Annotated in this window: 52 protein-coding genes and 2 tRNA genes (1 of these 54 only partly in view); 32 read left to right on the top strand and 22 right to left on the bottom strand. The window is 40.8% G+C overall.

Annotation, left to right across the window (positions count from 1 at the left end; translation table 11 throughout):
* Positions 1 to 279: 279 nt before the first annotated feature.
* The 7 genes from M5U24_RS07840 (at position 280) to M5U24_RS07810 (ending at position 6,695) form a co-directional block, all read left to right on the top strand.
* Positions 280 to 624 carry a reverse transcriptase N-terminal domain-containing protein gene (locus M5U24_RS07840; protein ID WP_230405768.1) on the top strand — a complete coding sequence of 115 codons (345 nt, stop codon included), beginning with the start codon at positions 280 to 282 and terminating at the stop codon, positions 622 to 624.
* Positions 625 to 721: 97 nt separating this feature from the next.
* On the top strand, positions 722 to 1,141 hold the full coding sequence (gene sugE, locus M5U24_RS07835) for a quaternary ammonium compound efflux SMR transporter SugE (protein ID WP_298202067.1): 420 nt from the start codon (positions 722 to 724) through the stop codon (positions 1,139 to 1,141).
* 154 nt (positions 1,142 to 1,295) lie between these two features.
* Positions 1,296 to 1,496, top strand: coding sequence for a hypothetical protein (locus M5U24_RS07830; RefSeq protein WP_099324031.1), 201 nt, complete (start codon positions 1,296 to 1,298; stop codon positions 1,494 to 1,496).
* Between the two features lie 422 nt (positions 1,497 to 1,918).
* Positions 1,919 to 2,395, top strand: coding sequence for a general glycosylation pathway protein (locus tag M5U24_RS07825; protein ID WP_169703826.1), 477 nt, complete (start codon positions 1,919 to 1,921; stop codon positions 2,393 to 2,395).
* A 278-nt stretch (positions 2,396 to 2,673) separates the two neighbouring features.
* Positions 2,674 to 4,296, top strand: coding sequence for an NADP-dependent glyceraldehyde-3-phosphate dehydrogenase (locus M5U24_RS07820; protein ID WP_099324032.1), 1,623 nt, complete (start codon positions 2,674 to 2,676; stop codon positions 4,294 to 4,296).
* Positions 4,297 to 4,337: 41 nt separating this feature from the next.
* Positions 4,338 to 4,610, top strand: coding sequence for a HigA family addiction module antitoxin (locus M5U24_RS07815; protein WP_099324033.1), 273 nt, complete (start codon positions 4,338 to 4,340; stop codon positions 4,608 to 4,610).
* 1,131 nt (positions 4,611 to 5,741) lie between these two features.
* Positions 5,742 to 6,695, top strand: coding sequence for a class I SAM-dependent rRNA methyltransferase (locus M5U24_RS07810; protein ID WP_164994843.1), 954 nt, complete (start codon positions 5,742 to 5,744; stop codon positions 6,693 to 6,695).
* Positions 6,696 to 6,842: 147 nt separating this feature from the next.
* On the opposite strand, the gene M5U24_RS07805 is transcribed toward M5U24_RS07810, so the two are convergent.
* Positions 6,843 to 7,157, bottom strand: a complete 315-nt coding sequence (locus tag M5U24_RS07805) for a hypothetical protein (protein WP_099324036.1) — start codon at positions 7,155 to 7,157, stop codon at positions 6,843 to 6,845.
* Between the two features lie 367 nt (positions 7,158 to 7,524).
* Here M5U24_RS07805 and M5U24_RS07800 point away from each other — a divergent pair, with 367 nt between their 5' ends.
* From M5U24_RS07800 to M5U24_RS07790, 3 genes are all read left to right on the top strand, one after another.
* The gene (locus tag M5U24_RS07800; RefSeq protein ID WP_099324038.1) at positions 7,525 to 8,118 is read left to right on the top strand and encodes a CsgG/HfaB family protein; all 594 of its coding nucleotides are present in this window, start codon (positions 7,525 to 7,527) and stop codon (positions 8,116 to 8,118) included.
* 119 nt (positions 8,119 to 8,237) lie between these two features.
* The gene (locus M5U24_RS07795; protein WP_157820351.1) at positions 8,238 to 9,197 is read left to right on the top strand and encodes a hypothetical protein; all 960 of its coding nucleotides are present in this window, start codon (positions 8,238 to 8,240) and stop codon (positions 9,195 to 9,197) included.
* Between the two features lie 72 nt (positions 9,198 to 9,269).
* Positions 9,270 to 10,277, top strand: a complete 1,008-nt coding sequence (locus M5U24_RS07790) for an aspartate-semialdehyde dehydrogenase (RefSeq protein ID WP_099326959.1) — start codon at positions 9,270 to 9,272, stop codon at positions 10,275 to 10,277.
* 146 nt (positions 10,278 to 10,423) lie between these two features.
* Here the strand turns inward: M5U24_RS07790 and M5U24_RS07785 are convergent, their stop codons facing one another.
* From M5U24_RS07785 to M5U24_RS07775, 3 genes are all read right to left on the bottom strand, one after another.
* A complete protein-coding gene (locus M5U24_RS07785; RefSeq protein ID WP_169703825.1) occupies positions 10,424 to 13,615 on the bottom strand; it encodes an EAL domain-containing protein in 3,192 nt (1,063 codons plus the stop codon).
* 114 nt (positions 13,616 to 13,729) lie between these two features.
* Positions 13,730 to 13,960 (bottom strand): hypothetical protein, encoded by a 231-nt coding sequence (locus M5U24_RS07780; RefSeq protein ID WP_099324040.1) that lies wholly within the window; start codon positions 13,958 to 13,960, stop codon positions 13,730 to 13,732.
* A 109-nt stretch (positions 13,961 to 14,069) separates the two neighbouring features.
* Positions 14,070 to 14,321 carry a PilZ domain-containing protein gene (locus M5U24_RS07775; protein ID WP_099324041.1) on the bottom strand — a complete coding sequence of 84 codons (252 nt, stop codon included), beginning with the start codon at positions 14,319 to 14,321 and terminating at the stop codon, positions 14,070 to 14,072.
* Positions 14,322 to 14,790: 469 nt separating this feature from the next.
* Here M5U24_RS07775 and M5U24_RS07770 point away from each other — a divergent pair, with 469 nt between their 5' ends.
* Together M5U24_RS07770 and M5U24_RS07765 are read left to right on the top strand one after the other, a co-directional pair.
* Positions 14,791 to 15,648 (top strand): hypothetical protein, encoded by an 858-nt coding sequence (locus M5U24_RS07770; protein WP_099324042.1) that lies wholly within the window; start codon positions 14,791 to 14,793, stop codon positions 15,646 to 15,648.
* Positions 15,649 to 15,674: 26 nt separating this feature from the next.
* A complete protein-coding gene (locus tag M5U24_RS07765) occupies positions 15,675 to 16,379 on the top strand; it encodes a tetratricopeptide repeat protein (protein ID WP_157820352.1) in 705 nt (234 codons plus the stop codon).
* Between the two features lie 51 nt (positions 16,380 to 16,430).
* Here the strand turns inward: M5U24_RS07765 and gcvPA are convergent, their stop codons facing one another.
* From gcvPA to carA, 3 genes are all read right to left on the bottom strand, one after another.
* Positions 16,431 to 17,774, bottom strand: coding sequence for an aminomethyl-transferring glycine dehydrogenase subunit GcvPA (gene gcvPA, locus M5U24_RS07760; protein ID WP_099324044.1), 1,344 nt, complete (start codon positions 17,772 to 17,774; stop codon positions 16,431 to 16,433).
* 98 nt (positions 17,775 to 17,872) lie between these two features.
* Complete coding sequence (gene carB / locus M5U24_RS07755) at positions 17,873 to 21,148, bottom strand: carbamoyl-phosphate synthase large subunit (protein ID WP_099324045.1); 3,276 nt, start codon at positions 21,146 to 21,148, stop codon at positions 17,873 to 17,875.
* Positions 21,149 to 21,467: 319 nt separating this feature from the next.
* Positions 21,468 to 22,589 (bottom strand): glutamine-hydrolyzing carbamoyl-phosphate synthase small subunit, encoded by a 1,122-nt coding sequence (carA, locus tag M5U24_RS07750; protein ID WP_298202056.1) that lies wholly within the window; start codon positions 22,587 to 22,589, stop codon positions 21,468 to 21,470.
* Between the two features lie 606 nt (positions 22,590 to 23,195).
* Between carA and M5U24_RS07745 the strand changes: the two genes are divergently transcribed.
* Positions 23,196 to 24,422 (top strand): bifunctional 3,4-dihydroxy-2-butanone-4-phosphate synthase/GTP cyclohydrolase II, encoded by a 1,227-nt coding sequence (locus tag M5U24_RS07745; RefSeq protein WP_164994840.1) that lies wholly within the window; start codon positions 23,196 to 23,198, stop codon positions 24,420 to 24,422.
* A 111-nt stretch (positions 24,423 to 24,533) separates the two neighbouring features.
* Here M5U24_RS07745 and M5U24_RS07740 read toward each other — a convergent pair whose 3' ends face one another.
* Positions 24,534 to 25,142, bottom strand: coding sequence for an RNA ligase partner protein (locus tag M5U24_RS07740; RefSeq protein ID WP_164994839.1), 609 nt, complete (start codon positions 25,140 to 25,142; stop codon positions 24,534 to 24,536).
* Positions 25,127 to 26,374: a putative sugar nucleotidyl transferase gene (locus M5U24_RS07735; RefSeq protein ID WP_099324049.1), complete on the bottom strand. Its 1,248-nt coding sequence runs from the start codon at positions 26,372 to 26,374 to the stop codon at positions 25,127 to 25,129. The genes M5U24_RS07740 and M5U24_RS07735 overlap by 16 nt, the downstream gene beginning before the upstream one ends.
* Positions 26,375 to 26,866: 492 nt before the next feature.
* On the opposite strand from M5U24_RS07735, the gene M5U24_RS07730 reads away from it, so the two are divergent.
* From M5U24_RS07730 to M5U24_RS07720, 3 genes are all read left to right on the top strand, one after another.
* Entirely contained in the window at positions 26,867 to 28,486 is a 1,620-nt protein-coding gene (locus M5U24_RS07730) for a glycosyltransferase family 39 protein (protein ID WP_099324050.1), read from the top strand.
* A 185-nt stretch (positions 28,487 to 28,671) separates the two neighbouring features.
* Positions 28,672 to 28,983 (top strand): hypothetical protein, encoded by a 312-nt coding sequence (locus M5U24_RS07725; protein ID WP_099324051.1) that lies wholly within the window; start codon positions 28,672 to 28,674, stop codon positions 28,981 to 28,983.
* A 278-nt stretch (positions 28,984 to 29,261) separates the two neighbouring features.
* Complete coding sequence (locus M5U24_RS07720; protein ID WP_164994838.1) at positions 29,262 to 29,411, top strand: hypothetical protein; 150 nt, start codon at positions 29,262 to 29,264, stop codon at positions 29,409 to 29,411.
* Positions 29,412 to 29,447: 36 nt separating this feature from the next.
* On the opposite strand, the gene murD is transcribed toward M5U24_RS07720, so the two are convergent.
* The 3 genes from murD to M5U24_RS07705 all read right to left on the bottom strand — a co-directional run bounded on the left by murD (position 29,448) and on the right by M5U24_RS07705 (position 31,552).
* Positions 29,448 to 30,821 carry a UDP-N-acetylmuramoyl-L-alanine--D-glutamate ligase gene (murD, locus tag M5U24_RS07715; protein WP_157820354.1) on the bottom strand — a complete coding sequence of 458 codons (1,374 nt, stop codon included), beginning with the start codon at positions 30,819 to 30,821 and terminating at the stop codon, positions 29,448 to 29,450.
* A 261-nt stretch (positions 30,822 to 31,082) separates the two neighbouring features.
* A complete protein-coding gene (locus M5U24_RS07710; protein WP_099324053.1) occupies positions 31,083 to 31,289 on the bottom strand; it encodes a hypothetical protein in 207 nt (68 codons plus the stop codon).
* A gap of 17 nt (positions 31,290 to 31,306) precedes the next feature.
* Entirely contained in the window at positions 31,307 to 31,552 is a 246-nt protein-coding gene (locus M5U24_RS07705; RefSeq protein ID WP_157820355.1) for a hypothetical protein, read from the bottom strand.
* A gap of 217 nt (positions 31,553 to 31,769) precedes the next feature.
* Here M5U24_RS07705 and lexA point away from each other — a divergent pair, with 217 nt between their 5' ends.
* Positions 31,770 to 32,420, top strand: a complete 651-nt coding sequence (gene lexA / locus M5U24_RS07700) for a transcriptional repressor LexA (protein ID WP_099324055.1) — start codon at positions 31,770 to 31,772, stop codon at positions 32,418 to 32,420.
* Between the two features lie 25 nt (positions 32,421 to 32,445).
* Positions 32,446 to 32,610, top strand: coding sequence for a hypothetical protein (locus M5U24_RS07695; protein WP_157820356.1), 165 nt, complete (start codon positions 32,446 to 32,448; stop codon positions 32,608 to 32,610).
* Here M5U24_RS07695 and M5U24_RS07690 read toward each other — a convergent pair.
* Positions 32,588 to 33,862 carry an IS701 family transposase gene (locus tag M5U24_RS07690; RefSeq protein ID WP_157820357.1) on the bottom strand — a complete coding sequence of 425 codons (1,275 nt, stop codon included), beginning with the start codon at positions 33,860 to 33,862 and terminating at the stop codon, positions 32,588 to 32,590. The genes M5U24_RS07695 and M5U24_RS07690 overlap by 23 nt on opposite strands.
* A 1,067-nt stretch (positions 33,863 to 34,929) precedes the next feature.
* Here M5U24_RS07690 and M5U24_RS07685 point away from each other — a divergent pair.
* Positions 34,930 to 35,310, top strand: coding sequence for an MOSC domain-containing protein (locus tag M5U24_RS07685; protein ID WP_230405767.1), 381 nt, complete (start codon positions 34,930 to 34,932; stop codon positions 35,308 to 35,310).
* Between the two features lie 3 nt (positions 35,311 to 35,313).
* The gene (locus M5U24_RS07680; protein WP_099324059.1) at positions 35,314 to 35,820 is read left to right on the top strand and encodes a MogA/MoaB family molybdenum cofactor biosynthesis protein; all 507 of its coding nucleotides are present in this window, start codon (positions 35,314 to 35,316) and stop codon (positions 35,818 to 35,820) included.
* 358 nt (positions 35,821 to 36,178) lie between these two features.
* On the opposite strand, the gene M5U24_RS07675 is transcribed toward M5U24_RS07680, so the two are convergent.
* The 7 genes from M5U24_RS07675 to M5U24_RS07645 form a co-directional block, all read right to left on the bottom strand.
* Positions 36,179 to 36,253: transfer RNA gene (locus M5U24_RS07675), tRNA-Glu, on the bottom strand.
* A 19-nt stretch (positions 36,254 to 36,272) separates the two neighbouring features.
* A tRNA-Lys gene (locus M5U24_RS07670) sits at positions 36,273 to 36,345 on the bottom strand.
* An 86-nt stretch (positions 36,346 to 36,431) separates the two neighbouring features.
* Complete coding sequence (frr, locus tag M5U24_RS07665; protein ID WP_099324060.1) at positions 36,432 to 36,992, bottom strand: ribosome recycling factor; 561 nt, start codon at positions 36,990 to 36,992, stop codon at positions 36,432 to 36,434.
* Positions 36,993 to 36,997: 5 nt separating this feature from the next.
* On the bottom strand, positions 36,998 to 37,723 hold the full coding sequence (gene pyrH, locus M5U24_RS07660; protein WP_099324061.1) for a UMP kinase: 726 nt from the start codon (positions 37,721 to 37,723) through the stop codon (positions 36,998 to 37,000).
* 193 nt (positions 37,724 to 37,916) lie between these two features.
* Positions 37,917 to 38,342, bottom strand: coding sequence for an elongation factor Ts (tsf, locus tag M5U24_RS07655; RefSeq protein WP_298202049.1), 426 nt, complete (start codon positions 38,340 to 38,342; stop codon positions 37,917 to 37,919).
* 186 nt (positions 38,343 to 38,528) lie between these two features.
* Positions 38,529 to 39,224 (bottom strand): 30S ribosomal protein S2, encoded by a 696-nt coding sequence (gene rpsB / locus M5U24_RS07650; RefSeq protein ID WP_099326960.1) that lies wholly within the window; start codon positions 39,222 to 39,224, stop codon positions 38,529 to 38,531.
* A gap of 330 nt (positions 39,225 to 39,554) precedes the next feature.
* On the bottom strand, positions 39,555 to 39,944 hold the full coding sequence (locus M5U24_RS07645; protein ID WP_099324063.1) for a transposase: 390 nt from the start codon (positions 39,942 to 39,944) through the stop codon (positions 39,555 to 39,557).
* 395 nt (positions 39,945 to 40,339) lie between these two features.
* On the opposite strand from M5U24_RS07645, the gene M5U24_RS07640 reads away from it, so the two are divergent.
* The 4 genes from M5U24_RS07640 to M5U24_RS07625 all read left to right on the top strand — a co-directional run bounded on the left by M5U24_RS07640 (position 40,340) and on the right by M5U24_RS07625 (position 43,764).
* On the top strand, positions 40,340 to 41,686 hold the full coding sequence (locus tag M5U24_RS07640) for a glutamine synthetase family protein (RefSeq protein WP_099324064.1): 1,347 nt from the start codon (positions 40,340 to 40,342) through the stop codon (positions 41,684 to 41,686).
* A gap of 312 nt (positions 41,687 to 41,998) precedes the next feature.
* On the top strand, positions 41,999 to 42,472 hold the full coding sequence (locus tag M5U24_RS07635) for a hypothetical protein (protein WP_099324065.1): 474 nt from the start codon (positions 41,999 to 42,001) through the stop codon (positions 42,470 to 42,472).
* Positions 42,447 to 42,863 (top strand): CBS domain-containing protein, encoded by a 417-nt coding sequence (locus M5U24_RS07630; RefSeq protein WP_164994835.1) that lies wholly within the window; start codon positions 42,447 to 42,449, stop codon positions 42,861 to 42,863. Before M5U24_RS07635 ends, M5U24_RS07630 begins: the two co-directional genes overlap by 26 nt.
* Before the next feature lie 70 nt (positions 42,864 to 42,933).
* Complete coding sequence (locus M5U24_RS07625) at positions 42,934 to 43,764, top strand: metallophosphoesterase (protein ID WP_099324067.1); 831 nt, start codon at positions 42,934 to 42,936, stop codon at positions 43,762 to 43,764.
* Positions 43,765 to 43,909: 145 nt separating this feature from the next.
* Here M5U24_RS07625 and M5U24_RS07620 read toward each other — a convergent pair whose 3' ends face one another.
* Positions 43,910 to 44,173, bottom strand: a complete 264-nt coding sequence (locus M5U24_RS07620) for a SemiSWEET transporter (protein WP_099324068.1) — start codon at positions 44,171 to 44,173, stop codon at positions 43,910 to 43,912.
* 185 nt (positions 44,174 to 44,358) lie between these two features.
* Between M5U24_RS07620 and M5U24_RS07615 the strand changes: the two genes are divergently transcribed.
* The 3 genes from M5U24_RS07615 (at position 44,359) to M5U24_RS07605 (ending at position 47,350) form a co-directional block, all read left to right on the top strand.
* Entirely contained in the window at positions 44,359 to 45,375 is a 1,017-nt protein-coding gene (locus M5U24_RS07615; protein WP_157820358.1) for a tellurite resistance/C4-dicarboxylate transporter family protein, read from the top strand.
* Between the two features lie 587 nt (positions 45,376 to 45,962).
* Positions 45,963 to 46,820 carry a KpsF/GutQ family sugar-phosphate isomerase gene (locus M5U24_RS07610; protein WP_320414768.1) on the top strand — a complete coding sequence of 286 codons (858 nt, stop codon included), beginning with the start codon at positions 45,963 to 45,965 and terminating at the stop codon, positions 46,818 to 46,820.
* A 5-nt stretch (positions 46,821 to 46,825) separates the two neighbouring features.
* Positions 46,826 to 47,350: an HAD-IIIA family hydrolase gene (locus M5U24_RS07605; protein WP_099324071.1), complete on the top strand. Its 525-nt coding sequence runs from the start codon at positions 46,826 to 46,828 to the stop codon at positions 47,348 to 47,350.
* Between the two features lie 172 nt (positions 47,351 to 47,522).
* On the opposite strand, the gene M5U24_RS07600 is transcribed toward M5U24_RS07605, so the two are convergent.
* Positions 47,523 to 47,825, bottom strand: coding sequence for a hypothetical protein (locus M5U24_RS07600; RefSeq protein WP_230405830.1), 303 nt, complete (start codon positions 47,823 to 47,825; stop codon positions 47,523 to 47,525).
* Between M5U24_RS07600 and lptC the strand changes: the two genes are divergently transcribed.
* From lptC to M5U24_RS07575, 5 genes are all read left to right on the top strand, one after another.
* Positions 47,710 to 49,650, top strand: coding sequence for an LPS export ABC transporter periplasmic protein LptC (gene lptC, locus M5U24_RS07595; RefSeq protein WP_230405793.1), 1,941 nt, complete (start codon positions 47,710 to 47,712; stop codon positions 49,648 to 49,650). The genes M5U24_RS07600 and lptC overlap by 116 nt on opposite strands.
* Entirely contained in the window at positions 49,637 to 51,421 is a 1,785-nt protein-coding gene (locus M5U24_RS07590) for a HEAT repeat domain-containing protein (protein WP_099324073.1), read from the top strand. The genes lptC and M5U24_RS07590 overlap by 14 nt, the downstream gene beginning before the upstream one ends.
* Positions 51,422 to 52,103: 682 nt before the next feature.
* Positions 52,104 to 53,630 carry a uroporphyrinogen-III C-methyltransferase gene (gene cobA / locus M5U24_RS07585; protein ID WP_099324074.1) on the top strand — a complete coding sequence of 509 codons (1,527 nt, stop codon included), beginning with the start codon at positions 52,104 to 52,106 and terminating at the stop codon, positions 53,628 to 53,630.
* 322 nt (positions 53,631 to 53,952) lie between these two features.
* Complete coding sequence (locus M5U24_RS07580) at positions 53,953 to 55,302, top strand: IS1380-like element ISCku8 family transposase (protein ID WP_298202135.1); 1,350 nt, start codon at positions 53,953 to 53,955, stop codon at positions 55,300 to 55,302.
* A 375-nt stretch (positions 55,303 to 55,677) separates the two neighbouring features.
* Positions 55,678 to 57,671, top strand: partial view of an SBBP repeat-containing protein gene (locus tag M5U24_RS07575; protein ID WP_099324078.1) — the 5' portion only. 409 nt of this gene lie beyond the right edge of the window; the window shows 1,994 of its 2,403 coding nt (coding positions 1-1,994); it begins with the start codon at positions 55,678 to 55,680; the stop codon falls past the right edge of the window.

Here is a 57,671-nt window from a genome sequence, read left to right as displayed (position 1 = left end):
GCTACAGACCTACCGGAATTAACAGGTCAAGGACACACTTCCCAGTGCTTGTGTGTGCAGTAAGGATACAGGTCGCTAACGTACCTGCACGAAATCGTAGAACTGCCGGTGTTCAGGTATCACCTAAGTTATCCAATGGTCAATTATGCAGAACGGGGGAATACTGTCATTTCGCCATATGCAACACCATGGCAGGTCAACCGCAAGGCAGACTGATGAAAGGGCAGTACTGAGAAGTTGGAAAAAGCAAATGTCATTCTATAATGGCGTGAATAGGGTATGAAACATGACTTGACTCTAAAAGGTCGGGAATCAAACTTTTCGATTCTGAAAGGAATGCCTACTTCCAACAGGTGTTTCATTGCGGGAAAATTGAAAGAATATTCGGAGGCAGGAACGCAAATGACGGGAATCAATCCTGGTGCTCTTCCCGATGATGCAATAACGTGGCATACCATAAATTGGGATGCTGCAAGGCGTCACGTCAGAAGACTGCAAATGCGTATCGCAAAGGCTGTAAAGGAAGGAAGACCAGGCAAGGTGAAAGCTTTGCAATGGCTCCTTACCCACTCTTTCCACGCCAAGCTCCTGGCTGTTAAAAGAGTGACCTCAAAATCGAGGTAAAACAGTCTGGTTGTCCTACAAGGGCAGCTTATTGAAATACTTGAGCTGTATGGTGGGAAACTATCACGTACAGTTCTTAGGAGGGTATCGGGCAGCAATGCCCGTGACCTATCCGATTCCGTTGAAAGGAAGTGAGGACGACCTCACCGCTCCAATATACATAGGGGACGACCTCAGCATTTGTGAAGGCAAATATATGGCGTGGATCATTCTTGTTATTGCGGGACTGTTTGAGACTGGCTGGGCGATCGGGTTGAAGTACACCGAGGGGTTCACCCGATTGTGGCCTACGGTCTGGACAGTCTTGGCGATGATTATCAGTCTTTGGTTACTGGGCATTGCCTTGAAGTCGCTTCCGATTGGCACCGCTTACGCCATTTTGGTAGGAGTTGGAACCGTCGGAACCGTTGCGCTAGGCATCGTACTGTTTGGAGAATCTACGAATACTGCCCGGCTCATCAGCATTGCTCTGATTATTGCCGGTATCGTCGGGCTTAAGCTTGCGACACCGGCCTAACAACGTGTTCAACCCTGACGAGCAAAAACATCGCTTCTCTCTGCTTTTGCTAGTCGGTTAATATGAACATTACCCCAAAAAACAATACTTCTATTATTCATGTGACGTGCTATACTAATAAAAACAATAACCTTGAATTTGAGGGAAGAACAGTATGTCAACTGTAAGCAAAATCAAAGAAGCGATAGAAACCCTTCCAGAAAATGAGTATGTCCAATTGAGGCAGTGGTTTTTGGAAAAAGACTGGGAAAAATGGGATAATCAGATTTTAGCGGATTCAGAAGCAGGAACGCTGGATCCCCTGATCAAGGAAGCCTTTGAAGAAAAATCGAAGGGAAAGCTTAAAGAACTATAAATGCATCGGACAACAAATCGATCCTGAAAATATTTTGAGAATCTTCCACCACTTGTTCAAAAGAGAGCTAAGAAGAATTTTGAGCTTCTCAAAAAGAACCATTCGCATCCATCTCTTCATTTTAAAAAAGTTGGAGAGCTTTGGTCAGCCAGAGTCGGAATGAATCATAGGACACTTTCTGTTGAAAATGGTAAAGATTATATTTGGGTTTGGATAGGTACTCACGATGAGTACGAGTGTATGATTAATAAAAAGGTCTAACAAGCGCATTAAGCTAACCACCAATACTATATGCGATTTAATATTTATTGAGGCTGCCGCTTCAAGCCTTTCTTGCAAGCATTACGTACAGGCGGTGGTTGCTTATACGAGACATCAGCAGCAAGTATTGGCAATAAATCAATCTGTACATCGGGGTTAATATGAGTGGAATAAAAGATATATCCGACCGAATGGGGCGAGTTGTTTATGGCCTAATTAGTTTAAGCCTAGGGCTTATAAGTTTCGCAATGATGGTGGTTGCCTTATGGGGCATTTGGGTCTCAGTACACGAAAAAACCCTTCTTGAGAAAGCTCTTCTTGATGCAATTGGTTTGATTGTGATTGGAATGGCAGTCTTTGATGTTTCCAAGTTTTTGGCGGAGGAAGAGGTCTTTAACAGTGGTGGCGCGAAATCGCCCACAAAACAGAGAGAGAGCTTATTAAAGTTTCTCGCCATCATTGCCATCGCTGTAAGTCTGGAAGCCCTGGTGTTCATTTTTGATGCCGGGAAAAAAGAAATTAGTAGTTTGATTTATCCAACATTTTTGTTAATCGCTGCGGTTTCGGTGGTGGTCGGTCTTGGTGTGTATCAAAAACTGACTCGGAATGATGGGGATTCATCGCAAAACAACCTATAGTCGCGATGACAGTTCGAATGTAACGGTAGCGTATTTTTGTAGATGGTATATGTTCGATGTTTAAGAGCAAATGCATGGCTACTAACAACTGGGGCAAGTTGACGCCAAAAGACGGCACAACTTACCCAAAACGTTAGTCATATATACTCTAAACGGTTGAGATTTTAACTTTTTACAAAAGACTTAAATTTCACATCCACAAAGCTTTACAGCCGGAATTATGCCAAAAATAAAAGTTAATTTTTAACCCGTTTGGGGTATAGAGAAGGAGAATTGACATGAAAGATATGGCGTTCACCCCAGTGCTTCGCGCGGATCACGCTCTGCCGGAGCAGTATCGCATTTCAAAACCAATGGATCAGCGAGAATACCTCTGCAATGGTACAATCAAGAACTGGACAGGACCACGGCAAGATGTGCTGTCCCCGATCTGCGATATGCACAACGGTACCATTCAGCAGAGACGTATCGGCAGCTATCCTTTGCTCACGGAGCAACAAGCAATCGAGACCCTTGAGGCCGCCTGCCAGGCGTATGATCACGGGCGGGGTACATGGCCAACCATGTCGATTGCGGAACGGATCACGCATGTGAAGGGGTTTACCGGACGGATGAAGGAGCGAAGAGCTGATGTTGTCAAACTTCTGATGTGGGAGATTGGAAAGACACTTCCTGATGCGCAGAAGGAATTCGATAGGACGGTTGACTACATAACGGACACCATTGATGCGCTGAAAGACCTGGATCGTGTTTCATCGCGGTTTGTTATTGAGCAGGGAGTGATCGGCCAGATCCGCCGTGTGCCACTTGGCGTGGTGCTTTGCATGGGGCCTTTCAACTACCCGCTCAATGAAACATTCACAACCCTGATACCTGCCCTCATCATGGGCAATGTGGTTATTTTCAAACCGCCGAAACTAGGCGTCTTACTCCATCACCCACTTCTTGAGGCATTCCGGGATTCCTTCCCCAAAGGCGTGGTTAATACCGTCTATGGTAAAGGGCAGAGAGTTATTGGCCCCATTATGAAATCCGGCAAAGTCGATGTGCTCGCCTTCATTGGGAGCAGCCGGGTTGCCGATATTCTCAAACAGCAACATCCAAAACCGCATCGCCTGCGCTGCGTGCTCGGTCTTGAGGCCAAGAACGCCGGAATTGTCTTGAAGGACGCTGACCTGGACCTCGCTGTGAAAGAATGTGTATTGGGATCTCTCTCCTTCAATGGTCAACGTTGCACAGCCCTCAAGATGCTCTTCGTTCATAAAGAGATTGCCGATGCGTTCATAACGAAGTTCAGCGACGCTGTTGATAGGCTCAAGAGTGGAATGCCGTGGGATGAAGGCGTTCAGATCACGCCGCTGCCTGAACCCAACAAAACGACCTACCTCACGGAACTGATAGAGGACGCTTGCAGCAAAGGAGCACGAGTAGTCAATAAGGATGGCGGCGTCGTAAGGCAGACCTTCATTGTTCCAGCCGTTGTATTCCCCGTAGGCCCTGGCATGAGATTGTTTTCCGAGGAGCAGTTCGGCCCGGTTGTACCGATTGCTACGTTCAGCAACATCGAAGAGCCAATGAACTACGTAATTCAATCAGACTACGGTCAGCAAGTCAGCCTATTCGGGAGCAATACGAATCTTATTGGCGAAATCATAGACACTATGGTGAATCAAGTATGCCGGGTAAACATAAACAGTCAGTGTCAGCGTGGCCCTGACACATTTCCCTTCACAGGCAGGAAGGATTCCGCAGAAGGAACGCTATCCGTTTCGGATGCGCTGAGGGTCTTTACCATTCGGACGCTTGTAGCAGCGAAAGAGACCGAAGCAAACAGGCAAATCCTAAAGACCATTGTCACGGAGCGGAAATCACGATTTCTCTCGACGGACTTTATCCTCTGATCAATACGGGTCGATTTTGAACAATATCATTGAGATAAATCATGATAGAATATTACACTAAACGTCCTTTAAATCGCCCACCGATTCATCCCGGTGAAATTCTGTGTGAAGATGTGCTTTCAGCGCTTGGAATTTCTATAAGCGAAGCCGCACGAAAATCAGGTATTTCCAGACAACAGTTGCACCGTGTCCTATCCTGCACTCATCCCATTACAACGGAGATGACGCTTAGTATCGGAAAGTTTGCCGGCAACAGCCATGGGCTTTGGTTGCGCATGCAGCAAGCATATGATTTGTGGTATGCGCAACAATGAATGAAAGACGGGCTAGCTGAAATTGGGACAGTTGTATCGGCAGATTCCGGCTCCTAACCATGCTCTTGCAGCGGATAGCAAAAAACCGCACCTGCTGAATAACAGTGTTAGATCAATACCACGTACAAAAGAATAATTCTTTTTTACAACGGAGCAGAAAGCGGACATCATGACTTCAAATATTCCCTTTATTGAGGAGATGCTATTTACAAGGAAAATGCTCCCTACACGAAGCTTCGCTTACTTGCTAAATGGAAGCGAAAACTTCCAATGCAATTACGTTCCCAAGCCGGGGGTGCATTCCCGATTTTTTGTAAATATAGTCAAAAAACAAGGTTTTCGGAAGATGAATAATAAAATTTATTGCAAGGGTGGTACGGGCATTCCTGCCTGTATTCTGCACAGGCAAAATGCCTGTGCCACCCGTATAGACAGGCAGCTTGTGTATTAAATATCACAAGCAGTCATCATGTTTCATTCGCAACACCCAGAAACGATGAAAATGGGTTTATAGCCATATCGTGTGGTAGTATCTGTGCCTAAACTATTTTTTGTAGTCTTACTTCCGAGTTGGAAACATCTGGCATTTCTGTTTCTGTACCGATTCAAATGTATAATGGCCATCCAAAAGGTATCAGCTTGTAATCGCGAGGGTCTTTTTCAGCTCGTCATTGCGAGGGTCTTTTCTGAAGCAATCAATATACTACGAGATATTTCGTGACGTAAGAAACGCCATATCGCGGGAGAAACAAATTAAGGGTGGCTCAAGGGCTAAAAAAACAGAATTAATTAATGGAATGAATGCAGGGGTCTATGACGGTTTATGAGATTGCTTCGGAAAAAGACCCTCGCAATGACAAGCTGATGCCTCGTAATGACAAGCTGATACCCTTGTAATGACAAAATAAGTCTCAGTCATCATGTTGTATTAGCAACACCCAGAAACGAGAAAAATGGGTTTATAGCCATATCGTGTTGTAGTATTTGTACTTAAACTATTTTTTATAGTCTTATTTTCGAGCCAGGATGCTTGTGTTACATTGTGCAGATAATTACAAAAAATCGGGAATGCACCCCAAGCCGGAGTTTGGAAGTAAGCATTTTTATTTTTTCAATATTTCTTTTTAAAAAATGACAATAACATACATATATAAAACAATAGAAAAGGCATTGTCTTTCAGAAAAGGTTACATAGATAACGCTCATACCAATGTGTATCGTTTACTAAATTCTTATGGCGACAATCTGCCGGAGGCAACGATTGATATCTATGACAACACTGTCCTTGTGCAATATTTTAAAACACACGAAGACCGCACAAAAAAGGAAATTTATGAAGCGGTACAAAAACTAATATCTCCCGAATGTATAATAGAAAAGGAAAGATTAAAGGGAAGAGACGTTGTCACCCGCTTAATATCGGGGAAAGAAATCCCAGATAATTATGTTGTCATTGAAAATGGAATACAGTTTTGCACTTCTTTTAATGATGGAGGCGGAACCGGGCTATATTTAGACCAGCGGGATAACAGGAAAAAGGTGCAATCTTTTGCTCGCGGCAAAGAGATTTTGAACTGTTTTTGTTATACATCGTCATTTTCCGTTTACGCATGCGCAGGAGGTGCAGCAAAAACAACAAATATCGATCTATCCGGAAAGGCAATAGCGTGGAGCAAAAATAATTACGTATTGAATCAAATTGATGTCAATAATCATGATTTTATTGCCGGAGACGTGTGGGAATATTTTAAAATATTCCAAAAAAGGGGGAAAGAATTTGATGTGATAATTCTAGACCCGCCCAGCTTCTCTACAAGCAAGTCGAGGACATTTACTGTGGAAAAAGATTTTCCTGAATTGGTTGGTTTGGGACTCAACATTCTTAGAGAAAACGGAATCCTTGTATTTTCAACAAATATTGCCAAAATGACTCTATCGAGGCTATTTCAGTCGTTGCCAAAAATTAAGTCCCATACTAAGAAGTTATTTAAAGTCATTAATGTTTCATCGCAGGGACTTGATTTTCCTGTTGATGGCATTTATGTAAATGAACCCTACTTGAAATTTATTATGTTCTCCTGTTAACCATTGACCGTAACAGGAAAACCATGGAAAAGTATGACATATTCAAGGGGTTCACAAAATGTGATTTTAGAAATGTTATAACTATTTATATCAACAAAAGTTTAAATCTAATTTAGAAATCTCTATTTATGAACCCTTACAGTATAATCACTGTTTTTTGTTTTTCTTTTTAATAAGATACGTGGAATACAGAGAAACGCCCAGCAATATGATTATACCCGATATGCCAAAGTATATCCTTTTGTCAAATCCTTTTTTCAGGTCCTGCAAAGTAAGGTCATGGCGAGGAGAATACTTTTCCATGTGAAAATCATCCCGTTTTGTAAACCCCAATGTGCTATCAGGAATTTCTTTGGTAAAACTAGGTTTTTTCACCATCGGTGGAACGACAAAAAATATAATGCCAATCAAAAAAGTAATACCAAAAACAATATACATTAATACATTATTTTTTTGCTTCATTATATATCACTCTCCTATTTTCTCTATAAATTATACTCATTTCCCAAAATACTATTGTACCGCCGACGAAAATTAATTCTATAAATAAACCGGAGGTTGTCAATATAATAAAGGGAATGGTTCCGCCCCTTCCTCTAAACCATAACAAGAATGAGATGTAACATCCATCAACTCTTAGGAGATGCTTTAGTTGGCCGGGTTTATTGCCCGAAAATCCCGGCGGGTTTGTAACGTGATCCGGCAAATGTATCGTGACTTCCGTCCATCTAAATAGGTATTGCCGTGTTCATTGTAAACATTGTATATTTTATTATCGGCAAAAGTCCTTTTTATTTTTTAATCAAATCGATTCATATGAGGAGGTTTTGTGAACAAATCGACCGTAATTATTGCCTTTATCATTTGTCTTCTGTGTTTTGGCTGCAAAACAATTTCTAAAACAAATATTATTGTCGATAGCAATGATGCTTCCCGCAGTATAAAAACCATTGCCGTTATGCATTTTAACGACCAATTACTGCCAAAAAAGGGAGTAACAGGCACATTGGTAAAAACGATCAGCACTGCAAATGCAGGTGAGATGCTTGCCTCTATAATGTCACGGGAACTTTCAGGGTTGGGCATATACGAGGTTCGCTCCCGTACAGACATTGCCAAAATTATCAACAAATCGAAGGCCAATGAAAAAGAACTTGTAGAGCGCAGAGATTATGATCGTTTGGGAAAACTGCTGGGCGTGGACTCGGTGGTCATCGGAAAAATTTTAGAATTTAAACTATCAAGCTCCTTAATCTATGAGCGGGGTACGGTTTCTTTTGTGGCCGAGTGCATTGATACAAAGAATGGTAACATTCTTTGGACTATTGATGTAAATGAAAGCGCCGCTTACGAAGATGAGATTGAATTGGCCGGCAAAGCTATGCGAACAGCCATTGAAAAACTAAAAAAAGAGCTAAGGTAGAATATCATAAAAACCTCAACTTATTCAGAAGTTACATTGAAAACAACTAGAGTATTTGTTTCCTTTTTGACTTTCGTTTGTGAAGCTATATAATACTGCAAAAATTGAGGGTTTTTTAAATGACAATAATTGCCGGTATTGATGAAGCGGGATACGGACCAGTGCTTGGCCCCTTGGTAATCAGTGTTGTGGCACTTGACGTACCTGACGACAAAGCTAATTGTTCATTATGGGATTTGTTAAAAGATGCTATTTCTGATGGACTTCATGGCAGAAAACAACGGCTGGCGGTATGTGACAGCAAAAAACTGTACAGCACACGAAACGGCGTTAAACCGTTGGAAGATGCGGTTCTGTCATTTTTGGGAGTAAAGGGTGTTAAAATTGCCTCTTTTTATCAGTTATTGAATTCCTTATCATGTTTCGACAGGGAAGTAATAGATGGTTATCCCTGGTACACTCAAAAAGATTATGCATTGCCTTTCGCCACAAGCGAGGCTGTTTTTGTAAATTATATTGATTTGCTGCAGCACAGCCTTGCAAAACACGGTATCAGATTTTCTCATGCGGCAAGCTGTGTTGTTGCCGTTCGCGAGTTCAATGAACAAGTGCGGTCATGCGGGAACAAATCTACTGTTTTATTCAATAATAGTATCAAACATGTGGCAAAGTTGCTGAAAGAAAGCAATGGCAATGTAGAATTGCTCATCGATAAACAGGGCGGACGAAATACGTATTCACATTTACTGCAAAAATATTTTCCGGGAAAAGAGATAAAGATTTTGGGAGAAAGCAGTGAAGTTTCTTCATATGTAATAAGCGGGAAAAAACGGAGTATAAAAATATCTTTTGCGGAAAAAGGGGAAACCGTAAGCCTTGCGGCTGCCCTTGCTTCGATATTCAGCAAATACATCAGGGAATTGTTTATGGTTTTAGAAAATCGGTATTGGCTTCAATTGCTGCCGGGCCTGAAGCCAACGGCAGGATATTATACGGACGCACAAAGGTATTTATCGCAAATAGAACAGGTGAGACGGGAAAAAGGTATTTGCGATGACATTCTTATAAGAATAAAATAGGGCGCGTGTTTTACATTTTATCAAACGGGAAATGGCCGTTTGCAGGAACCGGGAAAGGAGTTAGAAGCAAAAATGTCTGTTAACATTGCAATAGTCGGGGCTACAGGCGCAGTTGGCAAGGAATTTTTAAGCATTCTGGAAAGCAGGAAATTTCCGTTGAATGAACTGAGATTGTTGGCGTCAGGGCGCTCGGCGGGAAAAAAAATACTGTTTTGCGGAAAAGATTACATCGTGCAGGAATTAACAAAAAATTCATTTAAAGGCATTAAGATTGCCCTTTTCAGCGCCGGCGCGGATATCAGCAAGGAATATGCGCCTTATGCCATTGAAAGCGGCGCTGTCTGTGTGGATAATTCCAGCGCGTTTCGAATGGATGATGACGTCCCTCTGGTAGTGCCGGAAGTAAACCCATACGATATTCCGAAACATCATGGTATAATTGCGAATCCCAATTGTTCAACAATTCAAATGGTGGTTGCGTTAAAACCTATCCATGACGCCGTAAAAATCAAAAGAGTGGTGGTCTCTACCTATCAGGCGGTATCAGGCGCGGGCCTGAAGGCGATTGATGAGCTTAAAAAGGAGGCAATGAGTATTTTAGAAGGCAAAGAGGGTTTTCAGCGAAAATTATTTCCTCATCAAATAGCATTTAACGTGCTTCCTCAAATTCCCCAGAGCAAAGCATTTTTACCCAATGGCTATACTTCGGAAGAAATGAAGATGGTGAATGAGACCCAGAAGATCATGGGAGACCATTCGATTCGGGTAACTGCGACAACGGTGCGGGTGCCGGTTATTCGCGGCCATAGCGAGTCGGTAAATATAGAAACGGTGAAAAAAATAACGGCAGCGGAGGTGAAAAGACTCCTTTCCACGGCGCCTGGGGTTAAGGTAATCGACGACCCTGCCAATCAGCTCTATCCATTAGCCTCAGAAACGGCAGGAAGGGATGAAGTCTTTGTGGGGCGTATTCGCGAAGACATATCCATTGACAATGGCATCGATATGTGGATTGTAAGTGATAATATTCGCAAGGGCGCCGCCCTCAACGCAATTCAGATTGCAGAGAAGTTGTTGTAATGATTTTAATCTTTTGAGAAAACAGGCAAATGTCCGGAATCCCATAAGCGCCAGGTTGTTTTTGATATTTTTTACACGGAGGCCAATATCGGCAGTCGGCAATCTACAGTCAGCAATCGGCAAATTGTAGACTGTAGACTGTGGCGCTAATTAAATACTTCACTAACTGACCGTGGTTTACCGATGTAATTTCCCTGTGCGTAATTTACCCCTAATTTACGCAGCAATTGCAGTGTATCCCCGGAGTCTGCAAATTCCGCAACAGTTCTTTTTTTTAAACCATGCGCCAACTCAACTATTGCCTTTACCATGTGCTGATCTACCGGATTGTTTGGCAAGTCATTAATAAAGCTGCCGTCAATCTTTAAATAATCAACCGTTAAATGCCTGAGATAATTGAAAGAAGAAAATCCACTGCCAAAATCATCAAGAGAAAAGCGACAATCCATATGCTTAAGCGCTGCAAGAAAGTCCTGCGCTGCAATCATATTTTCCATCATAGCTGTTTCGGTCATCTCAAAAACAATACTTCCCGGCTTAGTGCCACTGGTATTAAACTGATGCTTTATGATCCCTAACAATTCGGTATCGGCAAATGCCTTGCCGGAAAGATTAATATCAAGGAATATACCTCTGTCAGAAAATTGCTGCTCCGCAGCAAGACGGATAGCGCTACAAACGACCCAGCGGTCGATATCACGGATAAGTCCAAAACGTTCTGCAATACTAAGAAATTCTGCGGGGAATATCAATTCATCTTTCTCGCCAAGCATGCGTAGTAATGCCTCATATCCGATAATATTTTTATTTGACAGATCAATCACGGGTTGTAAATGTAATACAAAACGGTCATTGTCCAATGCATTCCTGATCCTCTTTTCCCAGTTTATTTGGGCTTCAATATGTGTTTTTTGTTCCTGGGAAAACACGCAAAACCGGTTACGCCCGCTCTCTTTTGCACGATACATTGCTAAATCAGCATTAACAAGCAATGTTTCAGCATCACGTCCATGTTCGGGGAATATCACAATGCCAATGCTAAACGTCACTTTAGAATGCTCAAAGGTATGTTCTCTGGTCAATTCAAGAATTTCGTTTGCAATTAATCCGGCTTTCTCCCTGTCAGTATAAGGCAATAGTATGGCGAATTCATCTCCGCCAAATCTGGCAAAAATATCGGTATCACGTAAACGGGAACGAAGCATTTCTGCCAGGCGAATAAGAAGTTCGTCTCCAGCCTGGTGTCCGAGGGTATCGTTTACGTATTTAAAATTATCAAGATCGAGAAACAGGAGCGCCCCGGTTGCCCCATACCGTAAGGTCTGGGCAATCCAATACTGCAATTCCTCCTGAAAACGCCTGCGATTAAAGAGATTTGTCAGGGGATCCCGGGTTGCCATGTTCAAAAGTTGGGTCTCGAATTTCTTATGTTCTGTAATATCTTCTTTAATCGCAAGATAATTGGTCACATGACCCTTGTGATTTCTTATGGGGGAAATATGCACGTGTTCCCAGTACAATTCTCCCGTCTTCTTTTTATTCAACAGCTCGCCTTGCCATTCCTTACCCGAAATAATGGTATTCCATAAATTCCTGTATGTTTCATTTGATGTTTTCCCCGATTTTAACATCCGCGGGGTTCGCCCAATAATTTCATCCCCGGTATATCCTGTTAGTTCGGCAAGCTTTGGGTTAACGTATTCAATAATCCCCTCCTTGTCGGTAATAAGAATTGATGCCGGACTTTGTTCTACTACCTGTGACAATTTGCGAATCCTTTCGTCCGCTCTTTTCCGCTCAATCAAACGCCCGAGCTGTAGGGCAAGATTATCCACTACTTCAAAGAATATTGCCTGTGGTTTTTCTTCTTTTCGTGAGAAAAACTCAAATATATACAGTATCTTATCACCTTCTTTTATGGGAAACGCAAATGCTCCCCGTACTCCAATAGCAGCACTTTTTACAATGGCGTGTTGCGCTCTGATACAATTACTATCTTTGGTAACATCCGGAATCCATTCCATTTTCCTGCTGCTAAAGACCTTCCCCGGCAAATCTTCTCCTGGTTTTAAAATAGTATTCTCACCTATCTTTCTCAACAGACTGAACTCTTTGGTGTTTTCAAAATACCATAGCCTTGTAGATTCCAGCCTTATTGCACCATTTACCGTATATATTACCTTACAAATATGACCGACGGGCCATCCTAAATATCTGCACATTTTTTTAAGATATAATCTCATAGTACTGTCAACGGTCAACAAATCATGCGCAGTATCAAACACTTCGTTAATTAATTGCAGGATGGCCTGTTTTTTTCTTTTCTCATCGTCTTTTTTTCTCCGTTCACTAATATCGCGAAAAATAGCAATGATATGTATTTGTCTCCCTATTTGTAGTGTTGAAAATGAAGCCTCCAGAGGGAATTCACTCTTGTTTTTTTTAACGCCTGTAATCTCAATTGTTTCATTAATAATGCACCCCGCTTTAATATTGTTAAAAAAACGCATCTCTGGTTCTGTGTGTTCTGCGCCGCCGATAACGTTGAGGATATTTTTCCCTTTCATTTCTTCTTCCGAATATCCAAATATTTTTTCGGCAGCAGGATTCCAATGCGTAATATGCCCGTTCTCATTTAATACAACAATTCCATCATTTATCACGGACGCTAAATTTGCAAATTTTAGCTCATTTTCCTCTAGTCCGATGTTTTCACCCTCAGAATCTAACAACTGCCTTTCAAGTTTCCTGATTAAATATTCGTTATAATTCCGGCAAAATTCCGTTTCATCTTTTCCGGAAAATGCACTGATAGGGTGTGGAAGATATTTTTTATACCCGTTCAATGTGCTCATCACGGCATCAATAAAAATATCAGCAGGCATCGGTTTCACTAATAATCTATCCGCCCCTAAACTCATGGCATATTCCCTGGCCCTTCTCCCGGTAAATGCCGTAGTGTAAAAGATAAAAGGGATATTTCTCAAATATTTATTTGTTTTACATTTCCGGCAGAATTGAAAACCATCCATATGTGGCATAAGAATATCACAAATTATTAAATCAAACCTGTTATTTTGCAACGTCTCAAATGCCGTCAATCCATTTGTAGCAGAAGTGACTTCTCCGCCGTGCTTTTCCAGCATACGTTCCAGAAAGCGCAAGTCATCTTCTGAATAATTAGCGATAAGTATCTTCATGGTAGTATCGGTTTTTAAATAATGTGCCTTTGCAGCTTCAGGTTTACAACGCAAACCCATACAGTTTATACGGGTAATTGCGCCATATATCTCCTCTTTATCAAAAGTAAGGGCGAAACATTTGCTGCAAATTGGCATAAATGCGTTCATGCCCAAACTGGCAAATGCTTCGCCCCTACACTATGCGGCAGACACCGGTATTATTGGAATTTCTCTAAAAACTAAATTGTTATCAAAAAATTATCCCCGTTTTTAAAAAAGCGTCTTGTTCCCGATGTGGCACTTTTTCTTTCTTAGCCGGCGCACAATGACAAGTACCATCCCCACAATGAGAAAATACAAACATTTTGCAATATCCGATTGAACAAATCCCCCTCCGCCATTTTCATATCCGGCATATACAACACCTCCACATGCAAATAAAACCAAAATTACTATCACCACAGTAGATTTTAATTGTATAAGAAGCTTTTTCTTTTCCATAATTATCTAGTCCTTTCCCTGGCATAAAAACCTATAATTAATCTTGTGAACAATTCCATACATCAGCCTTCTTCATATACTTACGGACGAGAAGATATGTGCCTTCATTTTATTCTTGAATCCATTTCACCATTGTCAGGACAGGCTTGCTTTCTTCATGTGAGTCCACAACCGGAATACGAACAACAATAGCAAAACCCTGTTGTGGTGCTTTCGCCCTAGTCCTGATTTTCATTCCCTTACGGCTCACATCTATAATTTCAGTCTCATGAAGCAATGTCCTTGAATAATCACGGACTTTTACCAGCCATGACAAATAACTACGCTTACTTTTCCGCTTTTCTAATGTTTTGCACTTCATACGGTTAATTTATACAATTTTGAAGTTATGTAAATACCCTAAAAAGAGTACATCCCTACGGATACGCCCATAAGTATGTGTAAGGCAGAAGGCGGAAAAAAATTGCCATAAACAACCTACATTTTATAGACTTATTTCAACAAGTAAATACCCTAAAAAGGATATACCCTTTTGGGTCTATAGATAGCATTTGAAGTAATGGTGTAAATGCTATTTAATTCACTCCCTTACCCTTTAGTAGTTGTTTAAATGAGAAATAGATTGTATTATTTATCTGTTCTGAAATGATAAAACATTGCTTAAACACAGAGTCACAACTGGGAATGAAAATGACGTTTCGACCACTGGTGAGATTACAGATTTAATGTAGAGACACATGCAACCGGAACCAAACAAGCAAAAAATAGAAAATACGAAATTCCAAAGTACGAAATGCGAGAACGGAAATTTATTTTAGGACGAAAAACAAATGACCGGAAAAAATAACCAATTGTTAGAACCATCAAAATATCCTCACCCTCATACCCGTACAAAATCATGGCATCGGATGGTTGCAAATTTCTGCATTTTTTTTCTGGTAATATCCTTAGTCATGCTTTATTTCAGCTATACCGGCAAGCCGCAAGCCGGCCTTTTAGAAATAGGTATTTCCGCTTTTCTTTTTTGCATATTGTTCCATCTCGTCATGAAGTTCTTCCCGCTAATATCTAAGATTATTACCTCACTGCTAATAATTGGATTTGCCGTCTCGCTAGTCTGTATAAACTATCATTTTTTAAAGGTGGAAAAAAAGGATGCGTCCATTGAGGAACTATTGGTGGGTGATTTATTTGTAAATAAAATCATGAAAACATTCAGGAAAGAACCTGTCTCGCCCGCGTTAAAAGGCGGAGTACCAGAACAAATTTTTGCACAAACGGATAGCGTCCCATTAGCAATACCATCCCTTGATCAACTAAAAATGACATTATCCAATCCGATATCCTCGAAGTTTACATCAAAATACAGCGTTGCTCTTTCGCCCGCTATGAAAGAAGGAACACTATTTTTAAAGGCATCATATAAGGGAGATATTGACAGCAAATACATTCTGCCAGGCATTTCCGGCATTCTTGCCGCTACAACAGAAAGCGGCCCCCCTATGTATGAACCTATTGACAAAGGTGATTTCGTCTCTTTCTCTCTTTCTGCATGTAATAAGGAAAAACTCCTTACTGCATCAGATATGCGTATCATTCAACTGCCAATATCTATAGGCGTCGGCGCAGCAACTCATGAAATAAAACTATGCAACCCTATAAGAGAAAACCGTGTGCCAATCGATTAAATTATACATACAGAAAGGAACAAGCCATGAAAACAACTATTATTACAATTATTATTGTTTTTGCTTTAACAACAATCAGTTATTGCCAGAACAAAGAACAGGAAGACCCTACAGATGCTTCCATCAATGCCTTTAAACAGGCAATTGCAGCAAATCCGGAATTTGTTGAGGCGCATTATAACCTTGGAGTGCTTTATGATGAAAAGGGCATGACCGAAGAAGCTATTGGTGCGTATATTAAAACAATCGAAACAGATGCGAATTTTGTGAAGGCGTATAATAATCTTAGTGTAATTTATTACAAACTGAAGCAGACGGACAAGGCGATTGAAACCATAAAAAAGGCCATTGCCATATCGCCAAAGTATTCAGAAGCGCTCTATAACCTTGGAATTTATTATTATGAGAAAACACAATACAATGAAGCGATAAAGGCTTTTAAAGATGCCGTAAAACGAAACACAAGGTTTGACATGGGCTTTTATAATTTAGGAGTCGCTTACGCGGCTATTGATGCCACAGATGAATCTATTGCCGCATTTAAACGGGTGATAGAACTGAATCCTAAATACCCTGACGCATACTATAATCTGGGTGTTGCTTATTCAAAGAAGAATCAGTTTGATGAGGCAATTCAACTGCTTAAAAAAGCTTTGGAAATCAACCCGAAAGACTCGAAGACGCATTTTGCCCTGGGAATCATTTATACGGTCAAAGATAAGGCAAAATAATCTTTTGCGGCATGAATAGTAAGAATACCGTACCACAATGGCGGGCCTACATCAGGTGCATTTTGTGAATTCATTCACCAGGTGGTCAATAGATTCTTTCGTTTTTGTCTCTGTTACACACAGAAGCATACAATTCACCATTCCCGGATAGTATTGAGAAATATCTATTCCACAATGAATGCCTTTTTCCTGCATACGCCTGATAATTGAAGCAATGCGAAAGTCGTTCTTCGCCTTTAAAACAAATTCATTAAAAAAAGGGTTGTGAAAAACAGGTTCAAAAATATCCAGATTACAGAGTCGTTCAAATGCATAATGGCTTTTCTGAATATTCAAATTACCAATTTCAGCGATCCCCTTTTTCCCCAGCGCACAAAGGTAAATACATGCCCGAAGGGCAAGCAGCGCCTGATTTGTACAAATGTTAGAGGTCGCCTTTTCCCGCCGGATATGTTGTTCTCTTGGCTGCAACGTCAGCACAATACACCGTCTCCCGGCCTTATCAACAGTCTCTCCGGCTATCCTCCCAGGCATTTTTCTCAGTAGCTCATTTTTTACAGTAAAAAATCCCAGGTAAGGCCCTCCGTAATTTAAATAGTTCCCCAAAACCTGCCCCTCTCCTACGGCAATATCGGCATTGTATTCTCCGGGAGGCATAAGAATGCCTAGAGATATGGGATTTACGCATGCAACAAAAAGTGCGTCATGTTTATGCGCTATTGCAGAAATCTCCTGCATATCTTCAACGCACCCAAAAAAATTCGGGCTTTGTACCAATACGGCGGCGGTATTATCTGCCAGCGATGCCTCTAATTGATGCATATCGGTCGTTCCTTCAGGACAATTGATTTCAACAATTTCTGTGTTAAAACCTTTTAAATAGGTTTTCATTACCTGACGATATTCAGGGTGAATCGCACTGGAACAAACAATTTTATTTTTTTCCTTATGCCGTATAGAAAGCAATGCCGCCTCCGCCAATGCGGTTGAGCCGTCATACATAGATGCGTTTGCTACGTCCATTGCGGTCAATTCGCACATGAGGGTCTGAAATTCATACATCACCTGAAGCGTGCCCTGGCTGACTTCCGGTTGGTAAGGCGTGTAGCAGGTATAAAATTCACTACGTGACGCCAGATGGTTAACAACAGAAGGAATAAAATGGTCATAGGCGCCTGCGCCTAAAAACGAAGAATAATCATCCGTTGTTTTATTCTTTTTGCTTAATTTTTTTATGGCATGCAGCACCTCCGGTTCTGATAAACCGGGTGGGAGTGACAGGGAAAAGTTTCTTAATGCTTCGGGGATTTCACCAAGAAGTGCATCCAGGGAGGATATGCCCATATCTTCAAGCATCTTTTTTTTATCGGATTCTGTATTTGAAATATAATCCATACATACTGCCTCAACAAACAAAAATGACCGATTCGGCCGTTTGTTTCACATTGAAATATAACCGGACGGAATGGTATTTTCTCTGCCACAAAAAATAATTACCGTTGATGATACTCCTGGATCGACCTTACATCAAGGGTTCCGCTTTTTAATGCCTCTATCGCTCTTACGGCTGCTACAGCGCCGGCAACGGTAGTAAAATAAGGAATTTGATAGGTAAGAGCAGTTCTTCTGATGGAGAAAGACGCCTCCTGCGCAGCCTTTCCCTCTGCCGTGTTTATGACGAGTTGTACTTCATTATTCTTTATATGGTCAACGATATTCGGGCGCCCTTCTATTACTTTTAAAACGGGCGTAACAGAAATATTTTCTTCTGAGAGTGCCGCTGCAGTGCCCTTTGTAGCCGTTATTTTAAATCCCATTTGGAGCAGCTTTTTTGCTATTTGCACGATAGGTTTCTTATCCTTATCCCTTACACTTATAAAAACGGAGCCGACTAATGGGAGGCAGTAATTGGCAGACATCTGCGCCTTTGCGTATGCGCGCCCGAAATCTTTATCCAGTCCCATAACTTCTCCAGTCGATTTCATTTCAGGCCCCAGCAATGTATCAACCCCTTTAAACTTTAAAAAGGGGAAAACCGCCTCTTTTACGGCAGTGTGTCTCATCGTGATATTTTCGGGCATATTTAACCCACGAAGCTTTTCCCCTGCAATTACTTTAGCCGCAATCTTAGCCATCGGCACGCCTATCGCCTTGCTTACAAAGGGTATTGTCCTTGAAGCGCGCGGATTCACCTCCAGCACATATATCACCTTATCTTTTACCGCATATTGAATGTTAATAAGGCCTATGACGTTCAGTGCAAGCGCTATTATCCGTGTTTCCTTCTTTAATTCTTCTATAATTTCATTATTCACTGAATAAGGTGGGAGCGAGCAGGCACTGTCTCCGGAATGAACACCTGCTTCCTCTATATGTTCCATTACTCCCCCGATAAATACTTCTTCTCCGTCACTGATTGCATCAACATCAATTTCTATTGCGTCCTGCAAAAAGCTGTCTATTAAAACGGGATGTTCATGCGATACTTCCACCGCATGGGAAATATAATGCTCCAGACCCTGTTCATCGTATACAATACGCATTGCACTTCCGCCCAAAACATACGATGGGCGTAATAAAACCGGATATCCTATCCTTTTTGCTATCATCTTCGCATCTTCCGCAGAGTTTGCACAGCCATTTTCCGGCTGCTTTAGTCCTAACCGGTTCATAAGCAACGCAAACCGTTCACGGTCTTCGGCAACATCAATATTCTCAGGAGAAGTGCCCAGAATTTTCACCCCTTCTTTTTCCAGGGGAACCGCGAGCTTCAGCGGAGTCTGCCCTCCAAATTGAACAATTACGCCCTCGGGTTTCTCCTTGTGAATTATCTCCAGAACATCTTCCATGGTTAGAGGTTCAAAGTAGAGCCTGTCAGAAGTGTCGTAATCCGTGCTTACCGTTTCCGGATTACAATTCACCATAATGGTTTCATACCCCAGCTCTTTTAAGGCGTAAACTCCATGCACACAACAGTAATCGAACTCAATTCCTTGTCCTATCCGATTAGGGCCGCTCCCCAAAATAATAATCTTTCTCTTTGTAGTGGGATCCGCTTCACACGAAGTTTCGTACGTTGAATATAAATAAGGGGTAAATGCTTTAAACTCTGCGGCACATGTATCCACATGTTTAAATACCGGCCTCACAGACGTCCGGTACCGGTATTCCCTTATTGTCTTCTCATCGGAACCGCATAACCTGGCTAAAAATATATCAGAAAACCCATATTGTTTTGCTTTTGCAAGCAATTCAGCATTCATAACAAAATCCCTGTTTTTTTGTGATGCGTCATTGTCCTTTAACTTTACCATTAAATGTCTTTGTTTAATCTCATTTTCAAGGTCTGTTATTTGTTTAATGTTATAAAGAAACCATTTGTCAATACGGGAATAGGTATAAATTTCGTCAAGGGTCATGCCCAGACGAAAAGCGTCCGCAATATGCCATAACCTGTCGGGGGTTGGCGTAATCAGTTTCATTTGTAAATATTCCGATTTTTGTTCAGCCGTCCAGTCATCGATTCCAGAAGGCAGGAGGGGGTCAAAACCGCTTCGCCCGGTTTCGAGAGAACGAATCGCCTTGCCTACCGCTTCTTTAAAAGTACGGCCAATCGCCATAACCTCACCGACTGATTTCATATGAATAGTAAGCTCCTGGATAGTATCAGGGAATTTGTCAAAATTGAACCGCGGAATTTTGACTACACAATAATCTATGGCCGGTTCAAAGCAGGCGGGGGTGTAGCGGGTAATGTCATTAGGGATTTCATCGAGCGTATACCCGATTGCAAGTTTTGCGGCGATCTTTGCGATAGGGAATCCTGTGGCTTTTGAAGCCAATGCAGAACTCCTTGAGACCCTTGGATTCATTTCAATCGCAAGCATCTCGCCATTTTCAGGGTTGACGGCAAACTGAATATTTGAACCTCCGGTTTCAACGCCTATTTCCCTGATGATTCTGACCGCGGCATCACGCATTTTCTGATACTCCATGTCAGTAAGCGTCTGCGCAGGCGCCACAGTGATACTGTCGCCCGTATGGACTCCCATTGGGTCAAAATTTTCAATAGAGCATATGATGACGACATTATCTTTTAAGTCACGCATAACTTCCAGTTCATACTCTTTCCACCCAAGAACTGAACGTTCTACTAAAACTTCATGAATGGGGCTTGTCTCCAGCCCTGTAGTTATATACTCTTTATATTCTTCAATGTTATACGCCGTACTGCCTCCTGACCCTCCAAGCGTGAAAGATGCACGGATAATGGCAGGGAAACCGATGGCGTCTATAATCTTCAGCGCAGTGTCTAAAGAATTGACATACACACTTTCAGGCACTTGTACGCCAATACGCCCCATCGCCGCCTTAAATTGCGAACGGTCTTCAGCCATTTTTATGGCTTTTAGTTTTGCGCCTATAAGCTCTACATTAAACTTATCCAATACGCCTTTTTCTGCAAGGGACACAGCGGCATTTAGCCCTGTCTGCCCCCCAAGCGTCGGCAATATCGCCTGCGGGCGTTCCTTTTCAATGATTTTTGTAATTATTTCCGTTGTGATGGGTTCAATATACGTTTTGTCCGCCACCTCCGGGTCAGTCATAATCGTCGCCGGGTTGCTGTTTACCAGGATAACCGTATATCCCTCTTCCCTTAAGGCGTGGCATGCCTGGGTGCCGGAATAATCAAATTCGCACGCCTGGCCAATGACAATAGGGCCAGAGCCAATAATCAGGATTTTTTCAATATCATTTCGTTTGGGCATTTTATATATAGCTAAAAGTATCTATTCCCCGAAAAATTTAATGTAGCATCTTAATATCGATAGGGTTGGTTGGCACGAACAAACTTATTAGTCCCTAAGCTGGTATAGCTGGAACATAACAAGCACAATATAAAAAATCCGAAATGCGAAGCACGAAATCCGAAACAAATTTCAAAATACAAAATCTCAATGAAAAAAACGGGTTTTGAACATTTTGAAATTAAAATTTAGCATTTATTTCGTATTTCGAATTTGGTTGCAGCCAAAGGCCGCGCCAAGAAATCTGTGGTTTCCTTTTTGCTCATATCTCTCCAAAGCATCAACTTTTCATCGTCTGCAAAAATCTATCAAACAAATAATCTGCATCGTGAGGCCCTGGGGAGGCTTCCGGGTGGTATTGCACGGAAAAGGCAGGCACAGAATGGCATTTCAACCCCTCTACGGATTTATCATTTAAGTTCAGATGTGTAATTTCCACATCCCCATAAGTGCTTTTATGCAACATGCCCTGCGATGGTATTTCCACGGCAAAACAGTGATTCTGGGCAGTGATTTCCACCTTTTTAGTCGATAAATCCATGACGGGTTGATTTCCGCCATGATGCCCAAACTTGAGTTTGGACGTTTTCAGCCCCAATGCGAGCGCCAGCAACTGATGTCCCAGGCATATCCCAAATATTGGCCTTTTCCCTAACAGGCCTTTAATGTTCTCAATCATATATGAAACGACCGAAGGGTCTCCAGGTCCGTTGGAAAGAACAATGCCGTCAGGATTCATCTCCAATACCGTTTCAAATGAGGTTTTTGCAGGAACGACGTGTACAGAACAACCGGCATGCGCCAATTTTCTTAAAATAGAGTATTTTACGCCACAATCATAAACAATAACCTTGTATTTACGGGATAAGTGAGGTGTGCCTTTTTTATTTACCCAGTCATACGGTTTTTCACAGGTCACCTTTGCAACCAAATCTCTTCCGGTAAGACCAGGCGCTGATTTTGCTTTTTCCTGCAACCGTGTCCTATCAAAATCTATGGTTGAAATAATGCCCTGCTGCGATCCAAAATCACGGATCTGGCATGTAAGTGCCCTGGTATCAATACCTTGAATACCAACGATCCCATTTTTCACAAGAAATTCTGATAAATCTATTTTTGACCGCCAATTACTGGAGAATGGAGAGCATTCTTTAACGATAAATCCTTCCAGAAAAAGTTTGTATGATTCAACGTCCTCTTCATTAATGCCATAATTGCCTATTAACGGATACGTTAAAGCAACAATCTGACCTGCATATGATGGATCTGTCAGGATTTCCTGATATCCCATCATGCTCGTATTGAAGACAAGTTCCCCAATTGTCTCTCCGGCAGCCCCTAATGAGCATCCATTGAAACACGTTCCGTCTTCCAGTACCAATATTGCCTTTTTTTCATTCATAATTTATAACACCGGGGAATTTCAATATTTTTGTATAGACGCATTGCATACGTCTCTGTTTTGTCAACATTTTCATTACATGCAACAGTTTATAGACGCATGCAATGCGTCTATGCAATTAAACATCAGCAACGGCATAAAGTCGCTGCCAAAGGCAGCTTAATTTGTTTTAATGCAAAGCCTTACGATAGGTTTACCGCAGACATTGCAATAGTTTTAGGATTTCAAATCGTACAACTAAAAAATAAATGTGTCAAGGCAAATTAAAAAACTTTGCCATGTTAGCTTTTTGCTTGATTAAGACTTTGCCTCTGTTATAGTTATAGGAAATAATATGCTACTTTGTAACACTTTAGTTTTTTGAAAAATTCCAATAATAGCGGTGTTTTGCCGCATAGTGTAAGGGCGAAGTATTTGCTGTAAATTGTCATAAATGCATTCATACCCAAAGGAGCAAATGTTTCGCCCATTCTTTTTAAAAAAACTAAAATGTTACGAAATTATCGTATATTTATGTAATATTATTATCTTTAAATAACAGTTCATGCTTGTCCTTTTACAACACGGGCAGTATTTCATAGACAAATCAATTGTGAGGTGTATTCAATGCAATTCAATTCAATACAAGAAGTAATAGAAGACCTTAGAAATGGGAAAATGACAATATTAATAGACGACGAGAGTCGGGAAAATGAGGGGGATTTAATTCTTGCAGCGGAAAAGGTTACTCCCGAAGCTATTAACTTTATACTAACACATGCAAGAGGCATTCTTTGCCTTGCGATAAATGCCAAAAGGGCTGAAGAACTGGACTTTTATCCAATGGTTTCCAATAACACATCAAGCTTTCAGACGCCTTTTACCGTTTCCGTTGACGCCGCAAGAGAAATTTCCACAGGCGTATCTTCCAAAGACAGGGCAACGACCATATTAACAGCCATTGATGATAATGCCACTGCGGAAGACTTTGTTCGACCAGGTCACATATTTCCGCTAAAGGCGCATAACGGCGGAGTTCTTGTCAGAGCCGGCCATACAGAAGGAGCCGTTGACCTAACCCGCATTGCCGGTCTCAAAAATGCCGCAGTCATTTGCGAAATTATGAGGGAAGACGGAAACATGGCAAAACTTCCGGACCTCAAAAAATTTGCCGAAAAAAACAATCTCAAAATCTGTACAATTGCGGATATCATAAAATACCGCCATGAACAGGAACGATTAATTGAGAAACGCGTAACCGCAAAACTCCCCACAATATATGGGGAATTCATCCTTCATCTCTATCGTTCCTTTGTTGATGAGTACCTCCACCTTGCTTTATGCCTGGAAGTTGGCAGCAAAGACATAAATACTCCTTCCCCAATGCAAAATGAACCGATACTGGTAAGGGTACACGATGAATGTCTGACGAGCGATGTTTTCGGTTCTTTGCGTTGTGACTGCGGAGAACAGCTTCATAATGCCCTCAAAATCATAAAGGAAAACGGTAAGGGTGTTTTGCTTTATATGAGGCAGGAAGGACGAGGGATCGGCTTAGAAAACAAATTGCATGCGTACCACTTACAAGATAAAGGATTGGATACGGTAGAGGCAAATGAGAAACTAGGACTTCCAGTGGACAAAAGGGACTATGGAATCGGCGCACAAATTTTAAGAGATCTGGGCATTACTAAAATGCGTTTGCTTTCGAACAATCCAAAAAAATTTGCCGCGCTTGCAGGATATGGACTGGAAATAGTTGAGCGCGTGCCAATCGTTGTTGAACCAAACGCAGAAAATCAAAAATATCTGCGTACGAAAAAGGAAAAACTTGGACACATGATAGAGACGTAATAATTAACAACCTAAACAGTGTTGGTAAAGCTTCAAAACCGGTAAAAAGATATTGAAACCACAGATCCTCCGTATTACACAGATTTTTAAATCAGGCATTTGGCAGTACCATCAGGAGGCAGCAGCCAGCTTATCCAAAATACTCCGTAACATGCGAGGGTCGATGTACCTTATACCTAGCTTATCCGCCCATTTGACAATGCCGGTATCCGCAGTCATCATTATGCCGTCCATTTCTTTTGCAAGCAGGATTAAATCAACGTCTTCTTTGCTGTCAATAATTCCCTCACGCAGCGCCATGCGATATTTTTTCCTGAGATTTGCTATCGCTTCAGGTTCGGTATCGGGCGAGGTTTCCCTGACGGCGGTTTCCGCCACCCTCAAGCCCTTATCGATCCTCAGCCGTACGTCTTCAATAAGTTCATAGAGCAAAAACGCAGGAACGGTCAACTCGTAACGTTTCGGGGATTTTTGCTGCAATAACATTTGCAAATCAACTTGTATATCTTTTATCTCTACAAAGTTTAAAAGCTCCTCATAAATCGTCTGCGGCATATAAAAGATAGGCCCTTTCAATTTGCTGATAATTTCAAGAAAAGAACGCAGGGCATCTGTAGGGTCATTGCCAAAGGTCTGATAAACTTCCGGATTGGTAAAGATACTGGTATCGATAATTATCTTTTCGTTGATGATTTGTTCATGTTTTATGTCTTTTTGCATATAGTTCTTTCATTTTCAGTAAGCTGAAATATTTTTTTAAAAAGTTCCTCTTCCGCAGCGGACATTTTTTTATCCCGTCTTTCCATAGCAAGCCTTGCCACACATAATGCCTTATCCCACTCGTAAACCCTTATCCCATTGACGGTACACCATGAAAACGAAGGTAGATATTTCGGAGGATAGAGATTGGTGACAATATTGCATGCAAAGCCAATGACACTCCCTGTCATAATCGTCGTATTTATGGCGGTTTTCGTATGATCTCCCATCGCCATGCCAAGGGAATTGTGGTTTGTGTTTATGAGGGTATTTCCCATTTGAACTTTTATGAGGCCATAGGTATTAAGTAAATTACTGTTCGTTGTATCCGCCCCGATGTTGACCCATGAACCAAGATAGGAGTCGCCCAAGAATCCGTCATGTTGTTTGTTGGTAAAGCTGTGGAATATTGTGTTTACGATTTCTCCCCCTATTTTGCATACTTCTCCGATATTGGTGCCTCCCCGTAACCGCGAATTGGGCAGGATTACAGAATTATCTCCAATGTAAACCGGCCCCTCAATGGAGGTATTAGGGGAAATGGTTACATTATTGCCAATATAAACCGGCCCATTCTCTGCGTCGAGTACACAGCAAGGTTTGATCCTGCTGCCCTTTCCAATGTATATCTTATCTTTATTGATGAGATAAGTGCCTTCATACACGTTCCCCGCATTCCGTCCCTCCTTAACAAATAAGGAAAAGTCTTCCGCTATTTGATGTGCATTACGTTTTATAATGTCCCAATAATAACTGAATACCGGCGTATGAATATCAACCCTAGGCAAGGTGTTTTCCCATTTTTCATGATAGTTTTCTTCAAGAAATGTGTTATACGATATTTTTCCAGGGGAATTTTTTTTGAGACGAAGGTAAACAACCGTATCGCCTTGCATGCCAATTTCCTCAGGGCCTTCCAAAGAAACAGGACGCGAAAGAATCGCGCGGCCGTTTATAAAAAGACAGCTATCGTTCTGTTTCCGGGGGGCATTCACCTCCAGGGGATAACGTTCCTTTACAATATCCGCGAGGGCATCCCTGCAGAAAAGGGTAATGGTAGCACCGGGATAAAGTCTAGATATCCTTTCCCATTGCGTATACAAACCACAACGCAACTCAAACGTTGCCCTGGTGTATACGAGGGGAGCAAGGCGTGAATAATTGGCGTCTTCGAAAATATAAATATGAGACAAATTGAATTACCCTCTTTTCCATGGAAAGACCTTAATTTCTTTGCATTTTCAGGCAAAATATTTAACAGTAAAATCCGAAAACACGAGATACGAAACAAATTCCAATAACAAAATGATTTGAAATTCTAAACAAGTACGTCTTTCGTATCTTGCATTTCGTGCTTCATATTGTTGTATGTTTTGGATTTTATGCTTTGTTATTCGAATTTGTTTCGTATTTCGTACTTCGTATTTCGTATTTCTTGCTTGGTTCAGGCTTTGCCAGTTTAGGATACTGAGAGGGTTAAACATTGTCAAGCCAATAACAGATATACTCAAAAGGTTTACAGTTTAATACAAAGCCATTTACTGGCCAAAAAACCCATTATCATTTTGCTATAATCGTTGACGGAATTTGTTAACTGTGCTAAAATTCCTTACAATGTATTCCTTTTCACATGAAGGGAGTATCGTCATATTATCACATAGCATCGTACAAATATCGTTATTTAAATGAACAAAACTACGATAAATATACGCTTATTGACCGTCATCCTGGTACTTTTCCTTTCATTCCTCTTTCTCTTCAATACAGGAAAAAGGGATTTTTGGGCGCCGGATGAACCCCGTTACGCACAGGTCTCCAAAGAAATGCGGGATAGCGGCAATTTTATACTTCCGCAGTTAAATAGCGAACCATATCCCCACAAACCCCCCCTTTTATTCTGGATGATTAATCTGTTTTCCGTCCCGTTCGGTAAAATAACGCACCTGTCCGCGCGTTTGCCTTCTGCCCTCGCAGGTGTGGGATGCTGCCTGATACTGTTTAATTTTGCCAGAAATGTTTTCCATAACACCAGAATAGGCTTGCTTTCAGCCCTTATACTCGCCACCAGCATAAAATTCCTTTGGATGACGCACCGTGCTGCCTTTGACGTGCTGCTTACCTTTTTCGTTATGGCAGCCTTGTTCAGTTTCTATAAAGGCTATAAGGAAGCGGGAAATAAAGGCCGTTATTACACCCTCTTTTATATCTTCATGGCCCTTGGAACGCTTACAAAAGGCCCTGTAGGATTTCTTCTTCCATTCCTCGTAGTCGTGGCATATCTTTCTCTGAAAAGAGATATAAAAGTTTTGAAAGAAACAAAACCCTGGATAGGGGGAGTTCTTTTTGCAATTTTGGTGTTCTCGTGGGTATATCTGGCAGGCATATACGGTGGTAAGGAATATACGCAACAAATATTATTCAAGCAAAATATCGGACGGTTCGCTGATTCCTTTGCCCATAAACGGCCTCTTTATTACTATTTTATCCATTTCCCCCTGAATTATTTTCCGTGGACAATCTTTATCCCAGGCGTTGTCGTGTATCTGTTTTCACGAGAAGGGAGAAAGAGGTTTCAGGAAGTGGTATTCCCTGCGGTTTGGTTTGTCGTTATCTTCTTTTTCTTTTCTATCGTTTCGGGGAAAAGGGACATCTACGTTCTTCCACTCTATCCTGCCGCCTCTTTAATAATCGCATGGTTTCTGAATGAGTTTGTAGAACAATTCAGGGATATCCGTTTCAGGAAAACAGGCTATATCCCTTGTTATTTCATAAGCGGACTAACCATATTTCTAGGGTTTCTCTTACCGTTAGGTATATACAAATTTCGGCCTGAACACATTCGTCTTACCATACCATTTGTATTGTTACTTTTTGCCGGCGGCATAATTATGCTGCGTTTCATAAAACACTCAAGAATATTGCCTTTCCTCTTTGTCCTCATCCTGCTTGTTTTCTCTCTATTTACCCTGAGTACACTGCAGGTAATCCCATTATTAAATCAGTACAAATCGGCAAAGGAAATTTGCGACAAGGCAAATGCTGCAATGAAACCCGGCGATCAACTGGCAATGTATAATTTTCTCAGAGACACATACCTGTTTTATACGAATAGAAATCACATGCCGGTAATAAATGATTCTGAGGATCTGAAGAAATACATGAATTCAAACGAACGGGTCTTTCTGTTTATCAGAGACAAGGATTTTAAAAAGGTGTCAGAGTCACAGGATATACCCATCTTTGTAATTGCCAGGGATTCCGTAGGGCATCGGGAGATGCTTTTTGTGTCAAACAAGGATATTTGACAAGGACAATCGCATAATATCGCATGATAACGACAATACTTTCAGAACGTTATACAGACATTCATTATCCCAACCGGCAATTAATCTCTTTTATGAATTTATTCGTTGGATAAAACGTTAAATCGGATTTTACAGGAGGCGTCAAAAATGAAAAAAAAATCACCCGTAAAAAAATCATTGCCTTAATGGGTATCATTATAATTGCGATTGTTGTACTCAAATATCTGGACAGAGTAGAGCCGGTTCTTGAAATCGTTCCAATGGAATTAAATTTTGGCGATATTGAAACCAAAAAGTCATTTACCTTACTGAATAAAGGAAAAGAAAAGTGGAAAATTCTTTCTAATGTAAAGACACTTCAGTATGAAATTGATATCCCTAAAGACATCGAATGGATTTCGCTTCCGCTAAAATCCGGGATGTGCGAAAAACAAGAAGAAAAAAACGTCACTGTTGTTATTAACAGAGATAAACTTTCCGTAGGGAAGAACATGTGAACAATCGAAGCAAAATCGAATGACAACAATAAAACTATTAATATTGTAGCGGAGAGGATAAAAGAAGAAAAATTCATAAAAATAATGCGTCCCCATGCAAGAACGTCATTGTTAATAGACAATGAATTCACTATTCAGTGGATAGCAACCGCAAGCATAGGTAATTATGTGGATATTCTTCTTTTACTATACCGTAAGAGTTCGCAAATAGGGATTTCTAAAATTAGATTTAACTTTTGTTGAAATAAATAGTCATAGTATTTCTGGAATCACATTTTATGTACCCCTTGAGTATAACTGATCCCATAATAGAAACTATCGTAAAATCTTACAATTACAGAAAAGATGATACAAGCGATGGAAATTATAAATGGATGCCGAAAAGTCCGCTTCGTCCCGGAGAAGAGAAATATACTCAATCAGACTGAAACCACGGGTTTCAGTCTGATTGAGTATATATTTAGTCATAGTGACAACACCATATTTTTAAATTGTTTGCCGCGTTCTTCATAGTTATTAAACATATCATAGCTAGCGCAGGCTGGTGAGAACAATAAAACGCCTCCCGGTGTTGTGAGGGTATTTGCTGTTTGAAAGGCGTCTTTTAAGGTATTTGCAACGCATACATGGGGGTATTCTTTTTCCCCCTTTTTTAGAGAAATAAGTTCCTCTATTTTGTTTGCAGTTTTTCCAATAAGAACAACAGCTTTACAGTAATTTGAACAAATTGCGGCAAATTCCTCAAAATCGCTTCCCTTATCGTATCCTCCAGCAATAAGCACAGAGTTCTTAAAACTCATAATTGCGGCAATTGCAGATTCGGGGGTGGTTGCTTTAGAATCATTATAATACCTGATGCCTTTTGCCTCTCTTACAAATTCCAAACGGTGTTCTAATCCACAAAAAGAAGTAACTGTTTTTTCAATGGTTTGTTTGTTTGCGCCGTGTAAATATGTTGCACACGATGCTGCAAGTACATTGTGGAGATTGTGGTCTCCAGGAAGTTTGATTTTTGAGACACAGGGTATCGAAATGGTATTCCCATCTATGGAAATTACAATATGTTCGTTTTCACGAAATGCGCCATTTTCTACCGGTTGTTGTGTGCTGTACCACAAAACACGGCCATAACATTCTTTTCCCCATGTTCTCAGCTCCGTGTCATCGTAATTCAGAATGGCGGAATCACTCTGCTTCTGATGCAAGATAATATTCTTCTTTGCATGGATATAAGAATCAATGTCTTTATGCCTGTCCAGATGGTTGGGAGAAATATTTGTTACTATACTTATACAGGGACTCTTTTTAATTGAAGAGAGCGATTCCAGTTGAAAACTGGATAGCTCCAGCACCACAATATCCGCCGGCTTCATTTCTTCGAGTTGCAGAAGCAGTGATTTACCGATGTTGCCTCCAACCCATATTTTATTGGAGGTTTGTTGCAAAATGTCGCCAATCAGCGTGGTTGTGGTGGATTTCCCGTTGCTGCCGGTTACTCCAATGGTGAAAGCGGGACAAAGTTTAAAGAATATGTTCATTTCTGTGTCAATAGGAACACCGTTTTCCCTTGCAATTTGTATGAATTTTGAATCCCCGGGAACAGCAGGGCTGACGATGACCATATCAGTATTGATAAAATCTACATCTCTGTGTTCGCCCAGCCGGTAAGTAATCTGCAGATTTTCAAGATGCCGCAGGGATTGTGAAAGATCTGTTTTACTCTTTATATCCGTTACCGTGACATGCGCCCCCTGCCTTGCAAGAAATTGTGTTATGCCAATGCCACCCCCAAATACACCGAGTCCCATAACGGTAACTCTTTTATTTTTAAATTCCATATACATTTCACTTGTTTTGTTTATTTCACTCAAAATTAAAAGGAGAAATCGTAACACTTTAGTTTTTTGAAAAATTCCAATAATAGCGCTGTTTTCCGCACAATGTAGGGACGATGGATTATGGATTACGGACTACGGACATCCTTCGTCTTTCGTCTCTAGCTCTTACGTTTTTCAAAAGACGCAATTTAAATGATTTTTTTGCGATGCTTTTAACACTCCAACAGGCAGCGTAATGTCTGAATATAACCATTCAATGATTTATTTGCAATAGTGGTGAAGCCGAAAACAATTGAATGCCTCTATTCCAACTTCTTTTTTTAATCCCGCCAAAATATCTTTCAGGATATCAGGCCCTGATGCATTGCCCCAGAAAATCTTGCTCTGTTTGGGAAATCCCTCTTCATCAACGGTAAGGGATAGCGTAATTAACGGACAATCATTACGACTCTCTTTTGCTACCCTCAAAATAGGTATTTGTTAAATCATATAAAATCACCATCTCTTTGAGGGAAAAATATCTCTCGCGCCCGCTTTGATAACCCTTGCTCTATGGCAACATGATTCTCCCACAGCAAAACTGCCGCGCGATGCAGCGCTTTATCATACAGTTTAACCCCGGAGTCTAACAGCTCTACCACCCCCGCTTGTTTCAGAAAGCCATCGCACGGTATCACGCTCGCTGCCAGGATGAACCATTCTCCCCACAATGAGCGTCTTGGAACAGGCAATTAGATCCTCTGTAAAATCAAGCCCTTGTAATATTTTATCAAACCCGTATTCATTCATTTGGCTTATAGCCATATGCTCGGAGAAGGTAAAGATGTCTCCAAAAAGCAATCAATTCCCCGCTCAATTTAAGAAAAAAATCGCCGCTTAATTTTTAACAAAGTAATGTTTTAAAAAGAGAATTGACAAAGTTACAGCAAAAAATATAATGGTAAACATATGTCCACCAATGAAGAAAAATTAACGGATACTATTTTAACCAAAAAACAGGCGGATTTTCTAGCCTTTTTAAAAGCATCTCTTCAGGAAAAAGGGTATCCACCTACGGTACGCGAGATTATGCGCGGGATGGATCTTTCCAGCACCAATATCGTCAAAAAGTATCTTGACATCCTTGCCCGTAAAGGACACATCAAAAAACAATACAACAGTCCCAGGGCTATTGAAATTATAGAAGCCCCGGCCGGACATGCAGAAACGAATCTCATCCCCATTGTTGGAAGTGTCAAAGCAGGCGCTCCTCATCCGGCAATAGAAGATATTATGGGATATCTTGCAGTAGATAAAACAATCTGCCGTACCGGAGACGCATTTTTTTTGCGGGTTGAGGGAGACAGCATGATTAATGCTCATATACAGGAAGGCGACCTCGTACTGGTGAGGCCGCAACCGGTTGCCAATAACAGGGAAATTGTGGTTGCCCTCATAAATGGTGAGGCCACGGTCAAAAGATTCTACAAGAAGGGAAATACGCTGGAATTGCACCCGGAACACCCAATGATGAAACCCATTGTGCTCCAGGGAGAACAAGATGAGGTTCGCATCATTGGCAAGGTTACTGCGGTGGTGCGGTTGTTAGAGAAGTTATAACAGTGATTTCCGGGGGGATGACGGTATGATTACTGAAGTTCATGAAGCGATCAAAGTAGGGGCGATTTTTGGTGATAACAAAAAAAAACTCAAACCCGTTTGGTTTATTTGGAACGGCACAAAATATACTATCCGGGAAATTACTTACATCATTACTTTGTTAAAAATTAAGCGGCGATTTTTTTCTTAAATCGAGCGGATTTAATTTTAAAATATTCTTGTGAGAGTTTTTCGTTCTTTGATAAAGCGTTTGTTGATGAGAATTCAAGCAGGGAATTGATTGCTTTTTTGAATTCATTAAAGGTAGAAGGTTTTGTTTCCATGATTTTATCCAGATAAGCGTTTTGTTTTATCCAGTAAACGAATGTCCATGAGATCAGACAAATATTCCAATATCGCTCAATCTTGTCAATGTGCCTTACCTGATAATGATCGAAATAAAAAGTATCCTTCAATTCCTTGAAACAGTGTTCAATACCCCAACGCAACAGATAGTTTGTGATAACCGTTTTTACAGAGGCGTCGAGTTGATTGGTGATAAGGACATGATATTTTTTATCATCTTCCTTGTTCCATTTTCCCAAAATTACCACAAACTTCAACGGGACATTGCAACCATTCAGTTTGGCGTCAAACGTGTAGGTTTTATAGGAAACTTCACTTCCATCCGCGGATTTTAAAGTAACATACTTGGTTTTGTCGGCATAATGCTTTTTGATGAGGGTCACGAGCTCATCTGGTTTGATTATGCAATATTTTTGTTTTTCCGGATGGTACATGGAGATATTTCTGTTTGATTTTATTTCTGAAAAAAAGTGTTTCTTTTTTGCGTGAATATGTTCGAGAAACCGTTGAGAGGCATACCATGTGTCGAAGGCAATAGCTGAAAAATCAAAGACGTTAGAAGCAGCATCAAACATATCCATTGCTATTTGTATTTTGTCTTTAAATTTGGGATCATTTTTCCCTTCCCCGAACTCATCGGCAGGAAGGTAGGGAATAACATCCAGGGGAAAATGTTTTGTTTTTGAGACAAATGCCGCGCCAACAACAACATTGCAGGTTTCCGGCCTTTTAAGCGGACCGCAATATTGCCATTTGGCTGCCTCTGTATTTTTAGCATAGGGCTTTGGACATCCGGTATCATCTATGGTAAGGATGCTGTCTTTTGTCAATGCCGTGGTTCTTTGTTTTTGGATAATGTCCATTCTTTTCTGCTTTAATGCGGGTAAATCCCATTTGGATTCAGAAAAGAAGTATTGAAATTTCTGGTAATCCGTATGAACGGCTTGCGCCATGGCCTCCAGTGAATTTCTTTTATAGTCTTTAAACATTGCGTAGACGACAAGTAGAAACATTGCAAATTGTTTTTTAGTAAAACACGATGCAAAATGTTCAAGAAATTTATTTAATAACGGTATGTTTGTTCTGAAAATACTCAAATCCTTTGCTCCGGTAATTGATTGTGTAAAAAATTTACAAGTGCAATTAATACCGGAAGTAACGAGCAAAATCAAGAGTAAATATTTATCGCAAAGCATTGCTAAGTCATAAGTTGTGGCCGACTCGACTTACGACTTAAAAATATTTTTTCAGACGCTTTCTTTAACAAAGTAATGTTACATCTGGAAGGAAAGGGTTGGAAAAACGGTGATACACTACTTTACGGTTACCTAAGGTGCCAATTTTTTTCCATCTCCTATAACACTTATACCCTGCTATGGACACTCCATTCCATTTATACCTAAATTGGATAAGAAAGTTAATAACTATGTAATACCTCTTCCCGAATTCCAAAAGCGTCGAATATAACCTTCTGTTTTTTTGATAATTCGCTCAGGAACGGTTTGTTTTGATTTATTTGTATAATTTTTAATTTTTTGAGTTCTGCAAAATAATTCCTTATGTGCGTGATACCGCTTTTCGTGAAGATCATTCTCAAATACGCACAAAAAATGCCCAAGGGCAATGGCTTCTTTGAGGAATCTTGTGGTTGGGCTTTTTCATTTTCTCCATGTAACAAATATTGCAAAGATGCTCAGAAATTTTGCGGCAAGACCTTTTCTTGCACTTCAAATGCTTCGCTGGTAATGTCGAGAACAAAAAAAAACACTTTATTTTTTACTCTCTCTCTCTTTCTTTCATTACTACAGGGATACTCCCGCTCCATTTTGCTTGTTTTGCTTATTTTTACTCATTTAAATGAGAACCCTATCGTTTTTTACTTTCTTTTCCACTTATTGACGGGAGCTTTTGGCACAAATTCTTGATCCGCGTCTTTCGTAGGGTGACTTTGACGTTGTCGTGCCCCGCAAGAGGTTCTCCTTGACACCAAAAACTTCCCTTGTTAAACTTCTTCCGGGATTTCCGATTTGCAATAGCGTGCAGTAAGAAAACATATTGTACTCATTAATAAACTTATTCGTATATTAAAATACCAATGGGGAAAATTTTAGCTGTCTGCGTAAGCGAAAGAAAAGGTATCCAGAAACGAAATATAGGCAAATGCATGGCAATTAAACATTATGGCCTAGAGGGAGATGCCCATGCAGGAAAATGGCACCGCCAGGTGAGTCTGCTTGCAACGGAAAGCGCCGACGTGATGCGTAGTAAAGGCTTAGAGATAAAAGACGGCGATTTTGGAGAAAATATTGTCACCAGTGGCATAGAACTAAAATCGCTTCCTGTTGGAACTACGCTGAAAATCGGAAATGATATTATCATAAAGATAACCCAAATCGGCAAATTATGCCATGACCGCTGCGCCATTTATTACAAGGCAGGCGACTGTATCATGCCGCGAGAAGGGATTTTTGCAGAAATCCTTAGCAGCGGAATGATTAAAGCCGGAGATGAAATTTTAATACATGAATATCCCTCTGGGGTGTAAACTATGATTCGCACCGCAATAGTAACATTGAGCGATAAAGGGTCAAAAGGGGAGCGCGAAGACAAAAGCGGAGAGATTATCCGTACGATGCTCCAACAAATCAATACATCCATTGTCGCATACGAAATAATCCCCGATGAAAAAGACCTCATTATCAAAAAACTTCGTGAATTCTCCAAACTATCCGATCTTATCATCACAACCGGAGGTACCGGAGTTGGCCCTCGCGATATCACGCCTGAGGCAACAAGGGCAGTGATAGAAAAAGAATTGCCTGGCTTCGGAGAAGCAATGCGTATGGAAGGGATGAAGCACACACCAAGGGCAATGGGTTCCAGGGCGGTGGCAGGGATATATCGGCAAACCCTTATCATAAACCTTCCTGGAAGCCCAAAAGGCGTTGCGGAAAACCTCTCCGTCGTTCTGCCGGTTATTCCTCATACCATAAACCTTATCAAAGGCACGGTGACAGATTGCGCCAAAGACCGGGAGCAACACCCTCACAGGTAGCCACCCGAAAATGCAGACAAATGAATGTCTCTCTTCTTCAAAACTGCATCAAAAACAATGACATCGCCTCCCAACAAACAGCACAGACGCACCATCAAGTCGTGATCTCCATAAAAGTATCAACTTAGTTTTTTGAAAAAGTATGGGCGAAGCATTTGCCCGTTTGGGTATGAATTTATCTATGACAATTTATAGCAAATGCTTCGCCCATACACATGCGGCAAACATCGCTATTATTGGAATTTTTTAAAAAACTAAAATGTTACCAAACGATAAATTTTGGATTATAGGTCAAAATTTGTTATAAAACAAAAAAGCCATAAGAGTTTGGTTTCTTATGGCTTTTTCAAATCATATATGACCCCATGGGGATTTGAACCCCAGTTCACAGATCGAAAATCTGTTGTCCTAGACCAGACTAGACGATGGGGCCATTTATGCACAATAGTAAATGAGGGCAGATGGACTCGAACCATCGACACCCGCCTTAAAAGGGCGGTGCTCTACCGACTGAGCTATGCCCCCATTATACAGAAATGTATGAATATTGCACGCAGAAAATAAAATTACAAAGGGAAAAAACATCGATAATATACGTTTCAACGGTACGTTTATACCTTGAGTATTTCTTCAGTCTTTCTTTTGATTAAATCATTTACCTTAGTTTCAAAGTCTTTGATAATTTTTTGAATTTCATCCTTGGCGCGCTTAACATCGTCTTCTGTTAAAATATTTTCTTTCTTTTCTTTATCCGCTTGTTTATTTGAATCCTGCCGTATATTACGCAAAGAAACCTTTGTTGATTCCCCAAAATCTTTTACGGTTACGGAAAGTTTTTTTCTCCTCTCCTCATTAAGCGGAGGAATAACGATGCGCAGGGTTTTAGCTTCAACAGAAGGGTTCAGGCCGATGTCTGATTGAATGATTGCCTTTTCGATATTAGATACTATAGTAGTATCGTAAGGTTTTATCAAGATTGACTGTGCATCAGGTGTGGAAATCACTGCAAGTTGCTTTAAGGGTGAAGGGTTCCCGTAGTATTCAACCCGTATATTTTCGACCAGACCAGTGCTTGCCCTACCGGTTCTTATTCCCTTCAAATCATCTTGCAAATGAGCGATAACCTTTTCCATTTTTGCCTTTGTTTCTTTGCAAATCGAATCTATTGACATATCGGTTAATTTCCTATAAAAGTACCAACAGATTTCCCCAAAACAGCCTTTTCAATATTTCCTTTTTTATTCATGTTTAATACGATTATTGGCAATTTGTTTTCCATGCTCAAGGATACCGCAGTCATATCCATTACGCCTAATTGTCGGTTTAATACTTCGGCATAGGTCAGTTTGCTTAACAGCTTTGCGGATGGATTATTAGCTGGATCATCTGTATACACGCCGTCAACTCTTGTGGCTTTAAGCATCACGTTGGCATTAATTTCTATCGCGCGTAAAGCAGCTGCAGTATCGGTTGTGAAATAGGGGTTTCCCGTTCCCCCCGCAAAAATAACAATATTTCTTTCTTCAAGATACCGTAAACAATTTCGTAAAATAAAAGGTTCTGTGATATTCTTAATTTCAATTGCGCTTATTACATGCGTTTTAATGTTGCACTCTTCCAGGGTGTCCTGCAAAAGCAATGCATTTAAGATGGTAGCAATCATCCCCGCCTGATCCGCTACAATTCTGGATTTTCCCGAAAGGCCAAATTTAGCGCCGCGCAACACGTTACCGCCGCCAACGACAAGCGCCGTTTCAGCACCGAGTGATAAAATCTTTTGTATCGTTTTGGCAAATGTTGCAAATTTTTCAGTATCGATGCCTTTTCCGTTTTCACCGCCAAAGCCTTCGCCGCTAACTTTCAATAAGATACGTTTATACTTTATTTTCTTATTTTTCGGCATAATGATTGTGTGCGGCAATCTAAACTGCTAGCTATTTCCCCCTACTTCAAGCCTGGCAAAGCGATTAATTTTAATATTTTCACCTATTTTTGCGATAATTGCAATTAATAAATCCTGAATAGTTTGTGAGTCATCTTTTATAAACGGTTGTTCCAGCAGGCATTTTTCCTTATAAAAATTTTCCAGCTTTCCTTTAACGATTTTTTTCAGAAATATCAGATGGTTTTCCTTTGGTATCCTCTATAAAACCCCTTTTTTGTGTTTCCACAATTTCCGAAGAAATATCTTCCCTTTTTATTGCGATTGGATTGGTTGCGGCAATTTGCATGCAAATATCTTTTAAAAACTGCTGAAAGACCTCGTTTCTTGCCACGAAATCTGTTTCACAATTCACCTCAACCATTACGCCTATTTTCCCGTTAGTATGAATGTAAGAACCTATTCTGCCTTCGGCAGTTGTTCTTTGTTCTTTCCTGGAAGCTTTTGCAAAACCTTTCTTTTTTATAATTTCCAGTGCTTTATCATAATCGTCATTTACTTCATCCAAGGCGTTTTTGCACTCTAATATTCCCGCACCTGTTTGTTCACGCAATTTCATAACACTCGCTTTATCTGCCATCGGTATCCTCCAAAATAATATAGCTACGAACTGTCCTTGTTGCGAAGCCGGTAATCTTGTTATTACAAATAATCAAGCGGAACATCTTGAGATGTGTATCTTTAAAGGCAGTTGTTAGATTGGCAATCCAAGGATATACAAACTCTGAATTTTACGAAAAATGGAAGGATTTTCGTAAAAACCTGATTAATCTTTTGTCAGCGTAACAAGTTGTTCTTTTCCGGCAAGAACGGCGTCTGCTGTCTTAGATAAAAAGAGATTAATCGACCGTATCGCATCGTCATTCCCAGGTACACAAATATCTACCATATCAGGGTCACAATCGGTATCCGCCAGGCAAACAGTTGGTATTCCCAATTTTTTTGCCTCTTTTATAGCGTTGTGTTCGTATCTTGGGTCCACTACCACAAGTGCCCCTGGAAGTTTGGTCATATTGCGGATGCCTTCCAGATTGGTAAGTATTTTCTTGTATTCTCTGTTGAGTGAGGAAATCATCTTTTTACTGTATTGGTTGATTTCGCCTGTATCTTTCATTTTTTCCAATTCTTCAAGACGTTCTAAACGACTCCTGATAGTATCAAAATTTGTCAACGCACCACCAAGCCATCTTTCGCTGACATAATGCATACCACACCGCTTTGCTTCTCGCGCGGTAATATCCTGTGCCTGCCACTTCGTGCCTACAAACAATATATCTTTCTTTGTTTGCACCAGGTTCGTTACAAATCTGCAAGCAGTGATAAGACCCTTCACCGTTTCCCGTAAATTAATGATATGAATCAGATTTTGCTTACCAAAGATAAAAGGCTTCATCTTTGGGTTCCACCTGCTTGTTCTATGTCCGAAATGAAACCCTGCTTCGACTAATTCTTGAATATTCACAATAGACAAATAACGCCCTTTCCAGATTGAGATAATAAAAGAAAATAAAGGAATTTTTCAGAAAAGAATGTGATTATAGCCATTATAGGCAAGTTGTCAAGTATATTTATTGTAACACCTCAGCAACGTCAAAGTCACCCTACGAAAGATGTGGATCAAGAATTTGTACCAAAAGCTCCCGTCAATAAGTGGAGAAGAAAGTTAAAAACGATAGGGTTCTCATGTAAATCGGCAAGAATGAGCAAAACAAGCAAAATGGAGCGGGAGTATCCCTGTAGTAATGAAAAAGAGAGAGTAAAAAATAAAGTGCTTTTTTTGTTCTCTACATTACTAGCGAAGCATTTGAAGTGCAAGAAAAGGTCTTGCCGCAAAATTTCTGAGCGTCTTTGCAATATTTGTTACCTGGAGAAAATGAAAAAGCCCAATCACAAGATTCTTCAAAGAAGCCATTGCCCTTGGGGCATTTTTCGTGCGTATTTGAGAATGGTCTTCACGGAAAGCGGTATCACGCACATAATGAAGTCCATTTTCTATTGACCAGTGTCCGCGGGAAAACTTAAGAATGGTTTTGGGACTTGCTTTTTGTTGTGTCAGGCTGGTAATACCGTAAACAATTTCCCCGGTCTTTTTGCTTGTCTTGATTTTTGTAAATATTCTATGAATGCAAAATACCTGTCGTTTCGTTTTTGTATTGTAACGGCAGGAGAGACGTTTGAGCATATTTTGCGGACAACGCTTTGCCCACTCTGCAATAGCAGCAAAGCTCCAAGCATTGCATATCTTTGTATATTATGTGCTTATGGAAAACTTTGACAGCGTCGTGTCTTGCGGGGCATAATCAAAGACGAAGGACAAAGACCAATGACTAATACACTACTGCTCCCAACTATCACAATTTATTGGTAAGTTACGACGACGCTAACGTTACTCCGCAACTGCCTGTAGCGGTGTATAAAATCCTTGTTTTTTGTAACTGTTGCAATTAGAATTGCTTCTTTAATCCATTCTATTCAAAAGATTACGATTGTTTGGTCAAAATTTTCATTACAGAGAAATTTTACCGTGGAAAATAATTTTAGTAAAATCTGTTTTCAACCAGAGAAAGGCAAGATCGCATGTCGGGTGAACATATTGATTTGGCAGTAATTAACCGGGCAAAAGACGATAAGGTAAAGCTTGTTCAGTTACAATTTACCGATATTAACGGTAGTGTAAAGGCAGTTACCATACCAATTGAAAAGTTCCCGGAATCTTTGGAGAAAGGGTTGTGGTTTGACGGTTCATCAATTGAAGGTTTTACAAGGATTTGTGAAAGTGATATGTTTTTAAAACCCGATGCAGGTACATATGCGTTGCTTCCCTGGGAGACGGTTGCTGTGACTGCGAGGCTGTTCTGTGATGTTTATATGCCTGATGGTTCGCCTTTTGAGGGAGATCCCCGTTACATATTAAAGAGGGCAATTAAAAATGCCCGTGATATGAATTTTGAATATAACGTGGGGCCTGAACTGGAATTTTTCCTGTTTAAACCGAAGAATGACGGGGCCGTTGCACCCACCCCACATGATGTAGGAAGTTATTTTGATTTCTCTCCCAGGGACCTTGCGGGGAATGTGAGGGCAGATATTATTTTTACTCTTGAAAAAATGGGTATCAATGTGGAGATGAGCCACCACGAAGTAGCTCCGGGCCAACATGAGATTGATTTTAAATATGCAGAAGCATTACGGACGGCTGAGAATGCCCTGACCTTCAAGCAGGTGGTAAAATCCATTGCACATAAGCATGATCTCTATGCTACCTTTATGCCGAAACCGATTTTTGGGATATGTGGCAGCGGGATGCATTGTCATCAGAGCCTTTTTGATATAAGGACAAACACCAATATTTTTTTTGATGAAAATGACACGTATAAATTAAGCAGGAACGCAAAACATTTTATTGCCGGGCAACTGGAGCATGTAAGGGCGATGAGCGCAATACTTTCTCCGACCGTGAATTCCTATAAGAGATTGGTTCCGGGATATGAAGCGCCGGTGTATATATGCTGGGGGCAAAAAAACAGATCTGCCCTCATCAGGGTGCCGAGGTATTCTCCCGGCAGGGAGCAGGCAACAAGGGCTGAACTGAGGTGTCCTGACCCAAGCAACAATCCCTATCTTGCTTTGGCAGTAATGCTGGAAGCAGGACTGGATGGTATAAAAAGAAAGCTTGAATTGCCAAAGGCAACAGAAGAAAATGTGTATGAATTTAATAAGGATGAACTGGCATACCGTAATATTGCAACATTGCCTGGTTCTTTGGGGGAGGCGTTGCATGAATTAAAACAGAGTGCGTTGATGAAGAGGGCGCTGGGTTCACATACTTATCAAATATATTTGCATTCAAAATTTTCCGAATGGGATGAATACAGGATTCAGGTAACGGAGTGGGAGCAGAAAAAATATCTTGAAACCACATAGTTCTCCCTGACCACGGGTATCTAAAATCAATTAATTGCGAGTGGATAAAAACCATACCATGAATGAGATCGGTTACAATATTGCCTTTGCAGAAAGTATGGGTTCCGGCGGGCATATCGGCTTTGTAAAATATTTTCTAAAAAGAGGGCAGGCTTTCGGCATGTGAAATTGTTGGCTATGAGCGAAGGACTCAGAAACGAATTGTATTAATCCGACAAGTTTCTTGATGTTATCATTTCGGCAAACCGGGAAGCCTTGTCGTTAAAAATGGATTTGTGGCGCAGGATTTATAAGTACAGGCCCGTACAATGCATGGATTATCCTGATTGTGCCGGAGCCGCTTCCGGGCAGGAAATAACAGGACTATGCATTTATAACGAATATAATACTTCAGGCGCTTATCAGCAGTTGGTCTATAAGCGTGAATGGAAGGCATTTCTCGCAATCAGGGATGATTTGACCGCTTTGCGCGGAATATTCTCAGGCAATGAAGTTTCAGCCACAAGGGAAATATTGCTAAATGCAAAGGGAGTTTGTCTTGCGGAGATATCCGTAGAATCGGAGAAACAGGATTTTATCCTGATTCCTCTACCGAAACGAACAGAAAATATTTTATATTTATCCGAAAAACACCAGCCTATTACTACGATAAAAGACGCTTACAGGAGATGGGATGAGAAGATAAAAGGGAATCTTCAGTACCATTATGGAACGGAGTGGAATAAAAAATTGGAAGAGGCTATTAGAATGGAGGGAAAAGATGTTAGTAAAGGAAATAATGAGTAAACAGTTGGTCACCCTTAATGCCGATTCAAAGCTTGGCTTTGCCGAAGATATTATGTATTTGGGGAGAATCAGGCATTTGCCGGTAGTAAATGGAAAAGAAATAGTGGGTATTTTGACGCAAAGAGATCTTTACAAGGCGTCGCTGACTTCCATTGTTACGAATTGGGAAGAAAATAAGACTTTTCTTGATTCTGTTAAAGTTGCGGAGGTAATGACAAAAGACGTCATTACCATTTCTCCGAACACTTCAATTGAAGATGCTGCACAGATTATGATTGATAAAAAGGTTGGCTGTTTGCCGGTGGTTGAAGATAAAAATACTCTTCTTGGCTTGATAACAGAAACGGATGTATTGCAGTATTTTGTTCATGAATGCAGAAAAAACAGATAACCGTTTTGTTTTTTAAAGAGTTCATGCAAATTAACCTGTCTTTTTTGCAGATCCGGAAAATATTGCCAGTATGATTTCAAGAAGAACATTTATAAAAGGAGCCGGCGGATGTGTACTGGGTATGGTATCCGTAGGGGGTTATAGCCATTTTTTAGAGCCCCGGTGGGTAGAAATAAACAACGTTACCATAAAGCTTGAAGATTTACCGACTAAATTTGAAGGTTTAAGAATAGCGCAACTTTCAGATATCCATCATTGTGAATATGTATCAAAGGATTTTATACGGAATTGCGTCCACAAGACTAATGCGTTATGTCCTGATGTAATAGTCCTGACTGGAGATTATGTTTTTGGCAGCAACGATTATCTTTCTTCGGTGGCAAAAGAATTATCTGAATTGAAGGCAAAAGAGGGAGTTTTCGCTATCCTTGGAAATCATGATGATAAGGGAAGCACCTATGATGAATTGCAGAGAAATGGCATTCGCTTACTCATAAATGAGCATATTGTTTTATATAGGGACAACGCGTATATATTTATTGCGGGCATAGATGATCTCTGGAAGGGCGAAATAGATATTAAAAAAACCCTGAAAGGAATGGATGAGAATCCAAAGATTTTACTGGCACATAATCCGGACGTGATTGAAACAATCCAGTATGAGGATGTCGATTTTGTTATATCCGGACATACTCACGGGGGGCAAGTGTGTTTCCCCTTTTATGGACCTCCTATCGTGTACTCAAAATTTGGGGCTCGTTATGCTGCGGGTCTCTTTCGTGAAAGAAATACGTTAATGTATGTAAACAGAGGCATAGGCGTATCTAATTTGCCGGTACGGTTTTTTGCAAGGCCTGAAATCACGCTGTTCACCATAAGAAATGGTTTGCAACAGGTGTAGTTTTTTCTTCTTCCTTTAGTACTTTATCAGTAATTTCTTTGCATTTTTTGTCATTAGAATTTGTTTCGTATTTCGAATTTCGTGCTTATTTGTTGCTTGGTTCTGGCTATGCCAGCTTAGGTATTATTTTTAAAATGTGCAATTATTATTTGCCCCTGTATTTATATAAAAAGCGCAAAGAGAAAATAGTACTCACAAAAGAAAGAGTAAATCCATTGGCAAGCACAATGATTATATCTCTTAAATGTAACCCGTAAACTAACCACATACTGCAGCCGAGTAGTAAAAGGGATAACATTATCGGGGAAACATCATTTAATTCCTTTGTCCTTATCCCACGAATGATTTGCGGGATAAAACCTACTGTAGTACACAATGCCGCAATTGTTCCTATTATAGACCATCCCATATATATTTCCCCGGTTATTTTGTTATTATCAAAAATATAGTATTAATTGTTTAAAGCATACCAAAAAGAATTGCAAAAAGTAAGATCAAACGCTATATTTAACGACTTAACGGGCAGTAAGGAAAGGGGGAAAATAATCAAGGGAAAAGGGAAAGATAAAAGATAAAATGGGCGGAATAAGAAACATGATAAAAACATTACACCCGGCTTACTTTGTGTTTATCATGTCAACAGGCATTATATCGATAGCGTCAAATATGTTGGGAATAACGCCGGTAGCACAGGGGTTGTTTTATTTAAACATTGTGGCATATGCGGTTATATTGACGATCCAGATACTGAGGATAATAATGTACTGGAGTTTGCTGTACTCAGACATATCAAATCCGAAACTTGGACTGGTTTATTTTGCGATAGTAGCAGGAACCAACGTGCTTGGGGCGCAGTTTGTAACCGTAGTTAACTGCCAGTGCGTTGCCAAGTCATTGTGGTTTTTTGGAATATTTCTGTGGGTGGTGCTCACCTTATCGACATTCACCTTGTTATTTTTAAAAAACGAACAGCAGATAGAGCGCACAATACACGGGGGGTGGTTAGTATCGGTGGTAGGCACACAGTCGGTTGCGGTGCTTGGTGCGTTATTATCGCCGTGTTTTGCGGAGACCTCAAACTTTATCCTGTTTTCCTCGATGGTGTGGTGGATGATAGGATGTTTCTTATACGTGGTGATTATAACGTTAATAACTTATAGGTTAATATTTTTCAAGATAGCACCGGAGGTGTTGGTGCCTCCGTACTGGATCAACACGGGAGCTGTAGCGATAACAACACTTGCAGGGGCGACAATAAGCTTAAGCATCCCGAAGATAGAAGATCCGTTTTTAGATATTGATGGATTTATCAAGGGATTTTCTGTGTTCTTCTGGTCTTTTGGAACGTGGTGGATTCCGCTGCTGGTAATAATCGGGATATGGAAATACGTGTATCACATGACGCCGTATAAGTATAATCCGCTGTACTGGGGTCTGGCGTTTCCGTTGGGAACGTATACGGCAGGTACACTAAAGCTGGCAGAGGCGCTGGGGATAGGATATATATCAAACATATCAAAGGTATTTATCTACATAGCGTATATTGCCTGGCTGATAGTGTTCGTGACTATGATTCGTTCTTTTCTTAAACCAGCTCTGGCAAAGCAATAACGCAATGTCAGTTTCCAGGAATCTTTTAGCGAACCATACGATACTTTTTTTGTAACAATTTAGTTTTTTGGAAAAGTAGAAACGCTAGTATAGCGTTTCATTAAAATATCTATATTGATACCGTCATTGCGAGCGACAGCGAAGCAATCTTAAGTCTTTTGGGAACAAGAGATTGCTTCGTCGCTACACTCCTCGCAATGACATTTTTTTACGTACACATTTTAACGAAACGATGTACTAGTTCCCAAGCTCCGGCTTGGGAACTATACTGTAAGAGTTCACAAATAGGGATTTCTAAAATTAGATTTAACTTTTGTTGACATAAATAGTTATAGTATTTTTGAAATCACACTTTGTGAACCCCTTGAGTATAGCAGTTTTTCCCATTTCATAGCACTAAAGTATTATAAATTTCATCTCTTTCATCTCTAAGATAAAATCCTTACGTTATGTTGAATGGCTTAACAGAAAAACAGCCCCTGTCTGACATAGATTATGCAAAAAAAGTATTATTACTCGAGTCAGAAGCAATAAAAATCAGGTTTTTTGGTTTGAAATTTTTTTTTAAATTTTTTTAAGCCGTAGATATCATATTTACGTGTTCCGGCAGGGTCGCAGTTACCGGGGTTGGAAAGGCTGGCATTATTGGACAGAAGATCTCTGCCACTTTGGCGAGCACCGGCACGCCTTCTTATTGGATTCATTCCTCCGAAGCCAGACATGGCGACCTTGGTAAAATTGTTGCCAGCGACATTGTACTTGCGTTGTCAAACAGCGGCGAAACAGAGGTGGTGTTGCTTTTGCCATTTTTGAAACAAATGGGAACAAAGATAATCTCCGTTACGGGCAATAATAAATCTTCCCTGGCGCTGCATAGCGATGTCGTTCTTGATATTGGAAATGTTGAAGAAGCCTGCCCTTTAGGCATTGCGCCTTCTTCGAGCACAACGGCGATGCTTGCCATTGGAGATGCCATTGCGTTAACGATATTTAAAAAGAGGAATCTTAGCAAAGAAGAGTATGCCTTCTATCATCCTGGCGGAGAACTTGGAAGAAAATTACTGCCGGTTGAAGTTGTTATGCGCAAAGGCAGGGAAAATCCTGTAGCGGATGAAGATATGCCTCTGCTGGATGTCCTTGGCATTATGACGGAAACAAAAGGTAACCCGGGAGCAGTGAGTATTGTTGATAAAAATAACCGGTTGACGGGGTTTTTTACGGACGGGGATTTGAGAAGGCTTTTAAGGGAAGGAACGTCATTTTTATGCAAGACAATAAAAGAGGTTATGACCCCCTTTCCCAAGGTAATCAATAATCGTTGTTTAGTTGAAGAGGCATATAAAATACTGAGAGAAAACAAAATTGACCAAATTCCTGTGGTTAACGATTTCCATACACCTGTCGGCATATTTGATGTGCAGGATTTATTGGAGGTTAGATTTTAAATACGATGAAAAAGATAAAACTTGTTATTATCGATGTTGATGGTGTTTTAACAGATGGCTCGATCTTTATTGATAGTGAAGGGCGGGAAGCAAAGGCTTTTAACGTGTTGGACGGCACGGGTATCTCTTATCTTCATCGTGTCAATATTAAAACGGCAATAATTAGCGGAAGAACGAGCAAAGCGGTAGATCACCGGGCAAAAGAATTGAATATCGCAGAGGTGCATCAGGGAATCAAAAATAAACTGGACGTATATAATGATATCCTTGGGAAATATTCGCTTAAAGATGAAGAAGTGTGTTATATTGGCGATGACCTCATAGACCTACCCATATTTTACCGCGTCGGTTTTCCCGTTGCGGTTGCCAATGCCATGCCTGTCGTAAAACAATATTCTTCTTACGTTACAAAAGCCAAAGGCGGATGTGGCGCTGTAAGAGAAATTGCCGAGAAGATAATTAAATTTCAAGAGAAATGGCATATAATCATGGATCGATATCAGAAGAATCGTAACACTTTAGTTTTTTGAAAAAAATTTACCACGCATCTATAGTACAGTATGCGTGGTAAAAGGAATGCTTCTTTATAACACTCCCCTCCCCAGGCCCCTCTATAAAGAGGGGATTTAGGGGTGTGTTTAATAATCATGTATATACCTTTCTTTTTGTAAACACCGGAATCCTTGATTTTATTGAGTGTTTTCAAAAAGCTAAAGTGTTACGAATAATCAGATATAAATATTGAAAATTTCTTTTTTCATACCAGCCCTGCATAATTAATGTTTGTAACAAATAAAGCACTTCAGAAGTGAGACTTTTTGTTTTCCTGTAAATAATGACTACGCGAAGATATATATTTTTAAGCATACCCATCATTTGTTTCATTACGATAATCATTTCAGTTATTCTCTCAAAGCCTAAATCAAAAAGTCCTGTCGAAAAACCAGGAGAAAGCATTGTTTCGTCAGAAAATTCTCTAAAGAATAAGCGAATAATAGACGACATACGAAAATCCGAGAAGATCACTCAAACGGTTGACGGTCTTTTTCTCCCCAACTACGATAAGGAAGGAAATGAGACGTACACAATGAGAGGGAAAAATACCTTTTTGCTGGAGAACGACAAATATAAAATAATTGAACCGGAAATTGAATTAATGGATGATGAAGATCCGGGGGACGAAGCGAAAAGGGTGATAATTACATCGGACATTGGAGAGATGGATAAGATTTCAAATGAGGGGTACCTTTCCGATAACGTTGTAGTTCATCTGGATAAGGAAACCAGGTTGTATACCGAAAACATGCAGTACTCTCCCGGGAATAAGTCCGTACATACGGATGAGTTTGTCACTATCACCGGAACAGGGCTTGTAATCACCGGCAAGGGTTGCGAGGTGGATCTTGCCAACAGAAAGATGTGGATTATAAAAGATGCGGAAATGGAAATGGATGGTGTGAAAAATGATCTCTTTTTCATGTATGAAGAAGGCTTAGGACAAGGCCATGTACCGGAAGCACCGGATATGGGGAAAACGGTTGAAGATGAAAAGACTGAAGAAAAAACAATCATTCGTTCCAACGGTCCGCTTGTGTTTGATAGGGATGCTGATTTCCATGTCATGACATTCAACGACAATGTTGAAGCCGCGAAGGGCAGCACTACCGTTTTCTCAGACAAGCTTGTTATTTTTCTTGATGCAGAAACAAAAGTAACGAAACAGGCGATTGCAAGCGGAAATGTTCTTGCTTCGCAGGGATCAAAAATTGCCAAAGGAGACACACTTTCCTGGGATGCCAATACGCAAAGCGCAATTCTTGAAGATGCAAAGAAGGCAGAATTTATACGAGATGATCTCAGTATATACGCCGCCAAAATGATTTTTTATAAAAATGCAAACAAAATAGACGTTCCGTGTGCCGGCAGCTTGAGAATAAAACCCAATGAGAAAAACATTCCGGAGAAAAAAACTGCGGATGCAGATGCAAAGTATGAAATGATTAATGTGAAATGGGAAGGGAAAATGAATTACATGGGGGATGCAAGGGAAGCCATCTTCGAGGAAAATATTGAAGTACGGAGAGATGATTCCCTTCTCCGGTGTGATTATTTGTACGTAACGTTTAACGACAATAACTATGACCTGAAATCATTTGACGCAAAGGATAAGGTTCATATTGTTGATAAAAAAGGCGGTTTATGGAACGAGGCGGTTGGTGATCAGGTTGCATGGGATGCACAAAGTAACGCAACCGTTTTATATGGGACCCCTTTTGCTATTCTCAGGGAAGGAAATACAAGGCAGATTATTTCCCCCAAGGTTACTTTCTTCGAAAATGAGGAAAAAATCCTGTGTGAGGGAAAGGGGAGTTTATATGAAATCGGAAAGGGAATGAATCGCACCGAAGAAACGGACAAAACAGGCATTAAAGTTACCTGGCTAAAAAAAATGGAGTATGATAGTGTTATAAAAAAGGCAGGATTTTTTGAAGAGGTTCTGGTTTCTCAAAGCGGACAAAGGCTGAGCGGAGACCAAATTGATGCATATATGGGAGCAAACGGAGAGATTTCAAAAATTATTACCGCCGGCAACGTTTATTTTTATAGCGAGGATTTAGGAGGGAGCGAGGGGTTCGGCACATTTTTTACCTGGGATTTACCGAAAAACATGGGAGTGCTGACTGGCAGCCCGAAGGCGGAATTAAGAAAAGAAGGTTCGAGGACTTTTTCTGAAAAGGTTTACTTCAATATGGCAGAAGGCAGGATAACGTGGGAAGGCAGACCTCACTGGCAACTTATCAGTAAAGAAGCTGGCAATGCGGATAAATAAAAAGATTCGTCATATTATAATTTTTTTGGTATTTTTTCTAACAACCTTTGCAGGGCAGCTTTACGCAGAAAATACGCAACGTGTGGAAATTTTTGCGCATCGGGGTATATTGGAAGAAACGCCGGAAAATACATTTGCTGCTTTGCACAGGATTGCAGAATTGGGCATAGACGGTGTTTTGGTTGATATTCGCAGTACAAAGGATGGCCGGCTTATATTAATGAACGACGAAACGATTGACCGCACAACGGATGGTATGGGCAGGGTTGACCGTTTATTATATTCGGAAATACAACAGTACGATGCTGGATCATGGCGGGGCGTGGAGTTTGAGGGGGAACGTGTTCCTTTGCTGTCAGACGTACTGATGTTTTGTAAAATTAACAAACTTAAACTGATTTTAAATATACAACAGATTTTTCTGGAAGAACAAGTTGCAGAACTGATTAATACCTATGAGATGTCTTCGCAAGTTTATTTATGGGGAACGATGAGGAATTACAGCCCTAAAAACGCAAGGTCTTTCGGAAAGGGACTGGTGTATGTTTCCACAGATGAACTAAACGAAGAAAAACTGAAACAAATCCGCAAAGAAAAGAAATACGCATTTACTTCTTTACTGGAAAGTGATGACCGTCGGATAATACAGAGGGCGATAAAGCGGGGAGTAGATGTTCTTCTCGTGGATTATCCCTATGTAGCAATGGATGTTTTGGATATAAATACCCGATTAAACACCACAACTGAAATAAAAAAGAAAGCACGTGAAAAAAGGCCGCTTTCGATAGACAATAACGACCCGTTTATTCAAACAAAAATAAAAACACTGTTGAACACGTTGCAGAGCGAAGGAGAGGATGAATCAAGGACAGCGGCAATAACATTAGCCGTTCTGCCACAGAAATACACGGTACCGCCGCTTCTGAAATTATTCAAAAAGAAGAGTGCAAAGATAAGGCAAAATGCCGTTTGGGCGCTGAGTTTTTGTGGTGATAATACTATCGCACCACAGATAGAACCGCTTTTAAACGATAAAAATACCATCGTTCGGAGGGAGGCGGTGCTCGCATTAAAAAGGCTTGGCGCAGCACAATCAATACGGGCGCTTACTGACAGGTTTCAAAGAGAAACTGAGATAAACGTAAGATATGATATTGCAAGGGCATTATGCACTCTGGGAAATCAAGGTTCAGTCTTTCCCATACTGGAGATGCTTAAAAAAGAAAAGAGCTGGCTTGTCAAAGAGGCTTGCATTGAAGCGGCAGGCAATAGTGGTAATGATAAAGCAATTGCAGCCTTGTACGATATTCTTATCACCGATGCGGAAAGTGAGGCCTCCTTTGCCCGTACAAAATCAGCGTGGGCATTGGCTTCTATGGAGGAAAAGGCCGTTCCTTTTCTGATAAAGGCCCTCCATGATAACGAAGAATCTACAAGGCGTAAAGCCAGTTGGGCGTTAATAAAAACAGGCAATCCTGCGGTACCGGCATTAATTGGCGCACTGAATGACGTTAATGAACATACGAGAAATCGTGCAGCGCAGATACTCGGATGGATTGGCAATGCAAGCGCCGTAACCCCGCTGATGTGGTCGCTAAAAGATAAATCCCCTTTGGTGGTAAGCTCTGCAGCCTGGGCGCTTGGCAGAATCGGGACGCCAAAGACACTTCTATCCCTGAAGGCACTCATAAATAGCGGGAATGAAGACGTCGTGGAAAGCGCATTTGAGGCGATGGGCAGGATTGTGGAGCGATACAAAGATATTGAGTAGCATCTGAATGCCTTACGCAAAGAGAAATGCAGCCCAAAAGTGGTATATGGCGGCATTGGTTACGTTTTACAAACGTGTGCAATAAACAATTTGACTAAATAATAGGATTTCAATATTATGACGAGATTAAAATTTTGTAACTATTCAGCGTAATTTATTAAACTACCGGAGATCAGAGCGCAACTCGTTCCCAAACCTTGTACTGAACATAGTGAAGTATCTGTTTGGGAACGTAATTACACTGGAAACTTTGTTTCCAGTGAGGGTCTGACTTGACAAATTACAAACTGTATTAACCCTGTGATTTTATTCCCTATCTATCAGCAAACAGGCGAGAAACCGGAGTTTCTCGAACAAATGCATTCCCAAACAGATACTTCACTATGTTCAGTACAAGGTTTGGGAACGAGCCGTGTATCGTTTACGCTGAATAGTTACAAAATTTTTGTAATAGTCCTTATAATATGTGTTTTATGGCAGAGACAATCCCCCGACAATTAGCAGTATGTAGCACCTTATCAGTAATTTCTTTGGTATTTTCTGGTTTACGAGGGGATTTATGGGTGGGTAAATAAGAAAAGCCGTTGGGTTTTGTTTTTTTAAACCCGGCTTATTTCAATATTTTTGCAGAGACGCATGCATGCGTCTCTGCATTTAATCTATAAGGAAAGGTATTTTATTGATGAAACGCAGTATTGTGTACTTAGTAGGAGCAGGTCCTGGAGATCCGGGGCTTATAACCGTAAAAGGGCATGAGTGTATTAAAAAAGCAGACGTCATTGTTTATGATTATCTCGTAAACGTTGAATTACTTAAAGCCGCAAAGCCAGACGTGGAAATGATATATGTAGGAAAGCAAGGCGGTTCCCATACCCTTGAACAGGAGGATATTAATAAGCTTCTCGTAGAAAAAGCATTGGAAGATAAAATTGTCACACGGCTGAAAGGGGGAGATCCTTATATTTTTGGACGCGGCGGAGAAGAAGCCCTTGTTCTGCGAGAATATAAGATCCCTTTTGAAGTAGTTCCGGGCATTACCGCAGCTATAGCGACTCCTAACTATGCAGGCATTCCCGTAACGCATAGGGAATATACCTCTACTTTTGGTTTGATTACCGGGCATGAAGACCCTGCCAAGAACGAAAGCTCCATTGACTGGTCAAAAATAAGCACGGGGATTGGCACACTGGCATTTTATATGGGGGTAAAAAACCTTCCATATATTACAGAACAGCTTATGAAGCACGGACGTTCCGGCGATACGCCGGTGGCGGTAATACGGTGGGGCACCACTTTCCGGCAGGAAACCGTTGTCGGCACACTGAATACGATTGTAGCGAAGGCAAAAAATATCAAACCTCCTGCAATAACCATCGTTGGTGAAGTTGTTAAGTTGCGTGACCAGCTTAATTGGTTTGAAAACAGGCCATTGTTTGGCAAAACGATTGTCGTTACCCGTTCGAGAGAACAGGCAAGCGAATTTGCGGACAGGCTATATGAATTTGGCGCAAATGTAATCGAGTTTCCCACGATTGAAATTGTAAAACCGGATTCAATACAACCATTGGATGAAGCAATAAATACCATTAATACTTACGACTGGCTGGTATTTACAAGTATTAATGGTGTGGATAGTTTTTTCCAGCGATTGTTTGAATTAGGAAAGGATGTAAGGGTTTTGAAAGGCCTTAAGATATGTGCCATAGGCCCTGCTACTGCCGGAGGCATAGAAAGGTATAATATCAGGGTCGATTGTAAACCGCCAAAGTTTGTGGCAGAATCTGTGGCGGAAGAACTGAAGAGGGTAACGGCAATAAAAGGCGAGCGGTTTTTACTTCCACGGGCAGATATAGCAAGAAGTTATCTTCCCGAAGAATTGCAGAAGTCAGGCGGTGAAGTTAACGACCTGATTGTATACAAGACCCTTATGGGGCAGCCAAAAGACGTCAATATTTTAGAGAAAATGAGAAACGGGGAGATTAACATCATTACCTTTACCAGTTCCTCAACGGTAAGGAATTTTGTACAACTTATAGGAAAAGAAAATATCACTTCTTTAAAAGGACATATCCAATTTGCGAGTATTGGCCCCATTACTACAAAGACAGCGGAAGAAATGGGGATTGATATTGCCATTAAAGCGAAGGAATATACGATCCCCGGATTGGTAAATGCCATACTGGAAAGTACATCTCCCATTGATAAATAAGTTCATAGTACAGGAACTTCAATATTAATGTAGAGACGCATGCAATGCGTCTCTACATTGAAAAATCGCCAAAGGCATAATTTACTTCAAAAAATAAACCCCCTGCTTACTTGACCTACATCATTTTTTCACCCCCCCGGAGAAACGTTCTATGTGCATTACAGCACAATGTTTTTCCAGTTGATATGTCTGTAAATTCCATTTAATTTGAAACGCAATGTAATGTAAAAGGTATCGGTACCGCATATCACATATAAGGAGGCCATCAATATGAAAAGAGCAAATATTAACATTTTTGATAACAAAAAACACCTGAAAGGAGATTCACCATTTCGATGAAGAATATAGCAAAAAATACAGCAAAAGACAACCGAAAATCAAGGCAGAGATGAGCGGGAAAGGCTTAACGGTACATGCAGGGCTTTTACCGGTATTGAATTTTATGGGTAAGCTGATGTTCCGGGAGAGAGTCCATGAAGCGGTCCATAAGGATCGTGGAGCAAATGCCCGGTATCAGTTTGTCGATGCGGTACAAATGGTAGTGATAGGGTTGATAGCAGGGGCGACATCGATGGTAGAGGTGATGAAGGTGTGTACAGATGAGGTATTGAAGAAGATGTCCGGGTGGAAAGAGGTACCTGTAGATACTACGATAGGACGTATTATGAAGCTGGCGAGTCAGGGAGATATAGTGGAACTGACGGGGGTGATCCACCGGTTTAGGGGAAAGATATGGAAGCGTGCGGTGAGATCAGGCCATAAACTCAGGAGTGCTCTTTGCGAAGTATGGATAGATGTTGATTCTACCGTAGATGGTGTATATGGGAAACAGGAGGGTGCAGAGGTAGGATATAATCCGCACAAGAAGGGGCAGAAGGCGTATCATCCCTTAATGGCATTTATTGCAGAAACAAAGGAGGTATTACATAGTTGGTTCCGCTGTGGAAGCGCCTACACGAGTAACGGAGTAGTAGAGTTCATGAAGGAATGTATGGCGTACATGAATAAGGGGGTAAGGGTGGTATTTCGGGGAGACAGCGGTTTTTTTACCGGAGAATTACTTGAATACCTTGAGTCAATATTGGCGGGATATCTGATTAAGGTAAAGCTGAAGAATCTGGAAGGATTGCTTGAAGGGCAGAAATGGAATGAGGTGAAAGGGGAGCCAGGATGGGAACAGGCTGAATTTTGGTATCGATGTGCAGGGTGGGATCGTGCGAGACGTTTTGTGGCAGTGCGGCAATTGGTCAAAAGAGAAAAGAAATTAGTAGAAGTGTCCGTGTATGAGTATTTTTGTTACGTTACAACGGAGCGGTTAAGTCCGATGGAAGCGCATCGTTGTTATGGAAAGAGGGCTACCTGCGAGACTTTGATAGAAGAGAGTAAAGGACAGATGAATGCGGGGCACATACGTACGGGTGAATTTTTGGCCAATGCTGCGCTATTTCAGTGTGCGGTGTTAGCGTATAATCTTTTGAAGTGGATGGGATTGCTCAGTGGTGGAGTGATACAAAAGTGGGAAGTAAAGACGATGAGACTGTGGTTAATCCGTGTGGCAGGGAAACTGGTGGAGAGAAGCCGGCAGATGACATTAAAATTGCCGGAGAAATTTCTCCATCAGGAGGAATGGGAAAAGTGGGAACGCATGTCACTGGATGTAGTTTTTCAGTAGAAAACCGACGTTGTATTTCGTTTTTTTAGTCTTTTGAGAGTGGTAAGTATACCGCAGATGGAGACAGTACATCCCTATCTTGATTTTCATTGCATCAGAGAGCACGTTTCCGACAATTTCCCATGTCTTTTTGTTTAAAGTAGTACAATAGCGCTACCACCATTATCAGTCAAGTATATCTGTCGGATAATAACAATATATTAGTGACTACATATTTCGCATTACGAAAATACAGCCTTAACCAACTATTTATTAAGCACTTATGCGTTTTGGCAGGGGTGAACATCCGTTATAATATTCCTGGGATCGGCAGCTTTCGCAGACCAAAGCGGTAAACAAAAAACATTACATCAGGAGATAGTTAAAAAAGCGCAAATGCTTACGGTACCCTTTATTCTTAATAAAGGACAAGTAGATGCAAGGGTAAAATTTTATGCCAACACCTTTGGCGCGACAATTTATGTGACAAGCGAAGGTGAAATAGTTTATTCATTGCCGCATATTTCAGACAGGCCAGGAACGAAAACGCAAAATATTACCGCGCAAACCGAACCCTGTTCCCAAGACTCCACAGTTGCAACTATGAGAAAGGCAGATAGTAAGAACAACCTGGTTATGAAGAATATCGTGCTTACGGAGCATTTGGCCGGTGGAAAGACGGTTAATATAAAGGGAGAAAAAACTTCGGTTACGAAGGTTAACTATTATAAGCATAAAGACCCTTCGCAGTGGCAACAAAATATCCCAACATACGAGTGTCTCTGTTTTGGCGAGGTTTTCAACGGAGTAGATTTAGTATTAAAGGCGTATGGCAACAATGTAGAAAAACTTTTCCACGTAAAACCAAATGCCAGCGCGGAAGGAATAAGAATAAAGATACACGGAGCGAGTTCGTTACATGTTAATAAAACAGGACAACTGGAGGCAGAGACGCCGTTAGGAAATGTTACGTTCACCAGGCCGGAAGCATATCAGGAAATAAATGGGAAAAAGATCCTGGTGGCGGCAAGCTATCATTTGAAAGATGCCGGTATGGTTTATGGTTTTAAAGTGGATGAGTATGATAAAACGAAGGAGCTTGTTATCGACCCCCTTCTTGCTTCTACCTATCTTGGCGGTTCAGATAACGATGAAGTGTGTTCTTTGGCAATTGACGGGGATGGGTATGTCTATATCGCCGGTAATACATTGCAGTCTGACTTTCCGACTACCGGTGGTTCATACAATACCGGCAGCGCAGGAAGTAATGTTTTCATTTCAAAAATAAATCCAACGTTAACTAGTCTTCTTGCTTCGACTTATTTGGGCGGATCTTCAGAGGATAAAGTACGGTCTTTGCTTTTAGACCCGGAAGGGAATGTTTACGTAACTGGAGAAACGAATTCGTCCGATTTCCCAACAACTGAAAATGCTTATGCAGGGTCGTTAAACGATTCATATGGAGATGTTTTTGTTTCCCGGCTTGACACCGATTTGACGAATCTTCTGGCTTCTACCTATTTAGGCGGGACTTTTGGCGATTATAGCCGAGATATAGCAATTGCTGCAGAGGGAAATATTTATGTAACGGGTGATACAAATTCTGCTGATTTTCCTGCTTCAGCGGGCGCTTATAAAACTTCATTGACCGGCAGCTCCAGAGATGTTTTTGTTTCAAAACTGAATAATGAACTAACCGGTCTTTTGGCCTCAACATTCATGGGAGGTTCTTCCGGTGATTATAGCAGCGCCCTTGTTATCGATTCCAAAGGAAACGTTTTTATCGCAGGCACTACCGGCTCATCAGATTTCCCTGCTTCTTCAGGCACGTATGATGCTGTCTTTAATGGTGGAGAACATGATGTTGATGGTTTCGTTTCAAAGTTTGATAAGGATCTGACGAGCCTTCTTGCTGCCACATACATTGGGGGATATTTTAATGACTATATAAGCGATATGGCAAGCGATTCTGAAGGCAATATTTATGTAACGGGTGGCACCCTTTCTTCGAATTTTCCAATAACTACAAAGGCATATGATACGACATACAATTTTGGCTCCGATGCCTTTGTATCGAAATTGAGCAATGATTTAAAAACACTTATTGCCTCAACCTTTTTGGGCAGTTCGGGCTATCCTTCAGAAGGGTACGACTATAATTACGGATATGAGCATGCGAATGCCATCGTTATTGTTTCGGACGGAAAAATTTACGTAACCGGCAGTACGTATTCTTCAGATTTCCCTACCACAATAGGGTCTTATAACGCCTCATTTAATGGTGGAGGTGCAGATGCGTTCATTTCCAGTTTTGACAACAATCTGGAAGATCTGCTGGATTCCACCTATCTTGGCGGTTCCTCTGGCTATGATTGCGGCAAGGCATTGGC

This window comes from Candidatus Kuenenia sp. (assembly GCF_027493735.1).
GTDB lineage: Bacteria > Planctomycetota > Brocadiia > Brocadiales > Brocadiaceae > Kuenenia > Kuenenia stuttgartiensis_A.
Note: the sequence above shows the minus strand (reverse complement) of the source record. Positions and strands in the feature narration are given on the sequence as shown.

Excerpts from the sequence above, each read along its gene's own strand:
- M5U24_RS07840 (WP_230405768.1), top strand. The coding sequence starts at position 280 with ATGAAACATGACTTGACTCTAAAAGGTCGGGAATCAAACTTTTCGATT.
- sugE (WP_298202067.1), top strand. The coding sequence starts at position 722 with ATGCCCGTGACCTATCCGATTCCGTTGAAAGGAAGTGAGGACGACCTC.
- M5U24_RS07830 (WP_099324031.1), top strand. The coding sequence starts at position 1,296 with ATGTCAACTGTAAGCAAAATCAAAGAAGCGATAGAAACCCTTCCAGAA.
- M5U24_RS07825 (WP_169703826.1), top strand. The coding sequence starts at position 1,919 with ATGAGTGGAATAAAAGATATATCCGACCGAATGGGGCGAGTTGTTTAT.
- M5U24_RS07820 (WP_099324032.1), top strand. The coding sequence starts at position 2,674 with ATGAAAGATATGGCGTTCACCCCAGTGCTTCGCGCGGATCACGCTCTG.
- M5U24_RS07815 (WP_099324033.1), top strand. The coding sequence starts at position 4,338 with ATGATAGAATATTACACTAAACGTCCTTTAAATCGCCCACCGATTCAT.
- M5U24_RS07810 (WP_164994843.1), top strand. The coding sequence starts at position 5,742 with ATGACAATAACATACATATATAAAACAATAGAAAAGGCATTGTCTTTC.
- M5U24_RS07805 (WP_099324036.1), bottom strand. The coding sequence starts at position 7,157 with ATGAAGCAAAAAAATAATGTATTAATGTATATTGTTTTTGGTATTACT.
- M5U24_RS07795 (WP_157820351.1), top strand. The coding sequence starts at position 8,238 with ATGACAATAATTGCCGGTATTGATGAAGCGGGATACGGACCAGTGCTT.
- M5U24_RS07790 (WP_099326959.1), top strand. The coding sequence starts at position 9,270 with ATGTCTGTTAACATTGCAATAGTCGGGGCTACAGGCGCAGTTGGCAAG.
- M5U24_RS07785 (WP_169703825.1), bottom strand. The coding sequence starts at position 13,615 with ATGCCAATTTGCAGCAAATGTTTCGCCCTTACTTTTGATAAAGAGGAG.
- M5U24_RS07780 (WP_099324040.1), bottom strand. The coding sequence starts at position 13,960 with ATGGAAAAGAAAAAGCTTCTTATACAATTAAAATCTACTGTGGTGATA.
- M5U24_RS07775 (WP_099324041.1), bottom strand. The coding sequence starts at position 14,321 with ATGAAGTGCAAAACATTAGAAAAGCGGAAAAGTAAGCGTAGTTATTTG.
- M5U24_RS07770 (WP_099324042.1), top strand. The coding sequence starts at position 14,791 with ATGACCGGAAAAAATAACCAATTGTTAGAACCATCAAAATATCCTCAC.
- M5U24_RS07765 (WP_157820352.1), top strand. The coding sequence starts at position 15,675 with ATGAAAACAACTATTATTACAATTATTATTGTTTTTGCTTTAACAACA.
- gcvPA (WP_099324044.1), bottom strand. The coding sequence starts at position 17,774 with ATGGATTATATTTCAAATACAGAATCCGATAAAAAAAAGATGCTTGAA.
- carB (WP_099324045.1), bottom strand. The coding sequence starts at position 21,148 with ATGCCCAAACGAAATGATATTGAAAAAATCCTGATTATTGGCTCTGGC.
- carA (WP_298202056.1), bottom strand. The coding sequence starts at position 22,589 with ATGAATGAAAAAAAGGCAATATTGGTACTGGAAGACGGAACGTGTTTC.
- M5U24_RS07745 (WP_164994840.1), top strand. The coding sequence starts at position 23,196 with ATGCAATTCAATTCAATACAAGAAGTAATAGAAGACCTTAGAAATGGG.
- M5U24_RS07740 (WP_164994839.1), bottom strand. The coding sequence starts at position 25,142 with ATGCAAAAAGACATAAAACATGAACAAATCATCAACGAAAAGATAATT.
- M5U24_RS07730 (WP_099324050.1), top strand. The coding sequence starts at position 26,867 with ATGAACAAAACTACGATAAATATACGCTTATTGACCGTCATCCTGGTA.
- M5U24_RS07725 (WP_099324051.1), top strand. The coding sequence starts at position 28,672 with ATGGGTATCATTATAATTGCGATTGTTGTACTCAAATATCTGGACAGA.
- M5U24_RS07720 (WP_164994838.1), top strand. The coding sequence starts at position 29,262 with ATGTACCCCTTGAGTATAACTGATCCCATAATAGAAACTATCGTAAAA.
- murD (WP_157820354.1), bottom strand. The coding sequence starts at position 30,821 with ATGGAATTTAAAAATAAAAGAGTTACCGTTATGGGACTCGGTGTATTT.
- lexA (WP_099324055.1), top strand. The coding sequence starts at position 31,770 with ATGTCCACCAATGAAGAAAAATTAACGGATACTATTTTAACCAAAAAA.
- M5U24_RS07695 (WP_157820356.1), top strand. The coding sequence starts at position 32,446 with ATGATTACTGAAGTTCATGAAGCGATCAAAGTAGGGGCGATTTTTGGT.
- M5U24_RS07685 (WP_230405767.1), top strand. The coding sequence starts at position 34,930 with ATGGCAATTAAACATTATGGCCTAGAGGGAGATGCCCATGCAGGAAAA.
- M5U24_RS07680 (WP_099324059.1), top strand. The coding sequence starts at position 35,314 with ATGATTCGCACCGCAATAGTAACATTGAGCGATAAAGGGTCAAAAGGG.
- frr (WP_099324060.1), bottom strand. The coding sequence starts at position 36,992 with ATGTCAATAGATTCGATTTGCAAAGAAACAAAGGCAAAAATGGAAAAG.
- pyrH (WP_099324061.1), bottom strand. The coding sequence starts at position 37,723 with ATGCCGAAAAATAAGAAAATAAAGTATAAACGTATCTTATTGAAAGTT.
- tsf (WP_298202049.1), bottom strand. The coding sequence starts at position 38,342 with ATGGCAGATAAAGCGAGTGTTATGAAATTGCGTGAACAAACAGGTGCG.
- M5U24_RS07645 (WP_099324063.1), bottom strand. The coding sequence starts at position 39,944 with ATGCTCAAACGTCTCTCCTGCCGTTACAATACAAAAACGAAACGACAG.
- M5U24_RS07640 (WP_099324064.1), top strand. The coding sequence starts at position 40,340 with ATGTCGGGTGAACATATTGATTTGGCAGTAATTAACCGGGCAAAAGAC.
- M5U24_RS07635 (WP_099324065.1), top strand. The coding sequence starts at position 41,999 with ATGGATTATCCTGATTGTGCCGGAGCCGCTTCCGGGCAGGAAATAACA.
- M5U24_RS07630 (WP_164994835.1), top strand. The coding sequence starts at position 42,447 with ATGTTAGTAAAGGAAATAATGAGTAAACAGTTGGTCACCCTTAATGCC.
- M5U24_RS07625 (WP_099324067.1), top strand. The coding sequence starts at position 42,934 with ATGATTTCAAGAAGAACATTTATAAAAGGAGCCGGCGGATGTGTACTG.
- M5U24_RS07620 (WP_099324068.1), bottom strand. The coding sequence starts at position 44,173 with ATGGGATGGTCTATAATAGGAACAATTGCGGCATTGTGTACTACAGTA.
- M5U24_RS07615 (WP_157820358.1), top strand. The coding sequence starts at position 44,359 with ATGATAAAAACATTACACCCGGCTTACTTTGTGTTTATCATGTCAACA.
- M5U24_RS07605 (WP_099324071.1), top strand. The coding sequence starts at position 46,826 with ATGAAAAAGATAAAACTTGTTATTATCGATGTTGATGGTGTTTTAACA.
- M5U24_RS07600 (WP_230405830.1), bottom strand. The coding sequence starts at position 47,825 with ATGTCGTCTATTATTCGCTTATTCTTTAGAGAATTTTCTGACGAAACA.
- M5U24_RS07590 (WP_099324073.1), top strand. The coding sequence starts at position 49,637 with ATGCGGATAAATAAAAAGATTCGTCATATTATAATTTTTTTGGTATTT.
- cobA (WP_099324074.1), top strand. The coding sequence starts at position 52,104 with ATGAAACGCAGTATTGTGTACTTAGTAGGAGCAGGTCCTGGAGATCCG.